General features: G+C 64.0%; 60 protein-coding genes and 1 tRNA gene (1 of these 61 cut by a window edge). 37 read left to right on the top strand and 24 right to left on the bottom strand.

All coding sequences use genetic code 11. The annotated features are described in order from the left end of the window. From HMPREF1316_RS09700 to HMPREF1316_RS09660, 8 genes are all read left to right on the top strand, one after another. On the top strand, positions 1–124 hold the 3' portion of the coding sequence (locus tag HMPREF1316_RS09700; RefSeq protein ID WP_021726782.1) for a DUF192 domain-containing protein. 206 nt of this gene lie to the left of the window's left edge; 124 of the gene's 330 nt are visible here — the last part of the coding sequence; the start codon falls outside the window, past its left edge; its stop codon occupies positions 122–124. Further along, positions 124–735, top strand: a complete 612-nt coding sequence (locus HMPREF1316_RS13370) for an FHA domain-containing protein (RefSeq protein WP_021726916.1) — start codon at positions 124–126, stop codon at positions 733–735. The genes HMPREF1316_RS09700 and HMPREF1316_RS13370 overlap by 1 nt, the downstream gene beginning before the upstream one ends. A 91-nt stretch (positions 736–826) precedes the next feature. Beyond that, entirely contained in the window at positions 827–2734 is a 1908-nt protein-coding gene (locus tag HMPREF1316_RS09690) for a DUF2207 domain-containing protein (protein ID WP_021726851.1), read from the top strand. 383 nt (positions 2735–3117) lie between these two features. Beyond that, positions 3118–3193 (top strand) — tRNA-Phe (locus HMPREF1316_RS09680). Positions 3194–3720: 527 nt separating this feature from the next. Then, positions 3721–4113, top strand: a complete 393-nt coding sequence (locus HMPREF1316_RS09675; protein WP_040652099.1) for a hypothetical protein — start codon at positions 3721–3723, stop codon at positions 4111–4113. A gap of 10 nt (positions 4114–4123) precedes the next feature. Beyond that, entirely contained in the window at positions 4124–4600 is a 477-nt protein-coding gene (locus HMPREF1316_RS09670) for a plasmid mobilization protein (RefSeq protein ID WP_021726828.1), read from the top strand. Next, positions 4578–5849: a relaxase/mobilization nuclease domain-containing protein gene (locus tag HMPREF1316_RS13365; protein ID WP_198009649.1), complete on the top strand. Its 1272-nt coding sequence runs from the start codon at positions 4578–4580 to the stop codon at positions 5847–5849. The genes HMPREF1316_RS09670 and HMPREF1316_RS13365 overlap by 23 nt, the downstream gene beginning before the upstream one ends. Before the next feature lie 4 nt (positions 5850–5853). Then, complete coding sequence (locus HMPREF1316_RS09660) at positions 5854–6618, top strand: hypothetical protein (RefSeq protein ID WP_021726803.1); 765 nt, start codon at positions 5854–5856, stop codon at positions 6616–6618. A 157-nt stretch (positions 6619–6775) separates the two neighbouring features. Here the strand turns inward: HMPREF1316_RS09660 and HMPREF1316_RS09655 are convergent, their stop codons facing one another. Genes HMPREF1316_RS09655 through HMPREF1316_RS09600 form a run of 12 tightly spaced genes read right to left on the bottom strand, consistent with a single transcriptional unit; the run spans position 6776 to position 19043 of the window. Further along, the gene (locus tag HMPREF1316_RS09655; RefSeq protein ID WP_021726876.1) at positions 6776–7612 is read right to left on the bottom strand and encodes a MuF-C-terminal domain-containing protein; all 837 of its coding nucleotides are present in this window, start codon (positions 7610–7612) and stop codon (positions 6776–6778) included. A 27-nt stretch (positions 7613–7639) separates the two neighbouring features. After that, entirely contained in the window at positions 7640–8638 is a 999-nt protein-coding gene (locus HMPREF1316_RS09650; RefSeq protein ID WP_021726873.1) for a type IV secretion system protein, read from the bottom strand. Further along, complete coding sequence (locus HMPREF1316_RS09645) at positions 8638–9501, bottom strand: hypothetical protein (RefSeq protein ID WP_021726850.1); 864 nt, start codon at positions 9499–9501, stop codon at positions 8638–8640. Before HMPREF1316_RS09645 ends, HMPREF1316_RS09650 begins: the two co-directional genes overlap by 1 nt. Before the next feature lie 16 nt (positions 9502–9517). Further along, positions 9518–11167 carry a phage tail tip lysozyme gene (locus HMPREF1316_RS13360; protein WP_051332990.1) on the bottom strand — a complete coding sequence of 550 codons (1650 nt, stop codon included), beginning with the start codon at positions 11165–11167 and terminating at the stop codon, positions 9518–9520. Beyond that, on the bottom strand, positions 11157–13838 hold the full coding sequence (locus HMPREF1316_RS09635) for a VirB4-like conjugal transfer ATPase, CD1110 family (protein WP_021726908.1): 2682 nt from the start codon (positions 13836–13838) through the stop codon (positions 11157–11159). The genes HMPREF1316_RS13360 and HMPREF1316_RS09635 overlap by 11 nt, the downstream gene beginning before the upstream one ends. Beyond that, the gene (locus tag HMPREF1316_RS13355; RefSeq protein WP_021726777.1) at positions 13831–14286 is read right to left on the bottom strand and encodes a PrgI family protein; all 456 of its coding nucleotides are present in this window, start codon (positions 14284–14286) and stop codon (positions 13831–13833) included. The genes HMPREF1316_RS09635 and HMPREF1316_RS13355 overlap by 8 nt, the downstream gene beginning before the upstream one ends. A gap of 4 nt (positions 14287–14290) precedes the next feature. Further along, positions 14291–14503 (bottom strand): hypothetical protein, encoded by a 213-nt coding sequence (locus HMPREF1316_RS09625; RefSeq protein WP_021726917.1) that lies wholly within the window; start codon positions 14501–14503, stop codon positions 14291–14293. Positions 14504–14562: 59 nt separating this feature from the next. After that, entirely contained in the window at positions 14563–16548 is a 1986-nt protein-coding gene (locus tag HMPREF1316_RS09620) for a VirD4-like conjugal transfer protein, CD1115 family (protein ID WP_021726802.1), read from the bottom strand. Continuing rightward, positions 16549–17304, bottom strand: a complete 756-nt coding sequence (locus tag HMPREF1316_RS09615; RefSeq protein ID WP_021726895.1) for a hypothetical protein — start codon at positions 17302–17304, stop codon at positions 16549–16551. A gap of 3 nt (positions 17305–17307) precedes the next feature. After that, complete coding sequence (locus HMPREF1316_RS09610; RefSeq protein ID WP_021726853.1) at positions 17308–18474, bottom strand: helix-turn-helix domain-containing protein; 1167 nt, start codon at positions 18472–18474, stop codon at positions 17308–17310. Continuing rightward, positions 18467–18787, bottom strand: coding sequence for a helix-turn-helix domain-containing protein (locus HMPREF1316_RS09605; RefSeq protein WP_021726904.1), 321 nt, complete (start codon positions 18785–18787; stop codon positions 18467–18469). The genes HMPREF1316_RS09610 and HMPREF1316_RS09605 overlap by 8 nt, the downstream gene beginning before the upstream one ends. Continuing rightward, a complete protein-coding gene (locus HMPREF1316_RS09600; protein WP_156901049.1) occupies positions 18777–19043 on the bottom strand; it encodes a helix-turn-helix domain-containing protein in 267 nt (88 codons plus the stop codon). Before HMPREF1316_RS09600 ends, HMPREF1316_RS09605 begins: the two co-directional genes overlap by 11 nt. A 159-nt stretch (positions 19044–19202) precedes the next feature. On the opposite strand from HMPREF1316_RS09600, the gene HMPREF1316_RS09595 reads away from it, so the two are divergent. Next, the gene (locus HMPREF1316_RS09595) at positions 19203–19418 is read left to right on the top strand and encodes a helix-turn-helix domain-containing protein (RefSeq protein WP_198009648.1); all 216 of its coding nucleotides are present in this window, start codon (positions 19203–19205) and stop codon (positions 19416–19418) included. A 14-nt stretch (positions 19419–19432) separates the two neighbouring features. On the opposite strand, the gene HMPREF1316_RS09590 is transcribed toward HMPREF1316_RS09595, so the two are convergent. The 3 genes from HMPREF1316_RS09590 to HMPREF1316_RS15110 are packed head-to-tail and all read right to left on the bottom strand — an operon-like array spanning position 19433 to position 20551. Beyond that, on the bottom strand, positions 19433–20137 hold the full coding sequence (locus HMPREF1316_RS09590; RefSeq protein WP_021726779.1) for a DUF2786 domain-containing protein: 705 nt from the start codon (positions 20135–20137) through the stop codon (positions 19433–19435). Next, positions 20134–20292: a hypothetical protein gene (locus HMPREF1316_RS14120; protein ID WP_156901048.1), complete on the bottom strand. Its 159-nt coding sequence runs from the start codon at positions 20290–20292 to the stop codon at positions 20134–20136. The genes HMPREF1316_RS09590 and HMPREF1316_RS14120 overlap by 4 nt, the downstream gene beginning before the upstream one ends. Beyond that, on the bottom strand, positions 20279–20551 hold the full coding sequence (locus HMPREF1316_RS15110; protein ID WP_084620940.1) for a helix-turn-helix transcriptional regulator: 273 nt from the start codon (positions 20549–20551) through the stop codon (positions 20279–20281). The genes HMPREF1316_RS14120 and HMPREF1316_RS15110 overlap by 14 nt, the downstream gene beginning before the upstream one ends. A 124-nt stretch (positions 20552–20675) precedes the next feature. On the opposite strand from HMPREF1316_RS15110, the gene HMPREF1316_RS09585 reads away from it, so the two are divergent. Then, positions 20676–21026 carry a helix-turn-helix transcriptional regulator gene (locus HMPREF1316_RS09585; protein ID WP_021726817.1) on the top strand — a complete coding sequence of 117 codons (351 nt, stop codon included), beginning with the start codon at positions 20676–20678 and terminating at the stop codon, positions 21024–21026. 163 nt (positions 21027–21189) lie between these two features. Beyond that, positions 21190–21543 carry a helix-turn-helix transcriptional regulator gene (locus tag HMPREF1316_RS13825; protein ID WP_198009646.1) on the top strand — a complete coding sequence of 118 codons (354 nt, stop codon included), beginning with the start codon at positions 21190–21192 and terminating at the stop codon, positions 21541–21543. A gap of 174 nt (positions 21544–21717) precedes the next feature. Here HMPREF1316_RS13825 and HMPREF1316_RS09575 read toward each other — a convergent pair whose 3' ends face one another. From HMPREF1316_RS09575 to yihA, 5 genes are all read right to left on the bottom strand, one after another. Next, on the bottom strand, positions 21718–22965 hold the full coding sequence (locus tag HMPREF1316_RS09575) for a tyrosine-type recombinase/integrase (RefSeq protein ID WP_021726799.1): 1248 nt from the start codon (positions 22963–22965) through the stop codon (positions 21718–21720). 368 nt (positions 22966–23333) lie between these two features. Continuing rightward, positions 23334–25040, bottom strand: coding sequence for a glycogen synthase (locus HMPREF1316_RS09570; protein WP_021726776.1), 1707 nt, complete (start codon positions 25038–25040; stop codon positions 23334–23336). A 388-nt stretch (positions 25041–25428) separates the two neighbouring features. After that, the gene (locus HMPREF1316_RS09565) at positions 25429–26034 is read right to left on the bottom strand and encodes a TMEM175 family protein (RefSeq protein WP_021726858.1); all 606 of its coding nucleotides are present in this window, start codon (positions 26032–26034) and stop codon (positions 25429–25431) included. 184 nt (positions 26035–26218) lie between these two features. Beyond that, positions 26219–28417, bottom strand: coding sequence for a HelD family protein (locus tag HMPREF1316_RS09560; protein WP_021726901.1), 2199 nt, complete (start codon positions 28415–28417; stop codon positions 26219–26221). Positions 28418–28920: 503 nt separating this feature from the next. Next, the gene (yihA, locus tag HMPREF1316_RS09555; protein ID WP_021726855.1) at positions 28921–29511 is read right to left on the bottom strand and encodes a ribosome biogenesis GTP-binding protein YihA/YsxC; all 591 of its coding nucleotides are present in this window, start codon (positions 29509–29511) and stop codon (positions 28921–28923) included. A gap of 93 nt (positions 29512–29604) precedes the next feature. Between yihA and HMPREF1316_RS09550 the strand changes: the two genes are divergently transcribed. After that, positions 29605–30033 carry a GNAT family N-acetyltransferase gene (locus HMPREF1316_RS09550; RefSeq protein ID WP_021726774.1) on the top strand — a complete coding sequence of 143 codons (429 nt, stop codon included), beginning with the start codon at positions 29605–29607 and terminating at the stop codon, positions 30031–30033. 38 nt (positions 30034–30071) lie between these two features. Here HMPREF1316_RS09550 and HMPREF1316_RS09545 read toward each other — a convergent pair whose 3' ends face one another. From HMPREF1316_RS09545 to HMPREF1316_RS14525, 4 genes are all read right to left on the bottom strand, one after another. Then, positions 30072–32666 carry a DEAD/DEAH box helicase gene (locus tag HMPREF1316_RS09545; RefSeq protein WP_040652149.1) on the bottom strand — a complete coding sequence of 865 codons (2595 nt, stop codon included), beginning with the start codon at positions 32664–32666 and terminating at the stop codon, positions 30072–30074. 20 nt (positions 32667–32686) lie between these two features. After that, positions 32687–32935, bottom strand: coding sequence for a hypothetical protein (locus HMPREF1316_RS09540; protein ID WP_021726888.1), 249 nt, complete (start codon positions 32933–32935; stop codon positions 32687–32689). Between the two features lie 2 nt (positions 32936–32937). Beyond that, positions 32938–33930, bottom strand: a complete 993-nt coding sequence (locus tag HMPREF1316_RS09535) for a LysR family transcriptional regulator (protein ID WP_021726783.1) — start codon at positions 33928–33930, stop codon at positions 32938–32940. 89 nt (positions 33931–34019) lie between these two features. Next, a complete protein-coding gene (locus HMPREF1316_RS14525) occupies positions 34020–34211 on the bottom strand; it encodes a hypothetical protein (RefSeq protein WP_021726784.1) in 192 nt (63 codons plus the stop codon). Positions 34212–34364: 153 nt separating this feature from the next. Here HMPREF1316_RS14525 and HMPREF1316_RS14520 point away from each other — a divergent pair, with 153 nt between their 5' ends. The 25 genes from HMPREF1316_RS14520 to HMPREF1316_RS09410 form a co-directional block, all read left to right on the top strand. Next, complete coding sequence (locus tag HMPREF1316_RS14520) at positions 34365–34712, top strand: helix-turn-helix domain-containing protein (protein WP_021726835.1); 348 nt, start codon at positions 34365–34367, stop codon at positions 34710–34712. A gap of 81 nt (positions 34713–34793) precedes the next feature. Beyond that, the gene (locus HMPREF1316_RS13345; protein WP_021726920.1) at positions 34794–35135 is read left to right on the top strand and encodes a GIY-YIG nuclease family protein; all 342 of its coding nucleotides are present in this window, start codon (positions 34794–34796) and stop codon (positions 35133–35135) included. A gap of 659 nt (positions 35136–35794) precedes the next feature. Further along, positions 35795–36889, top strand: a complete 1095-nt coding sequence (locus tag HMPREF1316_RS09520; protein WP_040652093.1) for a membrane protein — start codon at positions 35795–35797, stop codon at positions 36887–36889. Further along, the gene (locus HMPREF1316_RS09515) at positions 36889–37152 is read left to right on the top strand and encodes a hypothetical protein (protein ID WP_021726896.1); all 264 of its coding nucleotides are present in this window, start codon (positions 36889–36891) and stop codon (positions 37150–37152) included. The genes HMPREF1316_RS09520 and HMPREF1316_RS09515 overlap by 1 nt, the downstream gene beginning before the upstream one ends. 10 nt (positions 37153–37162) lie before the next feature. Next, positions 37163–37462 (top strand): BMC domain-containing protein, encoded by a 300-nt coding sequence (locus HMPREF1316_RS09510; RefSeq protein ID WP_021726837.1) that lies wholly within the window; start codon positions 37163–37165, stop codon positions 37460–37462. A gap of 11 nt (positions 37463–37473) precedes the next feature. Further along, on the top strand, positions 37474–37785 hold the full coding sequence (locus tag HMPREF1316_RS09505; protein WP_021726899.1) for a BMC domain-containing protein: 312 nt from the start codon (positions 37474–37476) through the stop codon (positions 37783–37785). Positions 37786–37796: 11 nt separating this feature from the next. Beyond that, positions 37797–39341 carry an aldehyde dehydrogenase family protein gene (locus HMPREF1316_RS09500; protein ID WP_021726821.1) on the top strand — a complete coding sequence of 515 codons (1545 nt, stop codon included), beginning with the start codon at positions 37797–37799 and terminating at the stop codon, positions 39339–39341. Between the two features lie 2 nt (positions 39342–39343). Continuing rightward, on the top strand, positions 39344–41887 hold the full coding sequence (cutC, locus tag HMPREF1316_RS09495) for a choline trimethylamine-lyase (RefSeq protein ID WP_021726918.1): 2544 nt from the start codon (positions 39344–39346) through the stop codon (positions 41885–41887). Between the two features lie 81 nt (positions 41888–41968). Beyond that, entirely contained in the window at positions 41969–42916 is a 948-nt protein-coding gene (cutD, locus tag HMPREF1316_RS09490) for a choline TMA-lyase-activating enzyme (RefSeq protein WP_021726827.1), read from the top strand. A gap of 58 nt (positions 42917–42974) precedes the next feature. Then, the gene (locus HMPREF1316_RS09485; RefSeq protein WP_021726914.1) at positions 42975–43598 is read left to right on the top strand and encodes a hypothetical protein; all 624 of its coding nucleotides are present in this window, start codon (positions 42975–42977) and stop codon (positions 43596–43598) included. Positions 43599–43601: 3 nt separating this feature from the next. Next, complete coding sequence (gene eutJ, locus HMPREF1316_RS09480) at positions 43602–44447, top strand: ethanolamine utilization protein EutJ (RefSeq protein ID WP_021726854.1); 846 nt, start codon at positions 43602–43604, stop codon at positions 44445–44447. Further along, the gene (locus tag HMPREF1316_RS09475; RefSeq protein ID WP_021726866.1) at positions 44444–44749 is read left to right on the top strand and encodes a BMC domain protein; all 306 of its coding nucleotides are present in this window, start codon (positions 44444–44446) and stop codon (positions 44747–44749) included. Before eutJ ends, HMPREF1316_RS09475 begins: the two co-directional genes overlap by 4 nt. Beyond that, positions 44736–45005: a EutN/CcmL family microcompartment protein gene (locus HMPREF1316_RS09470; RefSeq protein WP_021726838.1), complete on the top strand. Its 270-nt coding sequence runs from the start codon at positions 44736–44738 to the stop codon at positions 45003–45005. Before HMPREF1316_RS09475 ends, HMPREF1316_RS09470 begins: the two co-directional genes overlap by 14 nt. 14 nt (positions 45006–45019) lie before the next feature. After that, a complete protein-coding gene (locus HMPREF1316_RS09465) occupies positions 45020–45919 on the top strand; it encodes a phosphate propanoyltransferase (RefSeq protein ID WP_021726791.1) in 900 nt (299 codons plus the stop codon). 42 nt (positions 45920–45961) lie between these two features. Further along, positions 45962–46249, top strand: a complete 288-nt coding sequence (locus HMPREF1316_RS09460; protein WP_021726906.1) for a BMC domain-containing protein — start codon at positions 45962–45964, stop codon at positions 46247–46249. A gap of 358 nt (positions 46250–46607) precedes the next feature. Further along, a complete protein-coding gene (locus HMPREF1316_RS09455) occupies positions 46608–46865 on the top strand; it encodes a BMC domain-containing protein (RefSeq protein WP_040652091.1) in 258 nt (85 codons plus the stop codon). Between the two features lie 43 nt (positions 46866–46908). Further along, a complete protein-coding gene (locus HMPREF1316_RS09450) occupies positions 46909–48567 on the top strand; it encodes an acetaldehyde dehydrogenase (acetylating) (protein ID WP_021726834.1) in 1659 nt (552 codons plus the stop codon). 8 nt (positions 48568–48575) lie between these two features. Continuing rightward, positions 48576–49397 carry a tetratricopeptide repeat protein gene (locus tag HMPREF1316_RS09445; RefSeq protein ID WP_021726903.1) on the top strand — a complete coding sequence of 274 codons (822 nt, stop codon included), beginning with the start codon at positions 48576–48578 and terminating at the stop codon, positions 49395–49397. 10 nt (positions 49398–49407) lie between these two features. Continuing rightward, positions 49408–50340 (top strand): DUF4037 domain-containing protein, encoded by a 933-nt coding sequence (locus HMPREF1316_RS09440; RefSeq protein WP_232204515.1) that lies wholly within the window; start codon positions 49408–49410, stop codon positions 50338–50340. A 76-nt stretch (positions 50341–50416) separates the two neighbouring features. Next, positions 50417–51109, top strand: a complete 693-nt coding sequence (locus HMPREF1316_RS13340) for a DUF4125 family protein (protein ID WP_198009645.1) — start codon at positions 50417–50419, stop codon at positions 51107–51109. Next, positions 51058–51921 carry a MerR family transcriptional regulator gene (locus tag HMPREF1316_RS09430; protein WP_040652087.1) on the top strand — a complete coding sequence of 288 codons (864 nt, stop codon included), beginning with the start codon at positions 51058–51060 and terminating at the stop codon, positions 51919–51921. Before HMPREF1316_RS13340 ends, HMPREF1316_RS09430 begins: the two co-directional genes overlap by 52 nt. A 3-nt stretch (positions 51922–51924) precedes the next feature. Further along, positions 51925–53040, top strand: coding sequence for a 1-propanol dehydrogenase PduQ (locus HMPREF1316_RS09425; RefSeq protein WP_021726889.1), 1116 nt, complete (start codon positions 51925–51927; stop codon positions 53038–53040). Between the two features lie 124 nt (positions 53041–53164). Then, complete coding sequence (locus tag HMPREF1316_RS09420; protein WP_021726822.1) at positions 53165–53527, top strand: BMC domain-containing protein; 363 nt, start codon at positions 53165–53167, stop codon at positions 53525–53527. Positions 53528–53536: 9 nt separating this feature from the next. Continuing rightward, entirely contained in the window at positions 53537–53968 is a 432-nt protein-coding gene (locus HMPREF1316_RS09415; protein ID WP_021726881.1) for a BMC domain-containing protein, read from the top strand. A gap of 7 nt (positions 53969–53975) precedes the next feature. Further along, positions 53976–54295, top strand: a 320-nt coding sequence (locus HMPREF1316_RS09410) for a EutP/PduV family microcompartment system protein (protein WP_021726796.1), incomplete at its 3' end; no start/stop codon positions are given.

Here is a 54295-nt window from a genome sequence, read left to right as displayed (position 1 = left end):
GTGCGGGGTGCACAGGGGCCTCATGCCGGGCAAGGTGGTGTCCTGCCATGGCGCACGGTGCGTGCTCGAGCGACCAAGCCACAGCGGTATTTGGGTGAGGGAATCGGAGAGATTGGAGTTCTGATGGGTGTGACATGGTCCTTTGGGACGCAGGCGGACGAGGGGGATACGACCTCCTCTCCGACGTCCGAGCAATCCGACCTGCGTGAGTTGCCGGCAACCAAGGTGTGCCCACGCTGCGGAGCGGAGCTCTTCAGCGACATGGGCGTATGCTACGAGTGCCTCTACGACTTCGACCGACCTCCCGTGGAGCCCTCGTTCGGCGTCGGTGTAGACGACCTGGAGGAGCCCGATGGCGTTTTCCTCCCGGCACGATCTGGTGGGAGTCGGACCGTGCGGAAGCAGGACACAGCCGCCCTATCGCCCTCTGCGGATCCGCATGGCCTCTCCCTGCTCGTGCGCGCGGCAGATGTGGAGCTGTCCGTTCCCCTTCCCCAGGGCTCCCTGATCGTGGGGCGCGACTCGGCATGCGACATCGTGCTGCGCCGCACGGCGGTCTCGCGAGAGCACGTCCGCGTGAGTCGGGAGGGGGGTGAGGTAATGGTGGAGGACCTGGGGGCGACCAATCCCGCGCGCCTGCGTGGGAGGAGCCTGCAGACGAGGGAGCGCCTGCGTGTGGGCGATACCCTGGATGTCTGTGGCACATTCCTCACCCTGCTGGGGCCCACGCGGTAACTGGGGCGCCCAAACGGCTGCGTCGCAACTCTGCTATATTCACGCGTACCTGTTCTGTTGCGAGTCACGGGGAGATGGTATGGTGCGACGCATGTCGTTTCGTCTTCGGTGGGTGCGGGTTGCCCTCGTCATGATGGCCATTGCGCTGGCTGCCATCCTTGCCCCCGCGCGGGCGTTGGCAGACGGCGACTACAGCATCGATCGTGTCGATATGGATGCGACCGTCAACACGGACGGCTCGCTCGATGTCAGCGAGACGCGCGAGTTCGACTTTGACGGATCCTTTCATGGCGTGTACTGGGAGATCCCAGAGGGGACGTACGAGGGCAGGACGATACGGGTCTCCGTCCTGGGCATCGGCGAGGTGAGGGATGGGACCCTTGTCCCCTTCAGGGAGTCCAGCGCCGGAGGTGATGGCACCTATAGCGTCACGCAGGAGGGCTCCAACGTGCGCATCAAGATCTACTCCGCGCATGAGGACGAGAAGGCCCAGTTTCAGATCAGCTACTCCCTGAGCAATCTGGCCGCGCGTTACGATGACACGGCGGAGCTCTACTGGAAGTTCGTGTCCGACGGATGGGACAAGGAGTCCCAGAACGTCACCTGCCGCCTCCACTTGCCCGTTCCCACAGGGGAGACGGTGGCGTCGGGCGACAACGTGCGTGCCTGGGGTCACGGCCCGCTGGACGGCACCGTGAGCTTCGATGGCAACGACGTCGTCTACCGAGCCCCTGGCGTGGGCACCAGCGAGTTCGCCGAGATGCGCGTCACCTTTCCGGCGGAGTGGCTCTCCGACACGCAGATCACCCCCGGCAGCCGGCTTGGCTCCATCCTGTCAGAGGAGCAGAGCTATGCCGACCAAGCAAACCAACAGCGTGCGCGCGCACGGATCATCAACTGGTCGTGTGTGGGCGTGGCAGCCGCATTTGCCCTGGCAAGCATCGTTATCGCCATCGTGCTGAGACGGCGTTACCAGAGGACGCACGCGCCCCTCTTCACCGATACCTACTTCCGCGACGTCCCCTCCCAGGACCATCCGGCCGTCATCGGCGCCTTCCTCAACGGTGGTGCGGTAACGTCCAACGAGCTCACGGCATCCCTCATGTGGCTCACCAACGAACGCAAGGTGCGTCTTGACGACACGGCAGCCAAGCACGGCTATCGTCTCACGCGCCTTACCGACTTTGGCGTGTCGGGACCGAGCCAGTGGGGCGTCGTGGATGACGGCACGCTGGACTTCCTCTTCAGGGACATCGCCCCGCACTCCTCTGCCGGTAGCGATCGGCTCCTGGATTTCGACGAGGTGGAGGTCGTCGCCAAGCACGATGCGAAGGCGTATTCCAATGCCTGGGACAGGTGGGTGGCAACCGTGCGGGGGCAGTGCGACCGCCGCGGCTTTATGGTGGATGACCGTCCGACGGGCAGGGGCGCCCTCGTGGGCATCGGCATACTTGATGTCCTCCTCTGCCTTGTCTCGGTCATCCTCATCGCGAGTGGGACCCTGATGGCCCAGCTGGGTGTCCTCTCCCTCGTTCTCCTCCTGGCAGGGGGACTCGTCTGCTTCCTGTGCGCCCGTACGCTTCGCAGCCTCTCGCGCGAGGCGGTGGAGATCCAGGCGAAGTCCAAGGCGCTCAAGCGCTGGCTCAAGGACTTCACGCGTCTGGGGGAGGCCGTTCCGCATGATGTGGTGCTGTGGAACCGCCTGCTGGTCATGGCCGTGGTCCTTGGTGTTGCGGACGAGGTCATCAAACAGCTGCAGGTGGCCGCCCCGGAGCTGCTGAGCGACCCCACGTTTGCCCCGGTGTACGGCTGGTACTACTACGGTGGCGTCTATGGGTCACCTGCCCGGGTGTTCGACTCTGCCGTCTCATCGGCCCATCAGGTGAGCACGGCAGCCCTCGCATCCTCTTCCAGGAGTTCCGGCGGTGGCTTCGGAGGTGGCTTCTCCGGCGGTGGTGGCGGCGGCTTCGGCGGCGGTGGCGGCGGCGGGGCATTCTAGCGTCGGATTGCATCTGGAGAGTTTGAAAAGGGTTGATGCGCGAGCTCAGCGCAACGCCCTGATCTGATTCCATGATTCTGCAGCTATCGACACGCCACCGCGTGGCCTTGAGTCCGCCCCCGTGGGTGGGAACGCCGTTGTAGACTCCGTGTCGGGGCGTCGTGTTGGATCCGGTGCGCATGCTCCGCCGGCCCGCCGACGAACTCGCCGCCGTTGTCGGCGGGCATGGCGTCGAACATGAGCCGCATGCCCGGGTCGCCCACCGCGGCGCCGAGCGCCTCCTGGGCTTGTAGCCGGCCTTCCTGCGCAGCTCCATATTCGAAAAAGAGCGTTGACGTCCACCAAATCTTTGCTACACTTAGCAAGCTGCATAGCAGCATGTCGGCTGGGTAGCTCAGTTGGTAGAGCAGGGGACTGAAAATCCCCGTGTCAGGGGTTCGATTCCCTTCCCCGCCACCACCAGAAACACCCGCCCACCTGCGAAGAGGTGGGCGGGTTCTTTTTTGCGCAACGGCGTCCTGGTGCCAGGCGGGGGCATGCGCAACGGCATCGGCGGCGCGCATGCCCGAACGTGTCCCCTCACTATATTGATATATGCGATTATATATTGATATTATTCATAATATCAGAAGAGGGGAGCACAGGACCTACACATGGGACCCGGGAGGTCCACCTCCTCCCAGTGGGACGGATCCCCACGTCGGAGTTTACAACACCGCTGCGCCGGGGATTTTAGGGGTCCCCTATCCTCGCGCCATTGAAAACTCCGACGTGGGGATCCGTCCCACACCGGATGAATAAGTTGGTATAGAATCGTGGGTGGCGAAGGGAAGCAAGATTCGTGGTTTGTACGTACGCCCCTTGGGGCGTACGTACAAACCACCGGCTGCCGCGGCAGCCGTCTTGTCCCGCCCGAGTCGGGCGGGAGACGCGCATATGAGTTCTGTTGCGCGCCAGAAGGTCGTGACGGAGAGGAGGGCCAAGCGATGAGGCCCAGTGACGAGGGGGGCGAGGTGGCTGATACGCGCGCCGTGGGGTGCACACTCCCGGCCATCGGGCGCGTCCGAGACGCGGAACTGGCGCGGGGGGACGGCCCCAAGGGCGCAGGGCGAGAGGGACAGGGGGACGGGAGCGCCAGCCCCCAGGAGGGAGCGGCCATGGGCTATCAGTATCACGTCGCCTACGTGTGCCTCAGCCGCAGCGGCGGCATCGGCTTCGGGTCGGTGGAGGTCTCGCGCCCGTCTCCGCTCGCTAGCCCGGGCGAGGTGACCGAGATGGGAGAGGACATCGCGCGCGACCAGGGGCTTGAGAGGGCGGTCGTGCTGAACGTGGTCAGTTTCGGCCCCGTCACCGGGCCAGCGGGCGGCGTGCGTCTTTGAGGAGGCGGGCATGGGGAAGTCCCATCGGCGGACCGAGCGGTGCTACGTCCGCATGACGCCCGAGGAGCACAGGGAAATCAGGTGGGCGGCCGCGGAGGCCGGCCTCACCGTGAGCTCCTTCATGCGCCTCTCGGCACTTGCGGTGCACCGCGCGGGCGTGAATGGCGCAGACCTCCGGGGTGGCACGACAGTGCTCATCCTCGACCATGGAACCTGGCATGGCATCCAGCGGGAGCTCAACCGGTGGGGCGTGAACCTCAATCAGGAGGCGCGCGCGGCAAACACGATCGCCCACGTCCTCAGCACGGCCACCCTCAACCTCCCGCCTGACACCGTCGAGTTTCTGTCACGGCAGGCCGAGTCCATAGGCCAGCAGGCCCAGGAGAGGGGGAGGCGGCTGGACTCCATCGTCACCATGCTCGAGGGGCTGAGGGGGACTCCCACGCTTAAGATGGATGATGGGCATGCCCGTCCTAAAGTCCATTAGTGGCCATACCTCCTGCCGTGGCGTGATCCGCTACCTCACGAAAGAGGGGAGGGAGCTCGCCCACGACCTCATCAACCTGGTGGAGCCATGCGACGACGTGTGGGGGAAACGCCCCGTCTGGAGGCAAATGGACGACACGCGCGCGAACTTCGGTAACGACTCCGGACGCGGCTCCCTGCGCTGCCGCACGTACGAGCACTTCATCCTCTCTCCCGACCCCCTCGACGTCGTGAGCCTCGACACGCTGCGGGAGATCGCATGCGGGTGGGCGAGGCAGAACTTCGGGGACTACGAGGTCGCCATCTACTACCACGACGACAACGAGGCACACATCCCCCATGCCCACGTCATCGTGAACAACACCAACCTCGTGACGGGCAGGCGCCTCGCGCCGACCCTCACGAGGAGGGCCAACGCCCGGATGTTCGACGACCTGCAGGCCCGTGCCCGACGTCATGGGCTCCGCGCGTTCAAAGAGGGGAGGGGACAGGGGCCACGGGGCAATCGTTCACGCGGATCGCGCTCCATGGCCACGCGCGAGATCGACTCCTCCGGACGCTACTCATGGGTCGAGGACATACGTCGCCGTGTCGGCTGCGCCGTCCGTATGGCGAGGAGCGAGGATGAGTTCAGGATGGCCTGCGCACACATGGGGGTGAGCGCGGAGATGGCCCAGGGTCGCAACCATGGGGACTTCGTCTACTCCCTCGATGGGCACAAGGCATGGCGGATAACGGGCCACAGGTTGGGCCCTTCCTGGACGCGCTTCTCCGTTGTCCGCCGCATCGCGAATGCCCGCGCCGGGCGCGTCCCCGTGGTTCCCGATCCCGTGCGCGAGGCGCTGGTGAGGGCGATGGCCGGCCTCTCGCGGGGAGGGGGTACGCCCCCGGAGGTGATTGGCGTCACCCATGACATGGGCATCTCTGCCCGGGACGTCTCCGACCTCCTCGACCTCTGTGCAAAGGAGGGGGTCCGCTCCATGGGAGACCTGCGAGATGCCGCAGTGCGAGCCCCCAAGGGGAGCCGTGGCAGGGTCTCGCACCTCGTCGAGGTGGCCAGGGCCATGGATATCCTGCCCGAGGAGAGGCCGTCGGGGTCGGAAGGGGACGGGACGCGCGTGGGCCATCCCGTTGAGGGACGAGGAGGGCATGGCATGGACCACGGCCATGCCGTCGTGGACGAGGACGCGCGACAGATGGCCCCCGAGGTCATGACGGGCGGGAACCGCGCGCGTGAGAGGGGGCGGTGAGGGCATGAGGATACTCGTGCGCTATGAGGATGGGAGCGGTGAGGACATCAGCACGTCCGATGCCACGACGCTGGATGCCTTCAGGGGTGACTTCCGGGACGGCAGGTCTGCCAACATCGCCACGCGCTTCGTCCCCCGGCTCGACCTCATCGAGAGCGAGGGGCTGCGCATAGACATCTACTGGTACGACGTGCGCGAGGACTCGCAGACGACCACGACGCTCGTGCGGGAGTATGACCGCCGGGTGTCCGACCTGGCCCTCGAGGAGGGTCGCGTCTGGCACGTCATCCCCCCCGAGAAGGTGGCCCGCATCGTCTCCCTGGACATAGATGGCTTCTGGAGGATGAGAAGGATGTTCGGGTGCCTCGTTGACATGGAGCACTTCGAGAGGGAGCGCCGCGTGTGGCTGGGATCCGGGGCAAGCGGGAGGCCGCTCGTGGCCCAGGTGGTAGACCTGCACGAGGCCATCCGCCTCTCTAGCCAGGGGACGAGGGGAGGAGAATGGGACGACGAGAGGATTGCCGGGAGCTATGGCTGGCCTGTCATGGCCTATGAGCGCGTGCTTGCGGCGAGGCAGGGGGAGTGTGCAGACAGCCCGGCGGGGGTCTCGTCGCCCAACTACGCTGCCGCCGTGGCGCGATGGCGGGCCCGGAACCGGGACGGTACGATGGCGGAGGCATACCGTGCACTTCCCTTTGCGATGGACACCATCAAGGAATCCTGGGATGCGGCGGAGGATCTTGCCGAATCCTACACAGATTCTTCATGAAAGAGCCCTGTCGGCCTCGCCGAGGCCGGCAAGAAGTAATCTCGACAGTATCCGAGGGAGGATGGCCATGATTGTCGTGAAGATCATCAAGGTCCTGTGGAGGCTCTTCTGCAGGATATAGCACATATATGGGGTAGCCGGTGGCGGCGCGATGGGCTCAGCATCGGCCGCCGTCGCGTCCCTCGCACTCGTTCGCGATGTCCCCGAAGCTGTACGTCCGCCGAGGCGCGGCCACTCGGCCTGACGCAGGCGGCGCACTCACCCCTATGGACCCGGTTCGATGTACAATGCCATCGAGGCCCTCGAACGCCCCGAGGCATCGTGTCCCCGGGACACGGCGAGGGTCTCCCTCTATCCTGTCCCACTGCCTGGCATCGACGTAGAGGATGAGGCCGAGGTCGGCCGCCCTCCGTATGTAGTCCTCCAGATGGTCGCGCCCATAGACGCTCGTCATGAAGTTCGACGTGACGTTCTCGAAGCGATACTGCCCCGTCCCGTTGGGGAGCAGGTAGGCAGAGAGGGGTATGCCGTCCACGTCGTAGACGTCGAGCATGGCGACTATCCCCCTGTGGGTGAGGTTCCCCCGACGGTCGCGCTGCGGACTGTCGAAGACGAGCCATGGGCGCTCGAGCTTCTCGGGCACCTGGAGGAACTCGCGCAGCGGTATGCCATGGTGGTGCAGGAGGTCGTCCTTCTCGGCCATCTCCGCCCTGACGTGCGACTGGGTGTGCAGGATCGGCCTGTCCTCGAGGCCGACGGCCCTGAGGGTCGGCGGGGTGTGACCGCTCACCAGCACCGCGTCATACGGCGATGCCGACCCGTCCAGGGCGGAGGCGACCTCGCGGCCGAAGCGCAGCCACTCGGCGCATCGCCTGCTGTAGGCGAGGAGGGCCTCATCACTCGCGGGGCGGAACCTCTGCCTTGCGGGGCGGGCCACGCTGTCCTCGTACCGCGCTATGGTGGCGCGGGCGTCCTCCCTCTCGCGTTCCCTCATGCCCTCACCTCTCCTTCCTCCACGCTACTACCCACCGAGGATGTCCCTTGCCCATGACCCGCTCTTGATGATGCCGAAGGTGAAGAGCAGCAGAAGAACGACGAGCTTGAGGGGGGCGGTGAGGACGGCGACCAGGCTGTCCCCGGCCCCGACGTTGATGTCGCTCACGAACACGCCTGCGAGCATCGGGAAGCATGCGATGATGAAGGCGATGATCACGCCCGCCAGGCAGACGGAGACGTAGTTCTTGAGGAAGCCGATCCCCATCTGCCGCGTGTACTCGCTCCCGAGGAGGGCGAGGGGTATGGGCGACAGCATCGTGTATATGTAGAGCTGGAGCGCCCTTGCGTACGTCATGAACTGTGCGACGAGGAACGCGACGAGTGAGAGGACGAAGCACAGCAGGCAGACGAGCAGGACCGGCACGGCGGAGCCGGAGGTCAGCGTGAGCCCGTCGGCTCCGCTGGTGAAGTCGACGGTGCCCGTGAGGCTGCCCATCTTTTCGATGATGCTGCCGGCCGTGTCAAAGACGGCGATGAGGATGTCCGCCGAGTTCGTGATGAGCCACGAGAAGATCGTGAAGAAGACGGCCAGGGACAGCACCTCCCTCACCGTGGGCATCGTGGCCGATCCGTCCACGCGCTCGCTTATCTTCACGAGCTGGGTGAGCATGACGAGGGCAAGGACGGATCCTGCGATCGGCTTGATGACGGAGTTGTTGACTGACATCATGAGCTGATAGATGGCAGAGTTCGTCCCGAAGAGGTCCGCGAAGTGCGTGAGGACGAGTCCCGAGCCGGAGATGCTGTTGCAAGTGTCGACGGTCGCGTTGAGGAGGCCCCTGGCCCACCCGCCGAAGAGGAGCTCGGCGAACCACCCCGCCGGATCGCTTAGGAGGTCGGCGGCGAGGGCGGGAGTGGGTGCGGCAACGGCAAGCACGAGTGCCAACCCCGCGAAGGCGATCAGGAAACGCGTCAGGCGGAGTCTCCTCGCGGCTTCCGCCATGCGCGGCACGGACCTGCTCATCAGTTGCCTCCTTCACTTACGGACACGGTCTTGTCAGAGAGGTTGATGGTCACCGTGAGATGGGTACTTGCCTGGTTGTCGAGCGCATATACGAGCTGGACGCTTCCCATCCCGTCATCCGTGCTGTAGTCGAAGTAGGCCGTGCAGAGCCACGTGGCGCTCGTCGCGGTGGGGTAGTGCGCCGACGCGTAGTCGTTGATTGCCTCGACGATGTCCTCCTTCTTGCAGCCCACGGAGTCGCACCAGGAGTCATCCGGCACGCCTACCGAGATCCTCCCGCTTGGCTCCGCCATGTCATACGTCTTCGCGTTGGTGAAGGCGTCACAGCTGAGCGTCGCCGTGCCACCGTCGAACTGCGGCTGCGTGAGGGTGCCGATATAGGACCCATCCGGCGTCTCGATCGAGAAGGTCGTGACCTTGCTCTCGACGACCTCTCCCGTCTCTGTGGTCTCCCTCGTCGTCTTCGTCGAGGTTGCCGTGATTACGTAGGCGGTGAGGGTGGTCGTGCCCTCCCTGGTCTCGCGCATGCAGCGCTCGGAGAAGGAGAGCGTGAGCGTCTCGGAGAGCGCCGTCCACTCATGGGCGGTGAGGAGTGACACGAGCTGTCTCGTGCCATCCGGGTAGCTCGCCCTGAGGGCGAGCGCCGCCTCGGGGAGCCTGGCGTCCGCCTCGTCCTCGTCGCTCTGCTGCTGGCTGTCCATGGCGTCCGGCTCGGCGGCTGCGCCTGCTTCCCCACTGCTGGCCGAGGACGGGTGGATGGCGCGGCATCGGGCCACCGACCCCGCGACGATTGCGAGCATGACAGCGGCCGTCCACAGCGCAAGCCTTCTGTGCCCCTTGAGCACGCGTATGATTTCCTTCATCTTCGTTCCCTTCTGCCTACTGGGAGAGGTCGGTGCCACCGAGCCATCCCCAGCGCGGGGTGACCGTCGTTCCGTAGTAGGCGATCCAGCTGTCCAGGCTCTGGGTGGTTATGGCCCCGACGTTCTGCATGACCTGGCCGTTGCCTATGTATATGCCGACGTGCCCGTAGGCCCGCCCCGCGGCGGTGTGGCTGTGACTCGACACGGCGATAATCATGCCGGGCCTGAGATCCGCGGGGTCTGAGCTCGTGCACCACCGTTCGTACATGTCGCAGGCGTTTCCCGACCACGTGCCGATCCCCGCGTTCCTGTAGACGGCCGACACCCACGCGGCGCACCATCCCGCGCCGGGGCTTGGCGTGCTGCCGCAGGCCGAGAGGATGGCCTGCTGGCGGGGGGATGTCTGCCCGCCCGCGGTGCCTCCCGCCCTTGCGTTGAGCAGGGAGAGGTACTCACGCGCGTACTCTATGCGCCGGTCGAGGTGCGCGAACTGCCCGTTGGCGGGCCTCTCGTAGCAGGCCATCCAGGAGTAGGTGGCCCTCGTCACGTCACCATCGGTCCTGAACTCGTCGGCCGTGTCGTAGCCGCTTCCGGCATAGCCCGGGCAGTTGCTGTAGTAGCCAGAAGCTGCGAGGGCGGTTCCCCAGCGAGCGCCATAGTAGCCGCCGCCACTACGGGAGAACGTCCACTCCATCTGCGTCGCGACGTCCGACCAGACCTTTCCGTTCGCGGCGGCCCAGTTCCTGAACGCCCAGTACTCGCCGGTGCCTGGGCTGGTGGACGTGTACTGGAACAGTCCGCACGCACGCTCGTAGGCATAGTTGAACTGTCCGTCCATGACCACGTCGGAGGCCGGGTCCATGCCGCTCTCGGCCCTGAGGTTGCCGAGCACGGCCGCGATGGCCTGGTTGGAGAACCCGTATCCCTGTAGGGACCTGGCCACCTCGGCCTCGACGCCGGTGAGCGAGCCCACACCCGCCGAGGTGGGGGAGGAGGACGCGCCCCCGACGGCGGACGCCAGGACGGCCACGACGATCAGAAGGCCAATGACGGGGAGCAGGATGGGCGCGACGGCCTCCAACAGCGTCGAGGAGGCGGTCGCGAGGAGAAGCTTGGCCTTCTCGCCGACCGCCGCCCTGCCCACCACGCCTCCCGCCTCCTTGGCCGTGGCGGATGCCCCAGCCCGCGCGACGTCACCTGCGATCCTCCTGTTCCGCACGTCCTGGACGGCCTTGAGCCCACCGGCACCATGCGATCGCGACGGCACGGGCGCCCCCGCGCCGCCCGCGAGGGGTCTCCTCCGGCCCCTGAGCACGCGTCCCGCGGGCCCGTCACCCCCTTCCGCCGCTATCGTCCCGGGCGGTGCCGCGGTTGGGAGGGGGGACGGAATCCCGTGGGTGGATGGGCTACGGGTCGCAGTGCGCCCGGCGCGCGCCCACCTCCTCGCAGGGGACGCAATCGCCTTCCCGGCGGTCCTCGCCGCGTCGTCGCCCGCCTCATCACGTTCCTCCGACAGGGCTGGCGAGAGGGCCTCCTCGAGGAGCTTCCCACGCATGGCGGCGGTGTTTATGATGCTCTGGGCGAGGCTCTTGGACTCGGAGGAGGTGCGGATGAGGTCGTCGGCCCTGAGGCTTCGTGTGTGTCGTATGGGGAGGCTATCTTGCACGGCCTGCCTGCCTCAGCCCGGCGAGCCTGCGGGCGTACTCCTCCGGGCTCGTGTCGAACATGTCATAGAGGTCGTTGCCGGTGGGGAAGTCATCCGTGATGGGGACGCGCGCGGCGTCGGCGATGAGCAGCCCCTGACCGGGACGGCAGGTGTCGTCTATCGCCTCGACCTCGCGGTCCGAGAGACCGCGGGACTCGGCCCAGAACGCCCTATCCGCGTCCGGCTGCCTCAGTAGGAGGAAGAAGCCGCTCTGGTTGAGGATGGCGCTCGCCTCCTTGTGGTTCGCTATGGCGGTGGCGTCCTGCGTCATGCCGGTCATGATGCCGCCGAACTTGCGACTCTCGCGCCACAGGCGGGCGAGGTAGGTGATGATGGCCGGGTGCTCGAAGAGCGACTGGACCTCGTCGATGTATATGTAGGTGGGGACTCCGCGGGAGTAGTTGTAGAACATGCGGTTGCGTTGGGCCTCGAGGGTGGCGAGCATGACGAAGACGCGCATGTCGGCGGGAACGTCCCTGGTGTCCCATGAGATGATGCGGTTCGTGTAGTCGATGTTGCTCTGGTGGTTCAGGAAGCTCATCGGCCCCGAGACGAAGCGGTCGTATACGACGCGCAGCTCCAGCGCCTCGGAGCGCCCCATGTCCCCCGGCGTCTCCTCGAGCATCCGGCAGAAGTCCTCGAGCGTGGGTGCCGCATCCGGCCCTGATCGCTCGTGCGCCTGGCGGTAGGCGGCGTCCACGGACCTGGAGATGACGGTGCGCTGCTTCATCGACAGCGCCTCTCCCCCCTCGGCCATGATTGCGCTCGTCATGGCCGAGATGGCGTCCACCTTCCCTGCGAGGGCGGCCGGCCAGGAGAGGCCCTCGGCGTCCGACATGTCGAAGGGGTTGATGAAGATCCTGGCGTCGGGGCCGAGCCTGAGCTCCTGGCCATGGTTCGCCGCGGTGAGGTACTCGTACTCCCCGGTGACGTCGTTGATGTTGATCTCCGAGCGTGGCTCGGAGAGGATCGTGTTCTCTATCTCGCGCTTGACGGCGAAGGACTTGCCTGACCCCGACATGCCGCAGATGAAGCCGTGGGGGCTCATGAGGGCCTTCCGGTTGCAGACCACGAGGTTGTTCGAGATGCGGTTCTGCCCGTAGTATCCGCCGCCCTGCTGGTCGAGCTCCTGGGTGGTGAACGGCATCATGATGGCCGCCTCGGCGGTTATGAGGTCGCGGTAGACGTTCACGTGGTTGTGCCCGAGCGGGAGGACCGTGTTGAGGCCCTCGCGCTGCCTGAGGTCGAACGTCGAGAGCGGTATGCCTGCCGCCTGCGCCGTCCCGATGATGTTCACCACCTGCTCGTTGAGCTGGTCCCGCGTGGGGGCGTAGGTGTACACCACGCCCGACATCAGGTAGAGGTGCTGCTGGCCATGGAGGAGGTAGTGCAGCAGCTTGTCGTTCTCCGAGGTCATCTCCTTGAGCTCAGGGGGGATGAGGGTGTAGTCGTATCCGCTCCTGAGGGCGCGCTGCTGATGGTCGATGGTCTCCTTCTGCACCCATGCCGCCTGCTGCTTGACCATCTGCACGGCCTTCGTGGAGTCTATCGGCTGCAGGTTCCAGCTCACCGCCATGGGGATGGCGAGGTCGAGGAGGTCCGATATGCAGCGGTCCGTGAGCTCCGACGAGAAGGACTCCCTCATCACCAGGACCTGGCACCACATGTCGTCGGACCTGAAGCACGTGGCGTCCGGCCCCGCCGGGTGGAAGTCGAGCGTCTGGGGGCAGACCCAGTCCTTGGCTGTGAGCGGCGAGTGGATCGAGAGGTCGCGGTCGTAGTCGAAGTCGAAGGGCTTGCCCGGGCGGGTGAGGCTCGAGATGAGCTCGAGGCGCGCGCGCCCGTCGAGCACCGACGGCATGGAGCGCACGGAGGCGAGCTCCTGCCTGACGTGGCTTCGGGCGGCCGCGAGCTCGCGGACGGCGTGGTCGGGATCCGGCGCCTCCACCGAGTACGTCACGTAGAGGCCGCGCCTCAGGTTGGAGCACCCCTCGCGCAGCTTGTCGTTGAGGATGCGGTTGTACTGGATCGCGAGCCCCGCGTTGTCACCACAGCTGTCGGGATCGAAGAACCTCCTCCTGCCGATCTCCTCGGGGGGGAGGGGCGTGTTGGTGATGGTGTACTGGACGAGGTTCGAGGCGCCGAACCAGTCCAGCAGGCTGCACATCGACTTCCAGGTGCCCGTCTGCGAGTCCTCGCGCGCGGACTGGTAGCTCACGTCGGTGAAGCGCATGGTCTCCGAGTAGAGGCCCTCCTCGACCTCGCAGATCCCGTCCCTGAACATCCGGTCGAACCCGATCGCCCCGTACACGTCCCTGGCACGCGCACGTGCCGCCCTCTGTCGCCGGGTCCGGTCCGAGAGGGCCTTGTCGCGGTCCCTGAGCTGCTGTGCGACGCTCTTGTAGCGCCGCGCGGCATCGGCCGAGGCCTTCGCGCTCTCCCTCTTGGAGGCCCTGATGGCCTCCTGCGCGTCGCGTCTGGCCCTTCTGAGCTCGCGCAGCGCGGCACGGCGCTCCCTGAGGCTCAGGCGCAGCCGCGAGGCGTTCGTGGCGAGCATCTCCCCTGCCCTCTTGCGGAGCTCGTCCGAGAGTGGCGTCGGCCCCCCGGCCGGCGTGGTCGTGTCCCTATCCATGTTCCTCTCCTCGATGGCCTTGGCTTGGTTCCCAGAGCTCGATGCCCCGCTGGTGGCGCGCGAATCGCAGGTAGCCGTGCCGCCACGGGGACTCGTCCTCGGCGGCGTCCTCGTGGCCGCCGAGGAGCCCCCAGGAGCGGTACCGCTCCGCGTTGTCGTAGGAAAGGCGGTTCGTGGGCCTGCCCTGGCGCCACCAGAGGGGCAGCCACTCCTCGGGGGTCATGCCCGAGGGGCGCCAGAAGGCGAGCCCCCAGAAGGGCATGGAGGCCGCGTAGACGAGGAAGGAGACGTTGTCGTAGGGGATGCCGAGGACGAACCAGAAGTAGCACCCGAGGCCCACGGCGACGCCCACCGCAAGCGCCACGCACGAGAGCGTGCGCGAGGACAGTCCCGCGACAATCTTGGGCCTGTACTTGGTCAGGTCCTTGTGTACGGGGGAGGAGAGCATCGCCCTAGCCCGCCCAGCTCGTGTCGAGGCTCTTGAAGTAGATCGCCGCGCCGGCGATGATGGCGCCGCCGACGATCGCCGCGATGGCCTGATGGAGCCGGGCGCCCCCGGGCCCGTCCGAGCCCGCGAGACCGAGCTGCACCACTCCGAAGACGATGCCGGCTCCCCCGAGGAACCCGACGCCTCCCGCTACCCTGGCCAAGACCTCATTAAGCATGTCATGTTCCTATCTCATAGTTGCCATGTCTGAAAACCGATTGCCCTCGGGCCGTCTCCCTACGTCATCGCTCCTCCTCCCTCGTATTCGCGCGAGGACCAGTAGGCGTCGGCCCATCTCGCAGCGGCCGCCCCGGTGGGGCGCCCGGCGGCGCGCCATGCCACGTAGTCGAAGTAACGGGCCCCCTTCGGTGCGCGGCCGGGCCGGAACATGTAGCGATCGTCGTAGAGCGGGTGCTCCCACACGGCGGACTTGGCATCCTCTATCACGGGCTCGCCCGCGAACCTCACGAGGGCGCGGTCGCGGGCGAGCCCCATGATCTCGTCGGGGGTGTAGACCGCGCGGCCGATGACGTCCCTCCCGCGAGAGGTGGTGGGGAGCAGGGTTCCCGGCGTGGTGTTGGAGCTCAGCTTGGTGATGGTCCGCGTGCCGAACTCCTCGGAGAGGGGCTTGGCGGTCGCGAGGGAGGTGGATCCCGAGAGGTAGAGGAGGGTCGTGCAGCATGCCCGGATGGCGTCGGAGTCATGCTCCCCATAGACCTCGACGAGCTGCGAGAGGTCCTGCAGGATCACCGAGATCGAGATGTTGCGGCTGCGCACCGTCGAGATCATGCCCGGGAAGTTCGGCAGCCTGCCTATGTTCCTGAACTCGTCGAAGACGAGGTGGACGGGACGGGGCAGGCTGCCCGTGGTGGCGTCCGCATGGCGCACAGGGAGGCTGGCGGCCTGCCAGGTGACGAGCGCTAGGAGCGCGTTCAGGCTGGTGTCGTAGTCGCTCGTGATGATGAAGGTCACCCGGCGGCGCTCGCCACACCCGAGGTGCTCGAAGTCCATGTCGTCGCGTCCGTTCTCGGAGGCGAGGATGCCCAGCACGCCCTCCTGGTTGATCTGCGCGAGCCTCGTGTGGATGGAGATGAGGAAGCTCCTGAGCGTACGTGCGGCGCCGCTGTTGAACTCGTGCCAGAGCTCCAGAGTCCTGTCCTCGGACGTGGTGAGCCCCACGCGCGCCCTGCCACCGGCGTCAACCCATCCTGCCGCACGCACCCCATCGCGGCGCACGAGCCTCGATGGGACCAGGTCGCCCTGGCGCGGGCGTGGGGCGCCTCCCGCGAGCGCGGGAGGCTCCTCGGCGGGCGCGCGGCCGGTCTCGATCTGCCCCAGGAGCACCTCGAGCGGGCAGGGCCCACGGTGGCCCTCGTCGTCGATCTCGATCATGTCTATGACGTGGATGACGTTCGCCATGGTCAGGTTCTCCGGCGGGAACCAGTCGTAGAGGAGCGTCAGGGCCGTCTCGAGCAGGAGCTCCTCGCCATTGTCCCAGATGGGCTCCCTGCTCCTCCTCCCGCCGTTCGTGTTGTCGATGATGGCCCTCGCCACCTTCGGGATGTCCGCGTGGCCGCGGATCATCGCGAAGGGGTTGAACTGGTCGCTCATGCCCTGGTCGACGGTGTTGAAGACCCGTATGTCGCAGCCGGCCTCGGCGAGCGCCTGGCCGCAGCGGCGCAGCGTCATCCCCTTCGTGTCGGTGACGACGATGTCCTGGTCCCCGAGCTGCAGGACGTTCGGCTCCACGAACCTCGCCGTCTTTCCCGAGCCAGGCCCCCCGATGACGAGGACGTTGCGGTTGGGGAGGGCCCGCCTGACGCCGGGCGACTCCGAGGTGGCGATGCCGAGGTGCCTGGTCAGGATCGTGTTGTTGCGGGGGTCACGCGTGTCCGCGAACCCGCGCCCGTCCGACAGCCTGCCGCGGCGCGCGCTGCCATACTCCCTGCCGGAGAGGGTCTGCGCCCTCTCGTCGAGGCCGAGGGACGCCACGACCCAGGGCAGGGAGAACCCCACTATGCCTGCGAGCAGGGCGATCGGCGCGTCCGAGACGTGGAGGGGGAGCGCGAGGATGGCGGACGGGAGCCGGAGGGTCGCCACGAGGGCCGATGACGGCCCTCCCAGGGCCTCCACCAGCTCGCCCCATCGGTCGCCGAGGTAGGCGAGTGCGAGGGAGGAGGCGGCCGCGGCCGCGACGATCCTGGAGTGTCGCTTCCCGCCCATCTATCGGGACCTCTCGGTGGGCAGCGCCGTGGGCACCGCGCGTGCCATGTCATGCTCCATGGAGGCGGCCATGCGCGCCGACTCCCGCTCGCACTCGCTGGCGACCTCCTCGAACGTGTAGTCGCGCCCCCCGCCGCCTTCGGGGGTGGGTCCCTCCGTGCCGCGCCCCTGGTCCTCCACCCCGCTCTCGACGGGGCCGTCATGGGTGCCGTCCATGGCATCGAGCTCGTGTCGCAGGCCGTCGGCCATCTCCCGCAGGGCGTCGGTGCCGCGGCCGTCCGCGTCCATGTAGAGGACCTCCGAGGTCCCCTCGCCGACGACGCAGTCGACGCCCCGCATGCGCATCTGCTCCGATATCCAGGCCGCGTCGGCGGGGTCGCCCACGTCGTAGCGGATCGCCGCCCTCGACGTGGCACCCGCGCGGTGCAGGTCGAGGTATCCCGCTGCCTCCCGATGGGCGTTCAACAGGGCGTTCGCCTGGGCCACGGTCGGATTGCTGCCGAGGGAGGCGACCTCCTCCGGGTCTATCTCGCCGCGTCCGACCAGCCTGTCTATGAACGCGACCTGGCGTTCCGTGGCGGGACGGGTGCCCGTCCCGCCTTGGGCCACGGGCCTGGCCCCGGCATGGGCCCCCTCCTCCCGTCCGGCGCGGGCTCCCGCCTGGCGCCTCGTGTCGTACTCCCTGCGCAGCCTCAACAGCTCACCCATGAGGCGGGTGGCCCGGTCGACGCTTTCCTCTCCCGCGTCTGTCGCCATGTCCTACTCCTCCACTTCCTCGTCCTCGAAGATGACGCCCGTGCCCGCCTCCCTGCGGACGGACTCCATCGCCTGCTCCCTCGTCATGCCCCTGCCGCCGCCCTGGGCCACGTAGGAGACGGCGTGGCCGGGGGCCGACCAGACCCAGTCGCCCTCGGCGGTCCGCCCGAGCGTCACGACGGGGCGGCCGTGGCGCCTGACCTCGACGGCCTCCCGTGCCCTCCGGTCCGCGGCGTCGTCGCAGGCGGCGGCGACGAACTTGTTGTCCGCCCCCTCGTGGAGCCAGGACGCGAGGGACTTGACGGGGAACCGTCCCGTCCGGGCCCTCAGGTCGTCGAGCCATCCGGAGTAGGAGCGGTAGGCCGCGAGGAGCACGTCCGGCGTGAGCCGCCGCCCGAGCGCCTCGCGCCAGGCGTCGAGCGCCTCGCCGCGGTCCGAGGCCTCGAAGCCCGGCTTCGGCTTCCGCCGGTTCATGGACCAGAGGAGCGCGAAGGCACGGCCCTCCTCGCCTGTGAGTGGCCGTGGGGCGTCCCCGTCCTTGTCCTTGTTGTTTCTAACGCTAGGACTAGGACTAGGAGAGGCGTTGTCGAAAAGTGCCGTTTCGCCTGTTGTGGCGGGGTGTTTCCCAATGTGACCCTCGGTCACATTGGCATCTCGGTCACATTGGGAATGTGACTCTCGATCACATTGGGAGGGCCCAATGTGACTCCCGGTCACATTGGGGGCGCCGCCGCTGTCGAAAACTCCCCCCTCCGCCGCGCCGGGACGCCCGCCGCTGTCGAAAACCCCCTCCGGCGCTCCGCCGAGCTGGGCGGCGGCCCTAGGGCGGAGCCCCCTCACGGCGCGGTCGACCGGGGGCTGGCAGGTCGCCCACACCTTGACGGGGATCCCGCCGTGAGACCCCTGGGCCCTGCCGCAGACGTAGACCAGCCCCTCGTCACCCAGGCGCCTGAGGGCGCGGTTCACGGTCTCGCGCCTCAGGCCGAGGGACGCCGCCAGGGCCGAGTTCGAGGCGTAGAGGCCGCCGAGGCCGTGGGCCGTCACCTGGTAGACGAGGGCGTAGACCATGAGCTCGGGCCCCGGCGCCAGCGCGAGGCCGTCCCCGGACCACATCCACTCGTGCACGACGACCGAGAGGCCGTCCTCGACGGCGGTGCATCCGTCATCCATGCAGTCCCTCACCTCCCAGCAGGTCGGAGAGGTCCACCGAGTAGCGGCCCGGGAGCGGGCCGCCCGCCTCGGGCGCCCCCTCCGCCATGGGCCCGCCCGCCGCGTCGGCGACCACGCCGACGTAGGCGAGGAACGCGGCGGTGTTGACGCGCCAGCGGCCGCCCACCTTGCCGGCCCTGATGGCCCCGCGCCTGCAGAGCCGGACGATGGTCTCCTCGGACACGGCGGCGATGCGCGCCGCGGTCGCCGGCCTGATGAGGGGTGGGAGGCCGAGGAGGTCGCCAGTGGTCATGGTCGGGATGTCATGTGTCATATCCGCCACCCTCGCCAACGGTGCCGTCGTCTGGGGCTGAATCGAGGAAGGAGTCGATGAGCTCCTCCACGGTGATCCCGAGGTAGTCGGCAAGCCTCTTGCTCTCCTTGAGGTAGAGGGGGCTTTCGCCCCTCAGCTTCCTCCTCAGGGTCCAGGTCGAGCTGATGCCCAGGAGCGCCGCAAGGTCCTTCCTCTTCGTGCCCCGCTCGGCACAGCGGGCAGCCACGTATCCCTCGAGCGTCTCTATCTCCTTCATGGGAACCACCCCGGTGCGCACAATCCTAAACTGGCTTAGCTTCTGTCACGATGATACCTCAATTCATTGAGGATTGGACGGACTTTCTTCGTCCATGGAATGCCCTAGAATGGGAGGTGACCCACCATGGGCACCCGCACGGCGAAGAGAGGACATGGCATGGACATAGGTCGCGCCATCAGGGACAAGGCGAGGGAGGCTGGGGTCACCCAGGCGGAGCTGTGCCGGGCGACCGGCCTCTCCGATGGCTACATGTCGATGCTCATGAACTCCAAGATAGACGACCCCCAGGTCAAGAAGGTCCATGCCATAGCGCATGCGATGGGGTGCACCGTGGACGAGCTGATCGCCCTCGCCGAGAGGTACGGGGGGTGAGGCGCCCATGGCCGTCACCCCTCCCCGTGCCCGTCCAGGGCCGGACGGCTGCCCAGGCGTCGTGATCTCACGGCATCGCGACCGTCCTCGATCCCCCGCCGGATGAGCCCCTCCATCCTCATGTCGCACGAGAGGCCTCGCACCCTGGCGTCACGGAGGCAGGGCTCCACTTCGGCCTCGTACCTGTCCGACACGGACCTGGGAACCACGACCATGAGCTCCCTCGACTGCCTCTCTAGCTCGTCCGTGACACCCCTGAGGAAGCCCGTGATGTAGGAGTTGTAGGCCCCTGTGGTCGACGCACGGGCCGCCAGGGCGCGCACGCGCCTCCTCGCGAGCCTGTTGCCCGTCGCGTAGAGGCGATCGTACGCCAGCATGGCGGCCTGGGCGTCGAGCTCGTAGCCATAGAAGACGAAGGCGGGGAGGCGTCGGGCGCCCCTGCGGGCCTCGTCCTGCCAGAACCTGCATCTGAACGACCTCGCGACCAGGACGGCGAGGGGCCACCTCCACGTCCTGAAGTCGCTGAGCGGTCGGGTGCGCATCTGCACGATGCGCACGTCGTCATTCGTGTCCCTCAGCTCGTCATCACCAATGCCATACCGCACGATGAGCCGCTGGGCGGCCAGGACCGCCGCCGTGGCCTCCTGGGCGCTGGAGTTTCCCCTGCCTAGCTCGAGGAGCTTACGCACGCGCCCCACGGCCTGCTCGCGGGCGGTCATCGCTCGTCACCCCCATGCGCCCGCGCCAGGAGGTCGGAGAGGTCCACGCTGTAGCAGGCCCTGGGCCTGCACCTCTCCCTGCCGGTCCTGCGGACGGGCTGGGCCTCGGCGGCGATGGTCACGACCCAGCTCATCGGTTCCCTAGTCGTCTGCATGATGGCCACCTACTCCACTTGCCATGGAGGCAAACGCCTCATCAAGAGAGCCCTCTCCGCACAAAAGAGCAAGAGAGCACCCAAGGGATTCGGCAACTTCGAATGCTCTGTCCAAGGAGGGGATCGACAGACCTAATTCCCATTTATTCAGTGTCGACTGGGACACCCCAGCGAGACCGGCGAGGCGCGCCTGGCTTAACCCCTTACTGATGCGCAGTAGTTTCAAACGCCGAGAGAATAGGCCTTGATTCCATGACATTAGTTGCTCCTAAAAACTCCTATAAGTAGTTTTACACATATTAAACTCTTTAAAAGAGTATTTCAAGACCAAAAAACTCTCCTCTGATAACTTTCATTACAGGATTCCATGACGAGGAGAGAACATGAGCCTGCAGCTGAAAAGGATCAGGAAGGAAAGAGGCCTCACGCAGCGGGTCATGGCAGAGAAGCTAAACGTCGACTGGCGCACATATGGGGCTTGGGAAAGAGGGGCACATTCGATCAGCTTGGCACAAGCCTATGAATGCGCAGAGGTACTTGGCTGTTCGATTGATGAAATAGCCGGCCACAATACTAAGAAGATCTACGAGGATCCATACCAAGCGGAACTCAACCGATGCTGGAACGCCATGGGAGAGCGACGAAAGGCTGCGCTTCTTGTGACCGCAAGGGATGCCGTCATGGCAGAACGGGGGGATGCACAACGTAATTCCCTGGGGGAAGGAGTTGCGTAACCTAAGGCTCTTTGATTTCTAGATTCCTGACGTAGTGGTTTTAATGACTAAAGCATTAATGTCAACAACAATATTAATGCTTTAGTCATTATTGTCAACGCATGAGGGGCAGCCCATAATTTTTTTCATGAGCAAAGCCTAAATTCTTTCGATTGGATCCCGTGTGAAGACAAGGCTGCAAGAGTTGAGGAAAAAGGCCGGCTATAAATCAGCAAGGGCATTCGCGGAGCATATGAACATACCGCTGCCCACGTATACCGACTACGAACAGGGCAAGCATGTCTTCTCTCTTGAGCGGGCATGTGACTTTGCGGACGAATTTGACTGTACCCTCGATGAACTGGTGGGTCGTGACCATTCCCCTCATGTAGTCACAGATCCCAAGCGAGCAGAACTCCTTGACTGCTGGGACGCATGCAGCGAGGAGCGGAGGGACACGCTCCTCGCGACCGCGCAGGACTTCGCGACCTTGGAGAGGTTTCACCCCGCACATCCTGCGATTTCATCCGAAGGCTAGCATCGGGCCCCACGGGGCATGATCGCGACGGGCGGGTGGTGACATCCGGGGTCCACCGTGGGCATGGGACGTGGCCACTGCGACCCCGGGAGCTCTCGGAGATGGCCCCGACGAGGGGCGTCGCGGCAGCGCGGATCGTCCTGGCCTGCGGCCTCAGGGAGGGCGGGCCCGCCCCTACAGCCGGCTGATCTCCCCCATCGTCCTGGCCCGCTCCGCCGGGTCGGAGGAGGCGTAGACGTCGAGCGTCATCTGGGCGGAGCTGTGCCCGAGGATCGCCTGCACGTCCTTGACTCTGGCCCCACGCGCGAGCGCGCAGGTGGCGAAGGTGTGCCGCAGGTCGTGGAGCGTCACGCCCTTGCCGGCGAGGCCGACGAGCCCGAGCGAGCGCGAGACGGCGGCCCACTCCCTGCCGAGGCTCGTGGGGGACGTCCACGTGCCGTCGACGTGCCCGAGGAGGTAGAGCCCGTCGGAGAGCGGGACGCCCTCGCGCTCGCAGGCCGCCGTGAGCGTCGCGGTCGCGTCATGGATGGCCGAGCGCAGCTCGCCGTTGAGGGGGATCTGCCGCGTCCCCGCGGAGGACTTCGGCGGCTTGACGTAGGTCCTGCCGCGCCCCTTGGACGAGCCGATCGCCCTCTCGACGTGCAGGCACCCCGTCCTCTCCCGGTCTATGTCGCCGAGCTGCAGGCCGGCGAGCTCGCCCTCCCTGAGGCCGCAGGCCAGGACGATCCGCGCTGCCGCGACGCCCCTCGTCGGGGCCATCTCCGAGAGCTCCCGTGCGAGGCGGTCGGCGTCCGCGACCGCCAGCGAGTTCAGGCGTGGCCTGCCGGGGCTGGGCGCACGGAGGCCCTCGCAGGGGTTCCTCGCCAGCCCGTCGCAGGAGCAGGCGTGGGCGAAGACGGAGGACATGAGGTTGAAGGCCTTCCTCACCGTCGAGGCCGACAGCCCGCGGCTCTGGAGGGAGACGAGGGCGCCCTCCACCATCCCGGGGGTCACGCCGGCGACCGTCACGCCCTCCGCGAGGGCGGGAACCATGCAGTTCCTGACGAGTCCCAGGTACTGGGCCCTGGTGGACTCCTCGATCGGCCTCCCCGTCCTCCGGCTCACGTGGTCCGCCTCGACGTACGCCACGGCGTAGTCGGCGAAGGGCTCCGAGAGGGCGCCACCCGTCGGCTGGCCGCTCGCGAGGGAGGAGAGCTTCGCCTCGTAGCGGGCCGCGACCACGCGGGCCGTCTCCTCGACTATGAGGGAGTCGCGCCACCGCCTCAGCCTCTCCTCGGCCGCGCGCCTCCCCTCGTCCCCCGCAGGGCAGGGGACGTCCGTCATGCTCGTCACCGTCCTCCACTCGCCGCCCTCCCGGTAGCGCAGGACGCACTGCCACCTGCCCCTCATCTTGCGTACGGTGCCGGACGAGTAGTCCCTCATGGCCCCCATTCCCTCGCTCCCTCCCAAGGCATGCATGGAACATCCACTCACATGCATCATAGGCACAAGGCGCGCGTCACGCTGGGTGCGTGACGCGCGCAGGACTGGGGAAGACAGGGAGAGTTATGCATGGAATGGATGTGATATGAGCTGAGTGTAGGAAATGTGCCCAAGTACTCTACCGGCTGATCTGGCATCCTGGTTCGCGGCTTGGCTTTGGGCAGCTAGGATGGCAAATCCTGGGATGGTGGACGAAAGCGCTGAAAATCCCCGTGTCAGGGGTTCGATTCCCTTCCCCGCCACCAGAAACGACAGCCCCGCATCGCGAGCATGCGATGCGGGGCCTTTGTGCGGCCACGGGATGCCGTCTACTGCGTGAGCTCCAGGTAGAGTGCGCGGTATTGCGCGGCAGAGCTCTCCCACGAGACGTCCTTGGCCATGTCACGCCGGACCATCTCATCCCAGCGCCAGCGATTGGTGAAGTACAGCGTCTTGGCTCGGTTTATGGTGTCGAGCAGCAGGCCGGCGTCATAGCGGTCGAACGTGAAGCCATTGCCCCTGTTGCTGAACCTGTTATAGGGCTCGACGGTGTCCTTGAGGCCGCCCGTCTCCCGTACGATGGGGATGGTTCCATAGTGCATGGCGATGAGCTGCGTGAGGCCGCAGGGCTCAAAGCGCGACGGCACCAGCAGCGCATCACTGCCAGCATAGACCCTATGCGATCTGGTCTCGTCGTACATGATGCTGGAGCATATGGTGCCGCGGTAGGCTCCCTCGTAGTAGTGGAACGAGTCCTCGTACTGCCTCTCGCCCGTTCCGAGGAACACGAGCTGCGTGTTGCCGTCAACGAGCTGTGGCACGATGGCGTTGACGAGGTCGAGGCCCTTCTGGCTCGTGAGGCGTGAGATGAGGCCGATGACCATCTTGTCGTCGTCCTGCTCGAGGCCGAGCTCCTCCTGCAGCGCGCGCTTGTTCTCCTTCTTGCGTTCGATCACGCTGGAGGCATCGTACGGCGCATCGATCCTCTCGTCCCGCGCGGGATCCCAGACGCCGCAGTCGATGCCGTTGACGATGCCCCGCAGCTTGTACGAGTGGAAGCGCAGGTGCTCGTCGAGCCCCTCGCCATACTCGGGCGTCTGGATCTCTCCGGCGTAGGTACCGCTCACCGTGGTGACCGTGTCGGCGTACGCGATGCCGCCCTTGAGCATGTTGGCCTCGGTCCACCGCTCCTGGAGGGCACCCATGGTGAAGGCGGAATCCGGCAGGCCCGTCCAGTACTTGAGGGTGGGGATGTTGTACTTGCCCTGGAAGCGCAGGTTGTGAATCGTGAGGATGGACTTGGCGCCTGCGAGCCGTGTGCCGGCAAAGAGCGTACACAGGTAGATGGGAACGAGTGACGCCTGCCAGTCATGGCAGTGGATGACGTCGGGAATCCAGTCCATGTAGAGCAGGGCCGCGAGCGCCGCCTTGCCGAAGTAGCAGAACTTGGGAATGTCGTCGACGAGGTTGGTGTAGGGATCGCCCCAGGAGAAGAACTCCTCGTTGTCAAGGAAGTCATAGACCACACCGTCCCAGACGTACTCCATGATGCCCACATAGAACCTGCGCCCGTCCGAGCAGAGGTCCATGTCGAAGGAACCGCGATAGACCATCCTGTCCTTGTGCTCCTGTGGGATGCAGCCGTACTTGGGGAGGATGACCTTCACGTCGCAGTTTTGCTTGATGAGAGCCTTGGGCAGGGCATACATCACATCCCCGAGGCCGCCGGTCTTCACGAAGGGCCAGCATTCGGAGCCAATGAAGGTAATGCTGCGCCGTGGCTCGGGAAGGGGTGCGGCAGACTCTGTGGGTGGCATGGCGGCGGCGGGCTCCGTCTCGCTCTTCTGGGGTCTTCCCGTGGCAGGGGAGACGGGTCGCTCGTCCGCTGCTGCGGTGGGCGCCCCTGCCTTCTCCGCTGCGGCGAATGTGGGGCTCGTGGGCTTGCCCTGGGGAGACTTCTCCCTCACAGGCTTCTTCGTAGGCCTCTTCTTGGCGCTCGTCCGCTGCGCAACCTTCTTGGGGCTCTGTGATGGCATGGGTGCCTCCTCGATGGGCCCAAGAACGCAACGGCCGCCTGTGACCCAACGGCATGCGCTCCGTGCTCAGGCCGATAGAATTGCTCCTGCTCCCAACATATACCAGAGCGGTGGCGCCGTGCATGGGAGATGGGCGACTGTCGGCGACGGGTGCCGCCAACGTAGGTCCGCACTGCCATGCGTGGCCATGCGGAGGCATGGCTGGAACAGAATCTCGTACGCTGACTGTCGAGAGGTCGCTATGCGATTCCTTTCCCAGGAGATTCTGGGAGCTGCCTTGGCCTCAGACACAGGGGCTTGGGACGAGCCAAGGCCCTGTGTCTGAGGCACTCGCTATGGTTGGTGCAGAGACCCTGTCCCACGTTTGGGAGGCACGGGCCCTGTGCCCCTAGCGCAGCCGTGAGCTTCTGCGATGGTGCACCTGGGAGAAAAGCACCAACGCTGCGGCAACGAGCGTGGAGACCATCATGGCGGGCGGCCAGGCGACCATGGTCACCACCAGCCCGATGACCTTGACGACGAGGTCGATGGGCATCATCTGGCGGTTGTAGTGCACATAGTGCTTGAGGGTGTTGTTATCTGGGTCCGCCCTGACGATAGAGGTATACGAGGCCATGTTGGCGGCCGTGGTGCAGATGGTGACGATGCCGTAGAACCCCTGGGCGGAGCGCGACCAGAAGTCGAGGGAGACCAGGCGTGCCGCATAGGGGAACAGCGATGTGAAGAAGAGGAGCACGAGCATCGACCATACGACGCCGTGGTCGATGTCGCGCACGAAGCGCCATTCCGCATGATGAGCGGCCCACAGCGCTCCCAGCCAGAAGAAGGTGAGAAAGTAGGTGAGCAGGCCGTCGCGGATGCCCCAGAAGCCCTGCAGGGAGATGGGGCTGGGAATCTGCAGCTCCAGCACGAGGATGGTCATGACGATGGCGAGCACCGCGTCAAAGAAGGCGGCGAGGCGGTCCTTGCCGCTGTCGTAGTCCATATGGGCCATGGTGTGCACTCCCTTGATGGCAGTGGGCGTGTGGGGACAGCCAGAGCGGCCTGCGCGTGGCAGCGTGCCTTATACCCAAAGCGCATGCGGCGCTCGCGTCGGGCGCGAGCGCCGCGCTTGGGCGGGGCCATGGGGACAGAGCAGGTCGGGGAGCGCGCTCGACCGGGGCTCCGGCACGGAGTGGCTACCGGTTGTCAGCCGACGCGTGGGAGACGCCATCCAGCAGCGGCGTCATCGCGCCCTGAGACAGAACGCAGACGCGGTGCATAGCACGACTGATGGCGGTGTAGAGCCTGCGGCGGGCCAGGGGTGTGTCAGGATAGGCCCCTGCCTGCGCATCCGGTACGATGACCTCGTCAAACTCCAAACCCTTGGCAAGATGCAGGTCGAGCAGGATAACACCCGAGGAGGGAAGCCCCTCGCCCTTGCGCAGCGCAAGCACCTGCTCGCCCAGCTGCTTGCGCAGCCAGTTGGCGCGAGGCCTGTCGGCGGCGATCACGGCGGCGAGGTAGTCCTCGCCTCGGGCGGCCGCCTCGCCCACACGTGCCTGCGCCGCAGCTATGTGTGCCTTCAGCTCCCTCACGTAACCCTCGCCGTCAGACGGACACGAGCGTATGACGGGGTCGTCACTGTCGCGCTGGACCGAGCTCGGCTGGCCGCGCTTGCACTCGTCCAAGAGGCCGGAGAACAGCTCCGTGATCTTGGGGCTCGAGCGATAGCTTGTGCGCAGGCTCAGCTCGTCCACGCTGCCATGCGTGCGCTCAAATATCTCGCGTATCTGTGCGAACGTGGCCGTGCCCTCGCGGATGGCCTGGTTCTCGTCTCCCAGCAGCAGGAAGTGCGCACCGGCGAAGTAGCGTGCCAGCAGCATGAGCTGGGCGACGGCGTAGTCCTGCACCTCGTCGACCATCACGAAGCGGGCATCACGCGCGGTTCCGCCCGTCAGCAGCAGCTCGAGGTAGAGCCATTCGACGGCAGTGAGCGTCCCCTCGTGCAGGATGCGCTGGCCGATGTGGTCGATGCGCAGCCATTGGTTGGATTCGATGACGTCGTGCGCCGCGGCATACCTGTGTCCCACATAGCGCCTCGTGAAGGCGATCACGCTCTTCTGGTCTGCCGGGTCGGGATCGATCATCTCGCCAAAGATGCGCAGCTGCTCGTCGAGGTCGAGGGCCAAGAGCTCGTTCTGCACATCCTCGTCCTTGGCCATCTGCGTGAGCTTGCGGTCGAGCTTCTCGTGCAGCTCCTCCTTCACGAGCGCCATGCGCCGAGGGCCCATGGCCGCACGGGGGAACTTGTCGCAGCTGCGCTTGATCTGCGCAGCCCGTACCAGCGTGAGACCATCCACGCGGATGTCGCTGAAGTCGTCCGCATTGAGCTCGAGGGTGCGCAGGGCCCCTTCGAGCTGCGTGAAGGCGACGGGGTCGGTGTCCTCGCCCATGGGACGTTCGGCTTGGCCCAGGCTCTCGAAGAACTGCCGCCAGGTGAAGGTCTGGGGGTTGCGTTCGCCGAGGGAGGGGAGCACGGTGTCAATGTAGCGCTGGAACACGTCGTTGGGCGTAAAGAGGTAGAGCTGACTGGCGTCAAGCGTCCCACGCTCCTGATACAGCAGGAAGGCGACCCGCTGCAGGAGCACGGAGGTCTTGCCCGAGCCGGCGATGCCGCCCACAAGCAGCACGGGCACGTCCTCGTGGCGTACCACGGCGTTCTGCTCGCGTTGGATGGTGGCGGTGATGGCGCGGAGCTTCTCGGTATGGCCATGCCGAAGCGCCGAGAGCAGCAGCGAGTCCTGGATGGCGACCGTGGTGTCAAAGTAGCCGTTCAGATGGTCCTTCGTGATGTCAAACTGGCGACGCAACAGCATCTCGGCGGTACGCACGTTGCCGTTGACGATGTAGGAGCAGGGGCCCATCTGCTGGTTGTAGTAGGTTTCGGCGATGGGGTTGCGCCAGTCCACCACCAGGGGCGTGTGGTGCTCGTCCGTCACGCCCACGGCTCCGATGTATATGTCGCGTGGCTCTCTGTCGGCCGCCATGCGCAGGCGCACCTTGGCAAAGTACGGTTGGCTCAGCAGGAGCATCACACGGCCCAGGCGTTCGACATCGAAGTCGTGCGCCTGGTTGTAGGCATCGATCACGGAGTTGAGCGTCTCGATGGCAGCGAGCGTCTCCATGGTCTCGTCTGCGCCGCCAAAGTCCTGGGTGACCTCTTCGGACATGCTGATCAGATCCCGGGCGGCCGCCTTATGCCCGACCTCGATGCGTTTCGTGAGCTCGTCTCTTAGCGCCAGGAGCTTCTGGTACACGTCGGAGAGATGGCCCTGCTCTTCCTGGTAGATGGGGTCAAGGCTTGTCTGGGGGGTCTGGGGGCTTGCGTGTGGCATGGTCTTCCTTGCTCGTGCGTCATCCATTCCGGTATCCGACCATTCTACCCTCAGCACTGCCTGCCGTTCGCGCCCAAAAACGACCACTCGCGACATGGTTGAGAGGGCTGCATGCACGCACGTCATGACCGGGTATGATGGGCATAGGTGAAGGAGCCGCACCGAAGTCAGCGGCCGGCAGGGGAGGTGATGCCAGTGGACAGGGAAGAGTCGGATTCGATGGCTTGCGCGTATGGCATCGCGTGTCCCGTCTCTTTTAGCCAGACCACTCGTTAGGGTCTCGTAGGCGGTACAGGCACCGCAGCAGTCCAAGGGACAGACGGAAGAACCGGTGCCTTCGCGTTCAAGCAGGAGCACCAACCGATAAGGTGCTGGCAGTTCTCATGTGAGGGAGTGAGTCCGAAGGGCTAGAGAATTTCCCGAGGAGGTACGGATAGAAGAGGTGAGGCGGGCGACAATGGGGTCGCCCGCCTTGTTATGGATGAGCGATCTACGGGGCCTGCCTAGAGGCAGGCCCCCTCGATGTGGCGGCGCAAGTCCTTGATGCCCATGCCCGTCTCGGCAGAGGTCACGGTCATCCGAGAGCGGGCGACGCCAAGCTGCCTGGCCAAGAGCATGGTCTGCCGTTCCTGCTTCGTCTTGTTGAGCTTGTCCGCCTTGGTGAGGGCAATCACGAAGGGCAGCTCCCTGCTCGTGAGGAAGTCCATGGTCTCGAGGTCGATCCGCTGTGCGTCGTGGCGGATGTCCATGAGTGCCACGACGAGGTTGAAGCTTCGTTCCTGATCGAAGTAGCCTGCGATGAGCTTGGCCCATCGCCGCCTCTCCTCCTGGGAGACCTTGGCGAAGCCGTAGCCGGGCAGGTCCACAAACATCACGCCATCCACGTCATAGAAGTTGATGTTGGCCGTCTTGCCTGGCCGGCTCGAGACGTGTGCCAGCGCCTTGCGGCCGACGAGCTTGTTGAGCAGGGACGACTTCCCCACGTTGGAACGGCCCACGAAGGCCACCTCGGGGGTGATGGGCTCGGGCAGCTGCTCGGGCGTGCCGTAGGCGGCGACGTAGCGGGCGGTCTCGTACCTGAGCCTGGCTGGCATGGGTCCTCCTCGTGAGATGGCTCTGGGGCAGAAAATGGTGCGATATGCTGACTGTATCGTATCTGAGGCCCATGGCTGACGAGAGGTGACCCCATGGATTATCAGGAGTTCGGCCCGGAGCGTGCGCTTGAGGCGATTGAGATCTACGGACGCAACGGCTGGCAGGACTACCTGTCACAGCGTGACCTCATCGGCAGGGCGCTCGACGCATCGCTCTATACGCTGGGTGCCTTCGATGGGGGAAGGCTCGCGGGCTTCGTACGCTGTGTGGGCGATGGGACGTTTGTGGTGCTGGTCCAGGACCTTATCGTCGACCCCTCGTATTGGCGCCAGGGCATCGGGGGCACGCTGCTTGCCCACGCATCCCAGCGCTTCTCGCAGGTCCCTCACTTCCTGCTCCTGACCGATGAGGCCGACGGACGAGCGAATGCGTTCTACCAGGCCATGGGCATGGTGACCAACGACCATGGCTGGGATGTGGCTGCCTACTTCCGTCCACGGGGAAGGCTCTTGGGAGCCTGATGCAGGCCTCGGACGTCATTCGCGGGCCTGCCGCATCGCTACGGCATGAGCTCCTCGATGAAGCCCACGCGGAGGTCCTTGAGCATGGCCTCCCCCTCCTCTTGGGTGGCGTCGAGGTCCACGTCGGCGGAGAGGCCAAAGTCGCGGTCGCCCTCGGCGTCCTTCACCATCTGCCGCACGTGCCACACATGGTCGGCCCTCTCATCGGCGTCATCGATGGTGAGGAAGTCCCAGCTTCGGGCATCGCCGTCGAGCAGTACCTCATCGTGCGTCCCGTAGTAGGCGTCGATGGCCTGTCGCCAGCGCGCAGCGCGCCAGCCCCACCCGCCGTCGAGGTCGCCGAGGGCATCGGCATCCCTCCGGGCGAGCAGGCGCACGCGGGCGAAGAGGGCGTTGCGCACGAGCAGCGTGACGGCACGCCGGTCGTGCACGACGACATCGGCCGCCTCGGGGGCTCTGCCAGCGTCCACCTCCTCCGAGTCCGTGCCGGCCCAGGCATCCACGAGGCTGGAATCCACGGTGCGCACGACCATGCCCAGCCACGAGACGATGTCCTCGAGCCGCTCGTCCAGCCGCTCCGCCGGCACGGTGCGTGAGAGCACGCGGTAGGCGTCGGAGAGGTAGCGCAGGAGTGTGCCCTCGCTGCGGGCGATGCCAAGCCGTTGGACGTAGCCCTTGAAGTCCGCGGCGCTCTCCACCATGTCGCGCAGGATCGACTTGCACGAGAGGGAGAAGTCCGCCGCCCAGGGCACCTCGGCCACGTAGCGCTCATAGGCCTCGCCGAGCAGCCCCTCGAGGGGCTTGGCGTACGTGACCTCCTGGATCCTCTCGATGCGCTCGTCATAGTCTACGCCCTCGGCCTTCATCGCAGCCATGGCCCTGTCGCGCGCCTCGCGCTCCTGGGCGCGCAGGATCTGCGGCGGGTCCTCGAGCGTGGCCTCCACCATGCTGATGAGGTCGAGCGCGTAGTGCTCGTCCTCGGGGTCGAGGAGCTCGAGCGCCGCCAGCAGGAAGGGGGAGAGGGGCTGGTCGAGCGCGAAGTCCTCGGGTAGGTCGACGGTGGTGGCGTAGGTGTCGGCGCCATCCTCTCCCACCGTGCGTTCCACCACGCCCGCATCGATGAGGGTGGCAAAGATCTCGTCCGCGCGGGTCTGGAGGCGGAGCTTCTCCTCGGGTGTCTGGAGGGAGTCCTCGATGAGCCGCCGCACGCGCTCGCGGGCGTCGCCGCCCTGCTCCACCTCGTTCAGCACCATGGCGTGCGAGATGCGCATGCGCGGGCGCAGCGTCTGGGGCGTGGCCTCGATGAGCCCCCGGAAGGTCTGCTCGTTCCAGCCCACAAAGCCCGCGGGAGGCTTCCTCGTCTTTACCTTTCGGGCGCGCCTGGGGTCGCCTCCCGCCTTGGCCAGCGCGCGGGCGTTCTCGATGTCGTACTCGGTGGCCTGGGCGATGACGACACCCTCGGTGTCGAAGCCCGCCCGCCCGGCGCGCCCCGCGATCTGGTGGAACTCGCGCGCGTTGAGCCTGCGCATGCGGCGGCCGTCGAACTTGGTGAGCTGCGTGAGGATGACGGTGTGGATGGGCACGTTGATGCCCACGCCGAGCGTGTCCGTGCCACAGATGACGGGGAGCAGGCCCTGCTGGGCGAGGCGCTCCACGAGCAGGCGGTAGCGTGGCAGCATGCCCGCATGGTGCACGCCCACGCCCGTGAGCAGGAGGCGGCGCAGCGTCTTGCCGAAGGTGGTGGTGAAGCGCGTGCCCGTGATGGCCTCCTTTATCTCCGTGCGCTGCTCCTTGGTGGAGACGCCAAAGCTCGCGAGCCCCTGGGCGCTCTTAAGGGCGGCGTCCTGGGCGAAGTGCACGATGTAGAGGGGTGCCGCGCCCGCCTCGAGGGCCACCTTCACGGTCGCCTCGAGCGCGGTGTCAACAAAGTGCCAGGAGAGGGGCACGGGACGCGGGGCATCGAGGATCTGCTCCACGGCGCGGTCGCTCTTGGCGGCAAGCGTCCGGGCGATGGCGCCCATGTCGCCGAGCGTGGCACTCATGAGCAGGAACTGCACGTGGGGGAGGGTGAGCAGGGGCACCTGCCACGCCCAGCCGCGCTCGCGATCGCCAAAGAAGTGGAACTCGTCCATGGCGACGGCGCCGATGTCGGTATGCTCCCCCTCGGCGAGCGCCTTGTTGGCGAGGATCTCCGCCGTGCAGCAGACGATGGGCGCCTGGGGGTTGATGGTGACGTCCCCCGTGATCATGCCCACGTTGTCCCGGCCCAGGATGTCCACCATGGCAAAGAACTTCTCGCTCACCAGGGCCTTGATGGGGGCGCTGTAGTAGCTGCGCCGGTCGGTGCAGCAGGCCATGAAGCACAGGCCCAGCGCCACGAGGCTCTTGCCCGATCCCGTGGGGGTCCCTAGGATGAGGCTGTCCCCCGCCGCCAGCGTGAGCAGCGCCTCATCCTGGTGCTCCCAGAGGGTGATGCCGCGCGCCTCCACCCAGCCCAGGAAGAGCTCGAGGGCGTCCTCCGGCGCGATGTTGGGGAAGTGCTCGTCGTCGGGCCAGGGAATGAGCTGGCCCAGGCCCGCCTCGTCGGCGGCGTCGCGTGCCTCCTCCTGTCGCGCGCTCCCATCGTGTCCCATGGTCTCCCGTCGTCTCTCCACTAGAGGTCGCATCCCTCGTCGCGTGCCATCTCGGCGCGCACCACGTCCTGGAGCGCGTGCTCCGCCGCGGCGGTCCTGGCCGTGTCGCCGGAGCGCTTGGCCGCACGGAAGGCCTCGAGCGCCGCGAGGAAGGCACCACCCTCGTCGTCCTTTGGGTTCGCATCGCCCGGGCCGAACGCCGTCCTCCTGCCCGATCCTACGAGCTCCCTTCTGAGCGCCTCGGCAAGCGACGCGTCGCTCTCGTCCATCGTCATGTCTCCTCGCTGTCATCCGTGACATCACCCTGCTGGCGCAGCGTGCGCTTGAGCGCATGGCGTGCGGGCACGACCACCGACTCGTCCTTGAAGCCGATGATGCGATCGGTGAGCAGGTCGAGATAGTCAAGAGCCAGCGCACTCAGCCTGCGCTCGCCATGGATCACGTAGCCCACGTTCATGACCTCGTCGGTGTCGAGCGGGATGGAGCGGATGCCGCTGAACATCTCGTCCGAGCGCACGCCCGTGGAGATGAGGTAGCCATCATAGCCCTTGAGCAGGCTCGTCATGGTCGCACGGTCGCTCACCACGATCTGGCGGTCGTGGGGGAGGGTGGGCAGCGGCTCCTCGGAGAAGTACAGCGAGCTCTCCATGCCCTGCTCGAAGGTATAGCGCGTGAAGGGCTCGAGGTCCTTGACCTCGATGTGGTCGCGGTGCGCGAGGGGGTGCCCCTCACGCACGAACACGTGCGGGCGCGAGCGGAAGAGTGACGTGAACGTGAGGCCAGCCTCGCGCAGGCGCCCCCTCAGGGGGCGCTCGTTGCTCGTGGAGAGGTACAGGATGCCCAGGTCGCTCCTGAAGCTGCCGACGTCGGTGATGATGTCGGCCGTGCGGGTCTCGCGGAGCGTGAACTGCACGCCGGGGGCATCGTGCCGCGCCACGAAGTCGATGAAGGACTGCACGGCGAAGGCGTAGTGCTGGGATGAGACCGAGAGCCTCCCCCCCGTGGGCTCGCCCGATGCGTAGCGGCTCTCCAGCAGGTCGGCCTGTTCGACCACCTGGCGTGCATAGCTGAGGAACTCGACGCCGTCGCTGGTGAGCGAGATGCCGCGCGTGGAGCGGTTGAAGATCCTGATGCCCATCTCGCGCTCGAGGTCGCGCACGGCAACCGAGAGGCTCGACTGCGAGATGAACATGCTGTGGGCCACGGCGTTGATGGAGCCGCTCTCGGCGATGGCGATGATGTAGCGGAGCTGCTGGAGTCGCATGGATGTCCCCCTCGGGTAGGCACGCATCGATTCTGCCTATACTGGCGTGGCCTGTCAAAGGGAGGACGATGCGCGCCGCGCGACGACGGCTACCAGACCTCTGCAGCCCCGAAGGTGTCCAGAAGCACCTCGAGGGAGGTCTCGTCGGTGGGGAGAAGCCTCGGGTCGATGCCGGCGCACATCTCGCGGTAGGTTATCGTCGTGCCCGAATCGAGCAGGAGATAGGGCGTCTCGGGATGGGGTGGCACGAACGGTTCCTCTTCGAATGGCGTGTCGTCCATATGCAGCTCCAGATCGCCGGGAACTATACTCTGTGCATGAGAAGTCTACGCAAGGTAGATACTACCGCGAACTGGTCAGGAAGGATACGTATCATATACGACCGGTCCCTCACCCTACTCAGAATCGACTTTCGAGTAGGGAGGGGAGATGCCATGTCTGATGCGGAGCTCACGGCGCGCCTGCGCCGGTTGCGCAAGCTCGTCGGCAAGACGCAGGCGGAGATCGCCGCAGAGCTGGGCATCTCGAAGGCGACGTATAGCTCGTGGGAGACCGGTCGCAACGAGCTGCGCGGAAGCTTCGTGGTGCCCCTGTGCAAGAGCCTGTCCTGCTCGCCCAACGACCTCTTTGGCTATCCCGATGACGGTGTGTCGTCCATCCAGCTTGATGACGCCTATCTGGACTGGTATGGCCTGTACGCCCGGACGCCGCGCAACGTGCGGGCCGCCGTGCGCGTCATCCTGGAGGACGCCGCCAAGGCGCGCGTTCCACGCCACCACTAGCACCAGCCGGCCTGCCGCGCGCGCCGGGCGCTGCACGCCAGCGCTACACTGGCTGGGAGGGGACGGCGTGAGGGAACGCGTGTGGACGAGGGTGCCGGACACTACTATGTGTATGTGATGACCTGTGCCGACGGTTCCCTCTACAGCGGCATGACGACCGATGCCGTCCGGCGTGTGCGGGAGCACCTGAGCCGCGGGACACGTTCCGCCCGCTATACGCGCTCGCATCCGGTCACGGGGGTTGCGGCGTTGTGGGAGGCTCCGGACCGCTCCTCCGCCAGCAGGCTGGAATGGCGCCTGCACCACATGACGCGCTCCCAGAAGGACAGGCTGGTCGCCCACCCCCGGGATGCGGGGCATGAGTTTGTTGCCTATGACGAAGCCGTGCGCATGGCCATATGGAACAGCGCACGGACATCGTGAGGACTTGGCCCTATCGGGATGGGTCATACGCGATGGCTCGCATACTTGCCCCAACGGTTTCCCGCTGCCAATCTTGCGCATGACATGTCTCCTGCGCTTGGAATGATCTGCGCTTCCACTTGGGTGCGTGTGCCCTTGCCAGGTTCGTGCGGCTGAAAGGAAGTGCTTCCTCCAGCGGTGGGCTACTACGTCATCACCTGGAGAAATAAATAAAATTACCCATAAACAGTAAACGCAGACCTCGTGTGAGGGTCTGAGATGTGCATCGATACTTGGTTGTTTCTCCATTTGTTAGCAATGCAAACAATTTCATTATTTTGAATATATTATATATTAAATTGTCTATATTTAAGAAATAACCGATATATTTATGAAATATATACCATAAAATAGCGATATCATCATTGTTCGATAAATCTTTTCAGTGGATGTAAATATATTCGATAAATAATGTAAAAAGAACGTAAAAGAGAAATCGTAAGCCCGGAGTCGTATATGAAAGATCATTCACGGGTGTTTGTGCTTCCGTTCGCCTGACACTTTCGAACCGTTTACCCGTTTTGCGTATCCGTGCCCATAGGTACCCTTTCTTTCACATAACGGGAGTCTTGCACCATTGCACCACCATGAAGTCAGGTTCGTCCGGAGTGGGGGATGGCATGCAAGCAATGTCTGCGGCCTCGTCAAGCGTGAGCGTGGCCAGGCAAAAGAAGAGGGCGCTTGATGCGAGCTTCTTCAGGAGGGGCATCCTGGTTGCCCTGTTCTCGAGTCTCATGTATGGCTTCTATACGGCATTTGTCACAGCGGGCCAGAGCTCGGCGCTATGGTTCGGGTGGATGGATGCCATAGATCCGACGGCATTTCTTGTCGTGTTTATTCTCCCCACAGTCGCCAGCGCGATCAATGATACCTGTAGTGCAATCTGGGCGCTTGCCATCACCGCGAAGCAAGGCAAGCTCAACGACTTCGGCCGAACTGTCAATACCAGGCCTGGCGTCATCCTGATCCTCAGCGCCTTGGTTGGTGGCCCCATCGCAACGGTCGCCTACATCATCGCCCTCTCTCAGGCGGGCACCATCGTCGTTCCCATTGCGGCCCTCAATCCTGCGATCGGTTCGATTCTCTCCCGCATCCTCTATAAGCAGGAGCTTGGTCCCCGCAAGCTCCTGGGCATCGCCATCTGCGTCGCTGCGGGCCTCATGATCGGCTCCGCAAGCCTTACCGGAGACTCCTCGTCCAACATGGTCCTTGGCCTTGTGCTCGCGTTCATCGCGGCGCTCGGCTGGGGTGCCGAGGGTTGCATCGCCGGCTACGCCTCGTGCATGATCGATACCCAGATTGGCATCACCATCCGCCAGTGCGTCTCTGGTGTCGTCGAGCTTCTCGTCATCCTTCCCATCCTCTCCCTGTTTGGTGGCATCTCTCTTGGTCAGGCCTTTGGGTACGTTGGCGCAGCTGTCACCGACCTTCCCACCATCGCCTGCTTCATTGTCGCTGGCTTCTCTGCCTATAAGTCCTTCGCAAGCTGGTATCGCGGTAACTCCATGTGTGGCACCGCCCTTGGCATGGCTTGCAACGGTACCTACACCTTCGTCGCCCCGCTTGTCACCTGGATCATCGTTGGCGTGGTTATGGGCATCGATGGCTACGCACTTCCCCCGATTGCCTGGATCGCTGCCCTCGTGATGATCCTTGGAATCGTTGTCATTGCCGTTGACCCCAAGGAGCTGTTCGGAGAAAAGGAGACGGCCTGATGCGCCCGCTCAACTACGCGATGCTCAAGTACTTTACGACCGTCGAGGAGGCAAGCGTCGACGATGTGATGAACGACCTTGAGGCCGACTACTCAGCCTTCACCGCCTTCAAGCGCGACAAGATGCAGGAGGCCCTCATGACGGCCGAAAAGAACGGACTCATCGGTGAGTCACGCGTCGACCTCGATGACAATGGCGAACTCCGCGTGTTCTACAGCGCCAATGCCGAGCAGCGCGACACGATCAATTCGTACATCAAGTAGGGGGGTTGTCATGCGCTACCGGGGAGGAGAGGCCATCGGTCTCATCGAAACCATCGGGATGGTCCCTGCCATCTATGCCGCCGATGCGATGCTGAAGGCTGGCGACACCGAGCTGGTCAGCTACGAGAATATCGGATCGACATTGGTCACCATCATCGTCAAGGGTGATGTTGCCGCCTGCGAGGCCGCCGTCAAGGCCGGCAAGGCAGCGGCCTCCAGCATCGGCAAACTTACTGCCGCGAATGTCATGAGGAGACCCGTACCACCCATCGGTGACGTTGTCTCTGTCCACGATGTGGACTACAACTAGGAGGCTGGATCATGGCAGGTGAGGGCATGGACGCGCTTGGCGCCATCGAGACCTTTGGCCTGGTTTGGGTCCTCGAGGCCGGTGATGCCATGTGCAAGGCCGGCGACGTCGAGCTCATTGGGTACGAGAATACCGCATCCGGTTACATCTCCATCCTCGTCCAGGGTGACGTCGCGGCCTGCAAGGCCGCCGTCGCGGCCGGTGTCAGGGCCGTCGAGTCCCTGGGTGCCGAGGTCTACAGCTCTGTGGTCATCCCAAGACCACATCCCGATCTGCGGAAGATCACCGATAAGTACACCGTCGAGAAGCTCCTGCCCTACTAGGGAGGCGTCGGATGTCTCTCATAGACAATGACCTTCTCTCGATTCAGGAGGCACGCATCCTCCTGGAGCATGCCAACGAGTCCGTTGAGGTACTCGAGGGACTGCCGGCGTCGCTGGTCGATGACTTCCTGCACCACCTAGGTGAGCGTCTGCTGCCCCGGGCGGAGGAATACGCCGAGGCATCCTACGCCGAAAGCGACTACTGCTCTCCGTATGACGAGGCAGCCCTCACCAAGTGGGTTCTCACGGACCTGATGGCCGACGTGTGTGCCGAGGCGCCAGTCCAGAAGATCATCCGTTCCCGCAGGGGGTCGGCCGAGGTCTGCCTCTCCAAGGGCGTGGTTGTCTCGCTGCTTCCGGAATGGCTTGCGGTCCCCACGATGTTGAGCCAGCTTTTCATGGCGGTGCGCTCGAAGAGCCCCATCGTCTTCTCTGCCAGCTCGCGCATTCACTCCACGTGCGAGAGGGTCATGAACGACATCCTCGAGATAGCGGACTTCTGCCACTACCCCGCAGAGGCCATCGGCTTTCTGAGTGTCTTCTGCGCAGAGGGTGAGGAATGGGTCTGCTCGCGGTCGTGCGTCCACGTCGTCATCGACTCGCGCGAGGAGCATTCCTCCCGTGCCGTCGACGGTGCCGGCAAGGACGTCTACCACGCGACCTTGGGCAACAACCCCGTCTTCGTCGAGTCCACGGCCGACCTTGCGTCCTGCGCGGACGAGGTCGTCTTGGGCAAGTCGTTCTGTTGCGGCATGCTTCCCGGTGCGGAGCAGAGTGTGGTGGTCGAGCGCGATGTGGATGAGCGCTTCCAAGAGGAGCTTCGCCAGCGGGGGTGCCACTTCCTTACCGACGAGCAGGCTGATCGCCTGGTTGGCACGCTCTTCGCGAAGGATGGGACGCCCTATCGCGAGCTGATCGCGAAGAGTGCCTTCGACCTCGCACGACGTGCGGACATCACGGTACCCAAGGGCACCAAGGTGCTCGTGGTGGAGAAGCCCTATGTCAGCGAGTACAGCTTCTTCTCGAAGGCCAAGTTCGGCCCCGTCCTTTCGTACTACGTGGAAGACAGCTGGCGCACGGCCTGCGAGAAGTGCATCGAGCTCATCCTGAACAGCGGTCATGGTAACGCGCTGTCGATCTTCTCAAGGGATCCCGAGGTCATCCGCCAGTTCATCCTGAAGAAGCCCGTGGGAAGGGTATTGGTCAATGTGAGCACGGGGCTCGGCTGCATCGGCTGCCACAGCGACCTTCCCAAGACGCTCACGGTCACGGGTTGGGATTGCGCGACCACGTCCGAGCTGGGTGTCACCTACGGCGACTTCGTCCGCAGGCGACAGGTGGGAATAGGTGCGGGAACCGTGGAGCGCGAACTTCTCGATAAGGCCAGCGCGTGCGACCACACGCCCGTAACCGTGCGGATCCGCATCCCAGACAGCACGACAGCGAGCCGCGCGGAGCCTGCTTCCAAGCGTGAACGTACGAAACAAGGTATGGATCCGGAGAGCTGGTTCTCCGGTGTCGTCAAGGCCATGCAGGGCGCTAGTGAAGAGGAGTGAGAATGGACATCAAGGAGTTTGCAAAGGAGCTGTCCGATGCTACCAGGGACATGTCCGAGGAGCAGCGCGCGACCGTCCGCAAGATGTTCGAGAAGGTGGCAGACCAGCTCGATGCGCCTGACACCTCCAATCCCGTACATGTGAGTGGCAACGAGCCCTACGACGTGCCCGATGGTCCCACCGAGCGCCAGGCTCGTCTGAAGGACAACTTCCTCAAGCAGGTCCCCAGCATCACGATGTATCGCGCACGTGCGGTTACCGAGATCATGAAGGCCAACCCTGGCATGCCGAAGATCGAGCTGCGCGCCAAGGCGTTCCGTCGCTGCTGCGAGACCGCACCGCTGGTCATCCAGGATGACGAACTCATCGTTGGCGCCCCCTGCGGCGCTCCGCGCGCCGGAGCGTTCTCCCCCGACCTCGCGTGGCGCTGGTTGCGTGACGAGCTTGACACCATCGGCACCCGTCCGCAGGACCCCTTCTACATCTCTGAGGAGGACAAGCAGTACTGTCGCGACGTCCTCTTTCCCTTCTGGGAGGGCAAGTCCCAGGACGAGATCTGCGAGGACCAGTATCGTGAGGCGGGCGTCTGGGAGCTCTCCGGTGAGTCCTTCGTCTCCGATTGCTCCTACCATGCCATGAGTGGCGGTGGTGACTCCAACCCCGGTTACGACGTCATCCTCATGAGGAAGGGTATGGTCGACATCCAGGAGGAGGCTAAGCGGCACTTGGAGCAGCTCGACTATGCCAATCCCGAGGACCTCGACAAGATCTACTTCTACAAGAGCGTCATCGACACCACCGAGGGCGTCATGACCTACGCCAAGCGCATGAGCGACTATGCGGCACAGCTTGCGAGCGAGTGTCATGACGCGAAGCGCAAGGCAGAGCTCGAGCAGATCTCCACCATCCTTATGCACGTTCCCGCCCACAAGCCCAGCACCTTCTGGGAGGCCGTGCAGTCCGTCTTCGTCATCGAGAGCCTTCTCCCCGTCGAGGAGAACCAGACGGGGATGTCCATCGGTCGCGTCGACCAGTACATGTACCCCTTCTACAAGGCCGACGTCGAGGCCGGCCGCATCACGCCATATCAGGCCTTCGACATCGCGGGCTGCATGCTCATCAAGATGAGCGAGATGATGTGGGTCACGTCCCGTGGCCAATCCGAGTTCTTCGCGGGGTACCAACCCTTCATCAACATGACGCTCGGAGGCGTCACGCGCAAGGGTGACGACGCGACGAACGAGCTCACCTACCTCCTGATGGATGCCGCGCGTCACGTCAAGATCTACCAGCCCACCATTGCCTGCCGCATCCATAACAAGTCTCCCGAGAAGTACATGCGCAAGATCGTTGACCTCGTGCGCTCGGGCATGGGTTTTCCCGCCTGTCACTTTGACGACACGCACATCAAGATGATGCTTGCGAAGGGCGTCAGCGTCGAGGACGCTCGCGACTACTGCATGATGGGGTGCGTCGAGCCCCAGAAGTCCGGCCGACTCTATCAGTGGACCTCCACGTCCTATACGCAGTGGCCCATCTGCATCGAGCTCACGCTCAACCATGGCGTCGACCTCTGGTACGGCAAGCAGGTTACCCCCGACCTCGGCGACCTCTCCCAGTACAAGACGTACGAGGAGTTCGACGCTGCCGTGAAGAAGACCATATATTACGTCACGAAGTGGACTGACGTCGCGACGGTCATCTCGCAGCGCGTGGCCCGCGATGTGGCCCCAAAGCCCCTCATGTCGATCATGTACGAGGGCTGCATGGAGAGCGGCAAGGACGTCTCGGCTGGCGGTGCCATGTACAACTATGGTCCCGGCGTCGTGTGGACGGGCCTGGGCACCTACACCGACTCCATGGCTGCCATCAAAAAGCTCGTGTTCGATGAGCACAAGTACACGCTCGAGCAGCTTAACGAGGGACTCAAGGCGGATTTCGTCGGCTTCGAGTGCATGCGCCAGGACTGCATCGATACGCCGAAGTATGGCAACGATGACGACTATGCCGACGGGATCGCGGCCGATCTGCTCTACTACACGGAGAGCATCCACGTGAAGTTCAAGACCCTGTACTCGCACATGTCGACCGGCACGCTTTCCATCTCCAACAATACGCCCTTCGGCGAGATGACCGGTGCGTCTGCGAATGGCCGCAAGGCATGGACGCCCCTCTCCGACGGCATCAGCCCAAGCCAGGGGGCCGACCACAACGGCCCAACTGCCATCATCAAGTCGGTCTCCAAGCTCGCCAACGACTCGATGAATATCGGCATGGTCCATAACTTCAAGCTCATGAGCGGTCTGCTTGACACACGTGAGGGTGAGGACGGACTCGTCACCCTGCTACGCACCGCATCGATGTTCGGCAATGGCGAAATGCAGTTCAACTACCTCGACAACAAGACGCTCATTGACGCCCAGAAGCATCCCGAGAACCACCGTGACCTCGTCGTCCGCGTCGCTGGCTACTCTGCGTTCTTCAACGAGCTCTGCAAGGACGTCCAGGACGAGATCATCAGCCGAACCGTGCTGAAGAAGTTCTAACAGTCATATGGGTCAGCCAACCACTGGGAAGGTCACCGAGTCAGCTTCCCGCGACATGCCGTACGAAAGGAGTGAGTGACGATGACGGACCACGAGCAAGGCAGCGTCGAGCGTACGGTACGCGTCTTCAACCTCCAGAAGTACAACATGTACGACGGCCCGGGCGTGCGCTCCATGGCCTTCCTCAAGGGTTGCCCCCTACGTTGCAAGTGGTGCTCCAACCCGGAGAGCCAGCAGCGTGGGCATGAGGTCATGTTCAAGCGTGCGAACTGCGTCAGCTGCGGTGCCTGTGCCGCAGCCTGTCCGGTCGGCGTCCACAGAATGGCCGATGGCGTTCATGAGGTCGACCGCAGCGTCCAGTGCATCGGTTGTCGTGCGTGTGAGAAGGCCTGCATGTACCATGCCCTTGAGATCATGGGCGACGACCGCTCGATCGATGACATCATGGACTTCCTCGACGAGGATGTCGACTTCTACCGCATGTCTGGCGGCGGCATCACTCTCTCTGGTGGAGAAGTGCTCGCCCAACCGGAGGCAACCCTCTCCATCCTCATGGCCTCGAAGACACGTGGCCATCACACCGCAATCGAGACCTGCGGATATGCTCCCATGCCCACGATCTTGAGAATCGCACAGTACGTCGACCTGTTCCTGTTCGACATCAAGCAGATGGATCCCGTCAGGCATAAGTACTGGACGGGTGTGAACAACGAGCTGATCCTCGCTAATGTCCAGACGCTCCTGGAGAACGGGTTCAACGTCCGCGTGCGCATGCCCCTGCTCAAGGGGGTGAACGACTCGAAGGAAGAGATCGATGCGGTGATCGCCTTCTTCAAGCCGTACCGGTACCAGAAGAACTTCGACGGCGTCGATCTATTGCCCTATCACAAGCTTGGGGTCGGAAAGTACGCATCGCTTGGTCGCGACTACGAGATAGAGGGCGATCCCTCGCTGAGCGATGGTGACCTGGACCGCCTGGAAGGGTGGATCGAGGCGGCGGACTTCAAGGTACGCCTTGTGAAGCACTGAGAGGCCTGGGAGATCGTTTGACATGTGGAGAGACGAGAAAGACAGAGAGGAGGGTGTCATGCGCTACGTTACCGAGGACGAGCTGCGTGCAGCCTATGGGCGTGAGCCCTTCAGCTCCTACAGGCTTTCCCCGGACACCCGTCTTACGCCGAGCGCCCGCCAGTTCCTGATTGACTTCAGGGTGAGCTTCGAGGGCGGCAAGGACGAACCGTCGCCGAATGCCCTAGGTCACCAGGTCTTCTGTCGTGCGCCCCAGACCACTGTCGACTCCCTTGATGGACTCGTGCACGACGTCAATCTCCTTGGTACCCGCTTGAGGCGGCTTGCTCGCGGGGCGCTCGGCGTCGACAACGCGTTCGCACATCGGGCCGACGAGCTTGGCTGCAGCTGGCAGTCAGCACACATGCTCGGCGAGTTGCCCAAGGACGCAACGGGGTCGGGAGCAGGCGAGGGCTCGCCTGGCCCCACCCCAGCCCCAGCGCTTGAGGCGACGATATGCCCCATCTTCTTCGATATGGCGTGCGTCCATGCGGAGATCAGGCGTTGCGCACACGCCTGGGGGCATCTCCAGACCACGTTGGGTCCAGACGAGTCCGAGTGCGTCAGGGCATGGATCGCCGAGGCGACGTTTGCCTGCAAGTTGATAGAAGGGGCCATTTCTCGTGCGGAAGAGGAGGTGTAACGGATGGTCGACTTCGAGCTGACAAACCAGAGGCTCCAAGAGCTTGTGGACTGCGTCGACCATCCCAAGAAGGTCAAGGAGGGTCAGCCGCTCTATTGCGGACTCGACCTTGGCACCGCCTTCATCGTCCTGGTCGTGTTGGACGAGAGCGGCAACCCCATTGACTGCAAGTACCAGTTCGCAGACGTCGTCAGGGATGGCATGGTCGTTAACTACATCGGTGCCTGCGATATCGCCGCATCCCTCAAGGCGCGGATCGAGTCGGAGCTAGGCGTGGAGCTTGACCGATGTGCGGTGGCGATCCCGCCAGAGACGGAGGCGCTCGATGGTGGTGCGGTGCGCAACGTCGCAGAGAGCACAGGTCTTACCTGCACCGCGGTGTTTGATGAGCCTACAGCTGCCAACCTGCTCATCGGCACGGACAACGGAGCGGTCGTCGACATCGGTGGTGGTACGACGGGTGTCTCCGTCTTCAAGGATGGCAGGGCCATCAAGTGCGTCGACGAGTCTACCGGTGGTACACACTTCTCGCTTGTGCTTGCCGGCGCAAAAGGGATGAGTTTTGGCGATGCGGAACTCTATAAGCGGGATCCCGAGCATCACAAGGAGATCCTTCCCATCGTCTCGCCCACCATCGACAAGGTGACGTCGATCATCCAGCGTGCCTGCGAGGGCTACGGCGTGGACGAGGTCATCCTTGTGGGCGGCACGGCAGAGCTGAACGGCATCGAGGACAGGATACAACGCGAGCTTGGCATTGATGTCCGCAAGCCCAACCACCCGTCGTTCGTCACGCCCCTAGGCATCGCATTGGGCTGCGTGCGTGAGGCAAGGGGGCCGCACCCATGATCGATATCAGCGTCATCAAGGCACCGGCGCCCGGCACCATGCAGATCATTCGCCAGAGGAGCGGAGTCCGGTGGCCAGAGGACTTCAGACCTGCTGCCGTGGGACTTGTCCAGGGCAAGTTGATCGAGATGGTCGTCGCAAGCGACATCGCCGAGAAGACGGCCGGCGTGATCGTCACTGACGTACGTGGATCCTGCCCGCAGAACATGGTGATGCTCGCCATCGCGGGGGAGACCGCCGAGGTCATGGAGTGCCTAAGGCGGATTCGCGAGGGAAAGGACGACGCCCATGATTGTCGGTAAGCTCCTGGGCTCCATCTGGGCCACGCGCAAGTACGACGAGCTGAGTGGCATGAAGCTCATGCAAGTCGAGGCCATCACGGGGGGTGAGGCCGGCAAACAGCTCATCTGCATCGATACCATCAGTGCGGGAGTCGGAGACAGGGTCATCGTCACCACGGGTGCCTCCGCATACCTGTTCGTGAGGGACAAGTTCCAGAGGAGCGTCCCGGTAGACGCGGTGATAGTAGGAATCATTGACGAAGACGTGAGTCTTTAGGAAGGGAGGACAACATGAAGAGACTTATAAGTTCGCAGGACGTTATGACAGCCGCACGTGGGCATGAGGACATCTATGTTGATGAAAACACCATCGTGACGGCCCAGGCGCTCGACGTTGCAAAGGAGCATGGCGTGGCCGTTCTCGACAAGAGCGGGCGGCACGACCATGCCGCGCATGAGGCCACACAGGAGGAGGGCTGCGGGCGGCATGATACAAAGGACGCAGAGCCAGTCTTCTCTGCCGACGAACTCGAGCATCTTATCTCCGCCGCCTTCGCGAAGGGCATCTGGACGCAGGACGACATCGAGCCCTTGCTTGGTAAGAGGGACTCGACCATTGACCCCGATGTCGTTCCGGTTGGCATCTCTGGCCGTCACATCCACCTGTCTCAGCACGATCTGGACCGTCTGTTTGGCACGGGCTATCAGCTCACACCCCTGAAGGACCTGAGCCAGCCCGGTCAGTTCGCCGCTCAGGAGTGCGTGACTCTTGCGGGACCCAACGGTGTCATCGAGAGGGTCCGCGTGCTGGGACCCGTTCGTTCCCAGACTCAGATCGAGGTTCTGGCTGGCGACACCTTTAGGCTTGGTATTCCCCAGGCGGTTCGCCTTTCTGGGCATCTTGAGGGAACCCCTGGCGTGACCGTCGTTGGTCCCAAGGGTTCCGTGACCCTTGAGGAGGGTGTCATTGTGGCCGCCCGTCACATTCACATGAACCCTGCCCAGGCGGCCGAGCGCGGCTTCTATGACGGAGAGGTCGTCTCACTCAAGGTGGAGGGCGATCGTGGCGGTCAGCTCGACAACGTGATCATTCGCGTGACCAAGAGCGGCAACCTCGACTGTCACATCGACACCGAGGAGGCGAACGCGCTCCACATCAAGTGTGGCTCTACCCTTCGGGTCGTTAGGTAGACAAGGTAGCGGGTTAGACAGCAATTCCAAGGAGGAAACATCATGGCAAACGTCACTGAGGCACTCGGAATGATCGAGACCAAGGGCATGGTCGGCGCCGTCGAGGCGGCCGATGCGATGGTCAAGGCGGCCAACGTCCGCCTCGTCGGCAAGGAGCGCGTGGGCGGCGGCCTGGTCACCGTCTTCGTCCGCGGCGACGTGGGGGCCGTCAAGGCCGCCACCGACGCCGGCGCGGCGTCGGCCCAGCGCGTGGGCGAGCTCCTGAGCGTCCACGTCATCCCGCGCCCGGACGGCATGGTCGAGTCCATCCTGCCCAGCGCCGAGGCCTAGGCACATGGCCACGAAGAAGTCGGGACAAGAGGGCGATGGCAAGGTCATGCCGCCCTCTCGTCCTTCTGGTGGGAGGGGCAAGGCGTCTGAGGCTGCCCAGACCCCAGTGAATCATCCAAGGGGCGAGACGGGGCGAGGGAGTGCGGGCCGCATGTCCACCTCTCATAAGAAGTCGACAACTTCTGCTGCCCGTGCGACAAAGCCTGCTCCCAGCGTCTCTGCCGTCCCGGTGGCAAAGGGCGAATCCGCTGCAGAGGCATCTGCACATGACGCATCCAAGACCGCGGTTCGACCTGCAGAGGTCGCACCCAGCAGCAAGGAGGTTATCACAGTGGCAAACGTCACTGAGGCACTCGGAATGATCGAGACCAAGGGCATGGTCGGCGCCGTCGAGGCGGCCGATGCGATGGTCAAGGCGGCCAACGTCCGCCTCATCGGCAAGGAGCGCGTGGGCGGCGGCCTGGTCACCGTCTTCGTCCGCGGCGACGTGGGGGCCGTCAAGGCCGCCACTGACGCCGGCGCGGCGTCGGCCCAGCGCGTGGGCGAGCTCCTGAGCGTCCACGTCATCCCGCGCCCGGACGGCATGGTCGAGTCCATCCTGCCCAGCGCCGAGTAGCGAAGCGACTAGATTCCTTACGAGCTAAGCGAAAAGAGGCAATATGCAGGAATACGATTACGATCTCCAGAGCATCCAGGCCGTGCGCAACCTTGCGCGCAGGGGCCAGGTTGCCGCCAACCAGATCGCAAACTACAGCGCAGAGCAGATCGATCGCATCCTTCGTGCCATGGTCGAGGTTGCCGAGAAGAATGCCAGGCAGCTTGCTGAGATGGCTGTCGAGGAGACCACCTTTGGCAACGTCCATGACAAGATATTGAAGAATCACATGGCTTCCGGCCTGCTCTACGAGCAGATCAAGGACGCCAAGACCATCGGTGTCATCGATGTCGACGAGGAGAAGCAGGTCATCGCCATTGCGGAGCCAGTTGGTCTCGTGATGGGCATCGTGCCCTCCACCAATCCGACCTCCACGGTCCTCTACAAGTCGATGATCGCCCTCAAGGCACGCAACGCCATCGTCTTCTCGCCCCACCCCAAGGCGGCCAAGTGCACCAACCTGGCCATCAAGCTCATGAACGACGCCGCCGTCGCGGCGGGCGCCCCCGAGAACGTCATCCAGGGCGTGAGCATGGCGACCATCGCGGCCACCAACGAGCTCATGCACGCCCCCGAGGTCAAGATGATTATCGCGACCGGTGGTCCTGGCATGGTCAAGGCCGCCTACAGCTCCGGCAAGCCGGCCCTTGGCGTTGGCGCAGGCAACTCGCCCTCGTACATCGAACGTTCCGCCAACGTCCATGACGCCGTTCGTCGCATCATGGCCTCCAAGACCTTTGACAACGGCACCATCTGCGCCTCCGAGCAGAGCGTCATCTGCGAGACTGTGAACCACGATGAGGTCGTTGCCGAGTTCAAGGCCCAGGGTGGCTACTTCATGTCGGAGCACGAGTGCAAGAAGGTCTGTTCGATCCTGTTCCGCAACGGTCACTCGATGAGCCCCAACTTCGTTGGTCACGATGCCCAGAGCATCGCCAAGGCCGCCGGCATCTGCGTTCCCGCAGACACCAAGGTCCTCATCGGCGAGCAGCATGGCGTCGGTCCCGATTGGCCTCTCTCCTACGAGAAGCTCACGACCGTCCTCGGCTTCTACACCGTCGCTGACTGGCACGAGGCCTGCGACCTCTCCATCACCCTCCTCCAGAATGGCATCGGCCATACGATGAACATTCATACCGAGGACAAGGAGATCGTTCGCAAGTTCTCTGTCAAGCCGGCTTCCCGCATCCTCATCAACACGGGTGGCACCCAGGGTGGCACGGGCCTCTCCACCGGTCTCGACGTTGCGCTGACGCTAGGATGTGGCACCTGGGGCGGCAGCTCCGTCTCCGAGAATGTTGGCCCCCAGCATCTCATCAACGTCAAGCGCGTCGCCAACGGCATCATCGAGCCCGACCAGGTTGCTGCGGTGGACGAGACCTTTGCCAAGTGGCATCCCGAGCTCGTCGGCGAGTATGGATGCACGAGCGGCAGCTGTGCCCATGCCGAGGCTGCCGATGTCGCGGCTGTACCCACCACGGGCAGTGACGTGGGAATCGAGGTCCCCGTGGGCCATGACACGAGCGGTATCAGCTATTCCGTTGGCTGCAACAGCTGCACCCCCCAGGCCATACAGGATGGACCGAACAAGAGTGATGTCGTTGATGCCGACGAACTGAACAAGATGATTAACGAGCTGGTTTCGGCATTCCGCGGGGAGTAGTGACTTGCGTGGGGCTCTCGGACTTCTATACGGAGCTCGATCGACTCTATGGCGAGTCGGGTTCAGACGTCGAAGGCTTCCTTCGGAAGGTACTCCGACGCGCCCGACTCGCCGGTGACAAGCCCGCGGAGGTGGCCTCAGCCAATGAACTGGGAAGCGTCCTGCGCCTACGTGGCGACCTTGCGGAAGCGGAATGGCTCTACGACACGGTTGTGCGTCTGCTCGAATCGATGGATGTCGGCGCAGAGGACCGTGCGCGGGCGCTCGTCAACCTGGGCGACGTCTATGTGGCTCGGGGCCGCTTTGCCGCCGCCGTTGACACCTTCGATGCCACGGAGGCGCTGCTGGGAGACGAGGATGGTCACCAATATGAGATGAGCGCGATCTGCAACAACCGTAGCAGCGCACTGCGCGGCATGAATCGATTTGCAGAGGCACACTCTGATCTCAGGCGGGCGGGACGGCTTCTGGAGACGGTCCCCGGATCCGATGGCGTGCGTGCGACGAACGCCATCAACCTGGCCCAGGTTCTCATGGACGAGGGGAGGGTCGAGGAGGCGGCCGAGGTCATCGTTGGCGCTCTCGTGATATATGAGACGCTCAATGCCGGCCGTGACGTCCATCGCCCCCACGCCCTGGCCACGGCAGCTCGCATTGCCTACTTGAGGGGTGACTACGTTCGGGCGGGGGAGTTCTACCGTATGGCCGCAAAGGTCCTTCGCGAAAAGCTGGGAGACGTCCCGTATGCACGGCTTCTGGAGGAGAAGGCGCGAGACATGTACATCCTCGCTTCTGGGGGCCTGTGCGAACGCTCGGAAGGGGAGGCATGACGTGAAGGGCATGGAGCTTGCAGCCAAGTTCTATGGCGAGTACGGGTCAGTCCTCGTGTCTGGGCTTTCATACTCCGTCGAGTCTCGGCTTGCCTTTGGCCTTGTGGGTCCGGGCTCGGAGTGTCTGGGCTTTGATGACGAGCTGTCCCAGGACCACGACTTTGGCCCTGGATTCTGCGTTTGGGTCCCCCATGACCTTTGGGACGAATGTGGGGAGGAGCTCTCCCATCGCTATGCGTCCCTTCCGCGAGAGTTCTTGGGTTATCGTCGCACGGAAATGCCTCTTGCTGGCCAGCGCGTTGGCGTCTTCCAGACCGAGGCCTTCTACCGCAACTTCACGGGGCTTGACCGCGCCCCCCAAAGCGTTGTGGAGTGGCTGAGGATTCCAGAGCAGCTTCTGGCCATCGTCACGGGAGGTGCCGTCTTCAAGGACATGAGCAACCAGTTCTCCCAGATTCGCAGTGTGTACGAGGACTTCTATCCTGAGTCCGTCATCCGCAAGAAGGTTGCCGCAAACATGTCAATCATGGCGCAGTCTGGTCAGTACAACCTCCAACGCTGTCTCGCCCGTCATGAGGTAGTGGCGGCAAATGTGGCTCGTTCCGAGTTCCTGTGTGCGGCAATGGCGGCACTCCACCTACTGTCCGGTAGCTATATGCCCTTCTACAAGTGGTCCTTCCGCTCGCTGTCTGAGCGTGCGTACGTCCCCGCGCCCATCTGTGAGCTGGTGCGAAAGATCGCCATGGCTCCTGTGAGCCGGGTCTCGCAGGCGGATGTCGAGAGCCTCTGCGGCATCGTGCTTCGCTGTGTGCTTGCACTGGGCTGGGCCACAGGGGACTCCAACTTCCTCCTGGATGCGGCGTTGTCCATCTGGCAGGGAATTCCCAACGACTATCTGCGTGAGCGTCCACTGAACGAGGGGGCATTCTCAAATGATTTGTGATTCGATCCATGCCGATTCTCGTGATGCATGCACGGCATTAGGGACCGGCTTCTCTCGCTCCGAGCGTCAGATCGATATGGAGAGGCTCTTCTCCCTTCCGGGGGTCGTGATGGTCCTCGACGAGGAAGGTCTGGGCCAGGCATCCAGGGAGGACCTCTGCCATCTGGTCGCCTTGGAGTGGAAGCAGTTCGATTCGGTCCTAGGTATGAATGGTCGCGCGAGCTGCCAAGATGACCTCAGGCAGTTTTTCGCGTATCGCAGCGCACAGTATCTGGCCTTCCCACATGAGCTGGTGCATCCTGTGCTGAGTGAGCTCAAGCGCGCGGATGACGAGGGTAGAAACCTCATTGCAGAGAAGTACGCACGCATGATGCGTGTGACTGACCCGGAGATCTACCGCACCACCTGGGCGCGGAAGCTGCCCATTCCCTCACCTGTGCGGAAGGCAGCGCTTGCCCAGATCCGTGCGCTCCTCTCACCTGCGCTTGATGACGCCGCGCGCGAGCTGCCACAGTCTCATCTTCATGCGCGCCCCGACCGGTCGAATGCCAGGACCGTGTCGGCTATGGACTACTTCCTTGCAGAGGTCGAGGGGTATTCGCTTGGCACTATCTATAGGTTACGCGACGCACTGGGCCGTCAGCTGCCTCGTGAGAACCCCATTGCGCTGAGCTATGTCCCTGCGTCCCGGCTCATTGATGCAACGGAGGTGAGCGCATGCATTGCAAGGAGCGCTACGCATGCGAATGCGACAACCTCTACCGAATAGGCGAGGTCAGCCGAATCGGCGGCATCTCCCAGCGCACCCTGAGGCATTACGACGAGCTGGGTCTCATGGAGCCTGATGTGGTGGGCGATAACGGCTATCGCTTCTACAGCCTACGGACCATGCTCAAGATTTCCGTCATCAACTACCTCAAGATGATGGGGTTCTCTCTTGAGGAAATAGCGTCGATGCTTCAGCACTCTAGTCTGGAAGAGGCCAAGAGCCTGCTGTCCAAGCATCTGACCGAATGCGATGTGGAGGCCCGTCGGCTCGACGAGCGAAGGCAGGCCATCGTTGAGTGGAGCGAGCTTGTCAACGAGGCAAATATGATCCTCAGGGTCCGCCCGACTGCGGTGAGCGTGAGGTACCTACCTAGCCGTGAGCTGCTGTGCCTACCCTCACGCTTCTGCGGCAGCTTTGCGGAGGCCATCGTCAGCCTTGACTTCGCCTCGTATGTGCAAAGGGTCGGAAATGCCATCTGTGGTCCTGTCATCCTGGGCTTCGATGGAGTCGAGGACGCCATGCTCGCGGCGTCGGAAGGCAGAGAGTGCGACGTGCAGCTGCTTCAGAAGCCGGTGCGCCCCATCTCGCCCGAAAACGGTCAAATCCTACCTGAGGGCATCTACCTGTCGACGTATCACGTTGGCATGTTCGAACACATGGCCGTCGCGTACCAGCGTGTGATCGACTTTGCTGAGCAGAACGGATACAAGGTCGTCGGGTCTGCCATGGAACGCTTTGTCCTGGACTATTGGACAACTTACAATACCGACCTCTTCGTAACCGAGATCCTCGTGCAAGCAGAAACGGAGTAAGAGATGAACGAGTTCTACCTCAAGACGAAGCTTTTCTTCGGATCCCAGGCTGTGGAGCACCTTGGCTCCTTGACGTACTCAAACGTCGTCGTCGTAACGGACGGCTTCCTGCAGGAGTCCGGCATGGTCAACAAGATGACCCAGTACCTTCCCACTGGTGTGCACGTGAGCGTATACTCCAACGTCCAGCCCGATCCCAGCCAGGAGCTGGTGGATGTGGGCGTCGAGATGATCATGCAGGCAAAGCCCGATCTCGTCATCGCCTTTGGTGGCGGCTCCTGCATAGACGCCACCAAGGCCATCCTGTACTTCGCAGGTCAGAAAGGCATAGGACGACCGTATTTCCTGGCCGTTCCCACCACGGCGGGAACGGGCTCCGAGGTCACCAACTTTGCCGTCATCACCCGTGGGATGGCCAAGGTTGCCTTGATTGACGATGCCCTTGCCCCTGACGGGGCCCTGTTGGACGCGAGCTTCACCCGCTCCGTCCCGCCCGTCATTACCGCAGACACCGGCTTGGATGTCCTCACGCACGCCCTCGAGGCCTATGTGAGCAACAAGGCCAGCAGCTTTTCCGATGCGCTTGCGGCCAAGGCCCTGCGCATCGTGTTCGAGGACCTGCCGGTGGTCTTTCACGACGGTGACGCCATGAGGGCGCGCGGCCGTATGGCCGAGGCCTCCTGCGTGGCGGGCATCGCCTTCACCAATGCGGGTCTGGGCATCAACCACAGTCTCGCTCACGCTCTGGGCGGACGCTTCCACATCGCCCACGGTCGCCTCAATGCCATCCTGCTGCCTTATGTCATGCGTTTCCATATGGCAGAGGATCGCTACCGCGAGCCCTATGAGCGGCTGGCGTGCGAGTTGGGTATGGCGAATGCCGACGAGCTGCTGCAGAGAGTCATCGATCTGCGTCATGAGCTGGATATCGAGAACTGCCTGGCCGACCTGGGCAAGATTGACTCCTCTGACTTCGAGCGGTCTGTGGGCGAGATGGCAGAGACTGCGGCCCACGATCGTTGCACTCCCACCAACCCGCGCCCAGTCTCAAAGCAGGATCTTATCAACATCTATCGTGATGCGTATCGAGGCCAGGCAAAGAAGAGGCATCTCTCGTGATTGAATACGCGCTTCGGCGGCGCAGGGCAACTATCTGCCAAGCCGTGGCTTGACTTTCACAGGATGTAAGCACCTACACATAGGGTGGGGCCCAGATCGTCTCAGCGCATGGGGGCAGACGAACGTGAGCAACGAACAAGATCAGATTCGTGTGGTCCAAGAGACCGTTTCGGGCAAGGAGATTACCCTTGCCCACGTTATCGGTGGTCCCGAGCCCATCATCTACACCAAGCTCGGCCTCAATCCATCGGTTGACTACGGTTCCAGCGCCCTGGGCATCATGAACATCACGCCACCGGAGTCTGCCGTCATTGCATCTGACATTGCAATCAAGAGTGCGGACGTGTATCTAGGTTTCGCTGACCGCTTTACCGGTACCATGATTATCAGTGGCGAGATCGCAGACGTCACTACCGCCATCACCCAGGTAGTCGAGTTCTTCCATGACACCTTGGGCTACGTTACCTGCAAGGTCACGAAGCGCTAGGTGAGCTGAATGAGGGAACGAATCACAAGGGAACAGGTCTTCGAGGAGTTCTTCCACGGTGAGCCGCCCCGCGGGGAGAATGGCGAGATCCGCATCACACGTATACGCGTGCCCGGGCGCGAGATCGACCTTGCACACATAATGGGAACCTCCCGTCGCCGCGTATGCGAGACCTTGGATCTGGATATCGGCACGCACGAAGGCGAGGACCATACGGGTGAGGCGCTTGGCTTCATGCGCTTCACACCATGGGAGGCCGTCGTGATTGCCGCCGATATTGCCATGAAGCACGGCTCGGTGGACCTGGGCTTCATGGATCGTTTCAATGGCTCGCTCATCCTATGTGGTGCCATCACAGAGATCGAGAGCGCCCAACACGAGATTCTTAGCTACTTTGGTCATGAACTCGATTTTCACGTATGCCAGATGACATACCGGTAGGTACGAGATGAAGCGACTGTTCCTGATGGGACGTAGCGAGGCGGGAAAGACGTCCCTCATCCAGGCCTTGCGTGGCGAGGAGCTGCACTATCACAAGACGCAGTATACCTATGCCCATGGCGACACTATCGACACACCTGGTGAGTATTCGGAGTCCAAGCAGGTGGGTGTGGGCTTGGCCTGCTTCTCGTTCGAGTCCGATGTCGTGGCCATTCTCATTGCTGCAAACGAACCGTTCACGGTCTTCGCGCCCAACTGCAACGCGTTTCTCAACCGTCCGCTCATCGGCATCATCACCAAGATCAACGCACCCAATGCGAACGTGCC

Origin of the sequence: Olsenella profusa F0195 (genome assembly GCF_000468755.1) — a bacterium.
Taxonomy (GTDB): Bacteria; Actinomycetota; Coriobacteriia; order Coriobacteriales; family Atopobiaceae; genus Olsenella_F; species Olsenella_F profusa.
Note: the sequence above shows the minus strand (reverse complement) of the source record. Positions and strands in the feature narration are given on the sequence as shown.

Bases quoted from the DNA above. Each gene is read 5' to 3' on its own strand.
- HMPREF1316_RS09440 (WP_232204515.1), top strand. From the start codon at position 49,408: ATGGAGCTTGCAGCCAAGTTCTATGGCGAGTACGGGTCAGTCCTCGTG.
- HMPREF1316_RS09670 (WP_021726828.1), top strand. From the start codon at position 4,124: ATGGGGAAGTCCCATCGGCGGACCGAGCGGTGCTACGTCCGCATGACG.
- HMPREF1316_RS09455 (WP_040652091.1), top strand. From the start codon at position 46,608: ATGATCGAGACCAAGGGCATGGTCGGCGCCGTCGAGGCGGCCGATGCG.
- HMPREF1316_RS09425 (WP_021726889.1), top strand. From the start codon at position 51,925: ATGAACGAGTTCTACCTCAAGACGAAGCTTTTCTTCGGATCCCAGGCT.
- HMPREF1316_RS09570 (WP_021726776.1), bottom strand. From the start codon at position 25,040: ATGCCATCACAGAGCCCCAAGAAGGTTGCGCAGCGGACGAGCGCCAAG.
- HMPREF1316_RS09610 (WP_021726853.1), bottom strand. From the start codon at position 18,474: ATGGATGACGGATGCACCGCCGTCGAGGACGGCCTCTCGGTCGTCGTG.
- HMPREF1316_RS09635 (WP_021726908.1), bottom strand. From the start codon at position 13,838: ATGGATAGGGACACGACCACGCCGGCCGGGGGGCCGACGCCACTCTCG.
- HMPREF1316_RS09575 (WP_021726799.1), bottom strand. From the start codon at position 22,965: ATGAGGGACTACTCGTCCGGCACCGTACGCAAGATGAGGGGCAGGTGG.
- cutD (WP_021726827.1), top strand. From the start codon at position 41,969: ATGACGGACCACGAGCAAGGCAGCGTCGAGCGTACGGTACGCGTCTTC.
- cutC (WP_021726918.1), top strand. From the start codon at position 39,344: ATGGACATCAAGGAGTTTGCAAAGGAGCTGTCCGATGCTACCAGGGAC.
- HMPREF1316_RS09625 (WP_021726917.1), bottom strand. From the start codon at position 14,503: ATGCTTAATGAGGTCTTGGCCAGGGTAGCGGGAGGCGTCGGGTTCCTC.
- HMPREF1316_RS09620 (WP_021726802.1), bottom strand. From the start codon at position 16,548: ATGGGCGGGAAGCGACACTCCAGGATCGTCGCGGCCGCGGCCGCCTCC.
- HMPREF1316_RS15110 (WP_084620940.1), bottom strand. From the start codon at position 20,551: ATGTCATGGAATCAAGGCCTATTCTCTCGGCGTTTGAAACTACTGCGC.
- HMPREF1316_RS09550 (WP_021726774.1), top strand. From the start codon at position 29,605: ATGGATTATCAGGAGTTCGGCCCGGAGCGTGCGCTTGAGGCGATTGAG.
- HMPREF1316_RS09645 (WP_021726850.1), bottom strand. From the start codon at position 9,501: ATGAAGGAAATCATACGCGTGCTCAAGGGGCACAGAAGGCTTGCGCTG.
- HMPREF1316_RS09515 (WP_021726896.1), top strand. From the start codon at position 36,889: ATGCGCCCGCTCAACTACGCGATGCTCAAGTACTTTACGACCGTCGAG.
- HMPREF1316_RS09565 (WP_021726858.1), bottom strand. From the start codon at position 26,034: ATGGCCCATATGGACTACGACAGCGGCAAGGACCGCCTCGCCGCCTTC.
- HMPREF1316_RS09690 (WP_021726851.1), top strand. From the start codon at position 827: ATGTCGTTTCGTCTTCGGTGGGTGCGGGTTGCCCTCGTCATGATGGCC.
- HMPREF1316_RS09460 (WP_021726906.1), top strand. From the start codon at position 45,962: ATGGCAAACGTCACTGAGGCACTCGGAATGATCGAGACCAAGGGCATG.
- eutJ (WP_021726854.1), top strand. From the start codon at position 43,602: ATGGTCGACTTCGAGCTGACAAACCAGAGGCTCCAAGAGCTTGTGGAC.
- HMPREF1316_RS14525 (WP_021726784.1), bottom strand. From the start codon at position 34,211: ATGGACGACACGCCATTCGAAGAGGAACCGTTCGTGCCACCCCATCCC.
- HMPREF1316_RS09535 (WP_021726783.1), bottom strand. From the start codon at position 33,930: ATGCGACTCCAGCAGCTCCGCTACATCATCGCCATCGCCGAGAGCGGC.
- HMPREF1316_RS09505 (WP_021726899.1), top strand. From the start codon at position 37,474: ATGGCAGGTGAGGGCATGGACGCGCTTGGCGCCATCGAGACCTTTGGC.
- HMPREF1316_RS09615 (WP_021726895.1), bottom strand. From the start codon at position 17,304: ATGGCGACAGACGCGGGAGAGGAAAGCGTCGACCGGGCCACCCGCCTC.
- HMPREF1316_RS09540 (WP_021726888.1), bottom strand. From the start codon at position 32,935: ATGGACGAGAGCGACGCGTCGCTTGCCGAGGCGCTCAGAAGGGAGCTC.
- HMPREF1316_RS09475 (WP_021726866.1), top strand. From the start codon at position 44,444: ATGATCGATATCAGCGTCATCAAGGCACCGGCGCCCGGCACCATGCAG.
- HMPREF1316_RS09545 (WP_040652149.1), bottom strand. From the start codon at position 32,666: ATGGGACACGATGGGAGCGCGCGACAGGAGGAGGCACGCGACGCCGCC.
- HMPREF1316_RS09500 (WP_021726821.1), top strand. From the start codon at position 37,797: ATGTCTCTCATAGACAATGACCTTCTCTCGATTCAGGAGGCACGCATC.
- yihA (WP_021726855.1), bottom strand. From the start codon at position 29,511: ATGCCAGCCAGGCTCAGGTACGAGACCGCCCGCTACGTCGCCGCCTAC.
- HMPREF1316_RS09465 (WP_021726791.1), top strand. From the start codon at position 45,020: ATGAAGAGACTTATAAGTTCGCAGGACGTTATGACAGCCGCACGTGGG.
- HMPREF1316_RS14120 (WP_156901048.1), bottom strand. From the start codon at position 20,292: ATGCAGACGACTAGGGAACCGATGAGCTGGGTCGTGACCATCGCCGCC.
- HMPREF1316_RS09655 (WP_021726876.1), bottom strand. From the start codon at position 7,612: ATGAGGGAACGCGAGAGGGAGGACGCCCGCGCCACCATAGCGCGGTAC.
- HMPREF1316_RS09450 (WP_021726834.1), top strand. From the start codon at position 46,909: ATGCAGGAATACGATTACGATCTCCAGAGCATCCAGGCCGTGCGCAAC.
- HMPREF1316_RS13365 (WP_198009649.1), top strand. From the start codon at position 4,578: ATGCCCGTCCTAAAGTCCATTAGTGGCCATACCTCCTGCCGTGGCGTG.
- HMPREF1316_RS09470 (WP_021726838.1), top strand. From the start codon at position 44,736: ATGATTGTCGGTAAGCTCCTGGGCTCCATCTGGGCCACGCGCAAGTAC.
- HMPREF1316_RS09595 (WP_198009648.1), top strand. From the start codon at position 19,203: ATGGACATAGGTCGCGCCATCAGGGACAAGGCGAGGGAGGCTGGGGTC.
- HMPREF1316_RS09415 (WP_021726881.1), top strand. From the start codon at position 53,537: ATGAGGGAACGAATCACAAGGGAACAGGTCTTCGAGGAGTTCTTCCAC.
- HMPREF1316_RS09600 (WP_156901049.1), bottom strand. From the start codon at position 19,043: ATGAAGGAGATAGAGACGCTCGAGGGATACGTGGCTGCCCGCTGTGCC.
- HMPREF1316_RS09590 (WP_021726779.1), bottom strand. From the start codon at position 20,137: ATGACCGCCCGCGAGCAGGCCGTGGGGCGCGTGCGTAAGCTCCTCGAG.
- HMPREF1316_RS09485 (WP_021726914.1), top strand. From the start codon at position 42,975: ATGCGCTACGTTACCGAGGACGAGCTGCGTGCAGCCTATGGGCGTGAG.
- HMPREF1316_RS09675 (WP_040652099.1), top strand. From the start codon at position 3,721: ATGAGGCCCAGTGACGAGGGGGGCGAGGTGGCTGATACGCGCGCCGTG.
- HMPREF1316_RS13355 (WP_021726777.1), bottom strand. From the start codon at position 14,286: ATGCTCTCCTCCCCCGTACACAAGGACCTGACCAAGTACAGGCCCAAG.
- HMPREF1316_RS09520 (WP_040652093.1), top strand. From the start codon at position 35,795: ATGCAAGCAATGTCTGCGGCCTCGTCAAGCGTGAGCGTGGCCAGGCAA.
- HMPREF1316_RS09605 (WP_021726904.1), bottom strand. From the start codon at position 18,787: ATGACACATGACATCCCGACCATGACCACTGGCGACCTCCTCGGCCTC.
- HMPREF1316_RS13340 (WP_198009645.1), top strand. From the start codon at position 50,417: ATGGAGAGGCTCTTCTCCCTTCCGGGGGTCGTGATGGTCCTCGACGAG.
- HMPREF1316_RS09660 (WP_021726803.1), top strand. From the start codon at position 5,854: ATGAGGATACTCGTGCGCTATGAGGATGGGAGCGGTGAGGACATCAGC.
- HMPREF1316_RS13370 (WP_021726916.1), top strand. From the start codon at position 124: ATGGGTGTGACATGGTCCTTTGGGACGCAGGCGGACGAGGGGGATACG.
- HMPREF1316_RS14520 (WP_021726835.1), top strand. From the start codon at position 34,365: ATGTCTGATGCGGAGCTCACGGCGCGCCTGCGCCGGTTGCGCAAGCTC.
- HMPREF1316_RS09560 (WP_021726901.1), bottom strand. From the start codon at position 28,417: ATGCCACACGCAAGCCCCCAGACCCCCCAGACAAGCCTTGACCCCATC.
- HMPREF1316_RS09585 (WP_021726817.1), top strand. From the start codon at position 20,676: ATGAGCCTGCAGCTGAAAAGGATCAGGAAGGAAAGAGGCCTCACGCAG.
- HMPREF1316_RS09430 (WP_040652087.1), top strand. From the start codon at position 51,058: ATGCATTGCAAGGAGCGCTACGCATGCGAATGCGACAACCTCTACCGA.
- HMPREF1316_RS09650 (WP_021726873.1), bottom strand. From the start codon at position 8,638: ATGAGCAGGTCCGTGCCGCGCATGGCGGAAGCCGCGAGGAGACTCCGC.
- HMPREF1316_RS09510 (WP_021726837.1), top strand. From the start codon at position 37,163: ATGCGCTACCGGGGAGGAGAGGCCATCGGTCTCATCGAAACCATCGGG.